Raw genomic sequence first — 57,671 nt, 5'->3', positions numbered from 1 at the left:
TTGTCGCGGATGGTCGCGTCGAAGAGGAACCCGTCCTGCGGCACCATGACCACGCGCGCCCGCAGCGACGCGAACCGCACGTCGGGCAGCGGGATCCCGTCCAGGAGCACACGGCCCTCGTCGGGGTCGACGATGCGGGTCAGCAGCTTGGCGAAGGTCGTCTTGCCGGAGCCGGTCTCGCCGACGACGGCGACGCGGCTGCGCGGTGCGAGGCGCACGTCGACGTCGTGCAGCACGCGCGGGCCGCCCGGGTACGCGTACCCGACATGCTCGAACCGCACCTCGACCGGCCCGCGCGGCAGGTCGGCCCCGCGGTCCCCCGGGTCGGCGATGTCCGGTTCCGCGTCCAGGATCTCCAGGACGCGCCGCCACCCCGCGAGGGCGTTCTGCGCCTCGTTGAGCACCTCGACGCCGAACTGCACGGGCATCACGAACAACGTGACCAGGAACAGGAACGCGACCAGCTCGCCGAGCGTCAACTGACCGTCCACACCCAGGAGTACGCCCACCACGACCACCACGGCGTTGGCCAGGCCCACCGCGACCTCGCCCATCGGGAAGGTCAGCGCGACCAGCGTCTGCGCCCGGGTCTGGGCGGCGCGATGGCCGTCGATCGCCTCGTCGATACGCGCCGCCGTGCGGTCCTCGATGCCGTGCGCGCGCACCACCGCGGCGCCGACGACCGGTTCGGAGATCGCACCCAACATGCGCCCCGCGTGCACACGTACCGAGTCGGCGGCCGCGGCGACGCGCTTCTGGAACGACTTGAGCAGGAAGAACAACGGCGCGAAGCACATCCACACGAGCAGCGTGAGCTGCCACGAGTAGGCCAGCATCAGGGCCGAGACGACCACGAGTTGGCCCGCGCTGATGACGACCATCAGGCCGCCCTGCTGGATGAACCGGGTGATGGTGTCGACGTCTCCGGTCACCCGGGAGACGAGCGAGCCGCGCCGCTCGGTCTGCTGGTGCAGGGTGGACAGGTCGTGCACGTGCCGGAAGGCGCGTACGCGCAGCGTGGCGAGGCCGCGTTCGCTGGCGTTGTACACGCGTACGTTCATGCCGTACGACGCCACCGCCGTCACGATCACCGCGACGGCCGCGCCGGCGACCATCCACCGCACCACGGCGAGGTCCGGGCCGCCGTCCGCGCGCAGGCCGTTGTCGATCGTCTGCTGCACCGCGAGCGGCACCACGATGCGGCCCGCGGTGGCGATCGCCGCGAGGAGGAGGGTGACCGCGATGCCCTGCTTGAACTCGGGCGACAGCGCGAGGCCGCGCCGCAGCACCGCCCAGCCCGACTCGCGCGGCTTGCCGGCGCCGACACCGACGCTCTTGACCTCCGGGGCAGTTGCCGTGCTCATGCCGACACCTCCTCGTCCTCGTCGGCGAGCGCCGCGGCGGCCGCCGCCGCCTGCTCGCGGTCGCGTGCGGCACGCTCGTACGCGTTGACCAGCCGGCGGTAGCCCACCGACGTGTCGATGAGTTCGGCGTGCGGGCCGCGCCCCGCGACCTTGCCGTCCTCGATGTAGACCACTTCGTCGGCGAGCGCGATCGTCGCCTTGCGGTACGCCACCACCACGACCGTCGACGGGCCCGTCCCGCCGTCGCGCAGCCCCGCGAGGATCGCGGCCTCCACGCGCGGGTCCACCGCCGACGTGGCGTCGTCCATGACCAGCAGGCGCGGCCGGCGCACGAGGGCGCGGGCGAGGGCGATGCGCTGGCGCTGGCCCCCGGACAGCGACGTGCCGCGCTCGCCGACCATGGTGTCCAGGCCGTTCCCGAGCCGGTCCACGAACCCGTCGGCCTGCGCGATGCGCAGCGCTTCGTGTACGTCGTCGTCCGAGACGTCCAGGCCCAGCGTGATGTTGTCGCGGATGGTGTCGTCGAACAGGAACGCCTGCTGCGGCACCAGCGCCGCCGCCGAGGCCAGCCCGCCGCGCCGGAAGTCGCGCAGGTCGGTGCCGTCGATCAGGACCTCGCCGCTCGCCGGGTCCACCAGGCGGACCAGGAGTGAGACGAGCGTGGACTTGCCCGATCCGGTGGGGCCGACGACCGCGACGGTGCGGCCGGGCTCGACGTCGAAGGTGACGTCGGAGAGCACGTCGGCGCCGTCAAGGTAGCCGAACCGCACGGCGCGGGCTTGGAGGCCGGCGGGGCCGGTCTTGTCGGCGGCGGAGTCGCCGTACACCGACTCACCCTCGGCGTCGAGGACGTGCCGGACCCGGTCGTAGCCGACGATCGCGCGGGGCATGTCGCCGAGCAGCCAGCCGATCGCCCGTACCGGGAAGGCGAGGAGGGTGAACAGGTAGGCGATCTGCACGAGTTCGCCGGGGTTGAGGTCGCCGTGCGAGATGCGCACGCTGCCGGCGAGCAGGACCATCAGCACGCCGAGGCTCGGCAGTGCCTCCAGGAGCGGGTCGAACACCGCGCGTACCCGGCCCACCGCGACGTTGGCGTCGGCGAGTTCGCGCGAGGTCGCCTCGAAGCGCGCCGCCTCCTCGTCCTCGCGGCCGAGCGTCTTGACGACGAGCGCGCCGTCGAAGGACTCGTGCGCGATGGCGCTCACGTCGGCACGCAGCTCCTGGGCGCGCATCGCGAGCGGGCCTTGGCGGCGCTGGAACATGACGTTGAGGACGAAGATGGCCGGGAAGATCACGAACCCGACCAGGGCCAGCGCCCAGTCCGTGACCAGCATGGAGACCGCCGCGATCACCAGCATGACGACGACGCCGGTGGCCATCGGCAGCGGGGCGATGGGGTACCAGGCGGCCTCGACGTCGGCGTTGGCGTTCGACAGCAGCGCGCCGGTGGGGTGGCGGTGGTGCCAGGCGAGCGGCAGACGCAGGTACTGGCGGGTCACCCGGCGGCGGTACGTCGCCTGGAGCCGGTACTGCATGATCCCGGCCCACAGGCGGCGGCCGACGATGCCGAGCGCCTTGAGGAGGGCGATCCCGAGGACCACGAGGAAGGTCGCGGTCAGCGCGCCGGCGGTGGTGTCGCCGTCGCGGAAGGCGGGGACCACGACCCGGTCGGTGACCTCGCCGAGGGCCAGTGCGGAGGCGACGGTGGTGGCGCCGTAGAGCGCGCTCGCACCGACGGCCGCCGCGAAGACGCGCGGTTCCTCGCGTATCGCGACGGCGAGGACCCGCATGCCCCGTCTCAGGACGTCCTTCTCGTCTGTGTCTTCGCTCGCGCGGTCGGTCACGCGTTCTCTCTTTCGGCGCGGGGGCGATGCGCCCGATGGCCCGCATGGCTGTGGCCGGCGTCGGTTGACGCCGGCCCCGGAGGAGCGGGATGCCTGCTCGTCGGTCAATTCATCTGCTGTTCACAAGTGTGGCGGGCCTGCGGGCATTCCCCGGGAGCGGGGGCGCTCGGGCGCATGCGGGGGCGCCTTCGGCGCACGACGCGGGCGGTCGCGCGGCGGGCGTGCCTTGACCTCGGCACGCCGCGCCGGAACGATGCGGCGCATGGCCTCCTACGCCCGTACGGAACGCGCCGCACTCGCCGACCTGCTCTCCCAGGTCGGCCCCGACGCCCCCACGCTCTGCGCCGGCTGGACCACGCGCGACCTCGCCGCCCACCTCGTGGTGCGGGAACGCCGCCCGGACTCCTCCCCCGGCATCCTGTTCAAGCCGCTCGCCGGGTACACCGACAAGGTGCGCCTGAAGAAGGCGGCGCTGCCGTACGAGGAGCTGATCCACCTTGTGCGCACCGGTCCCCCGCGGCTGTCGTTGTTCGGCATCCCCGGCGTGGACACGGCGGCCAACACGATGGAGTACTTCGTCCACCTGGAGGACGTGCGCCGCGCGCAGCCCGACTTCAAGCCGCGCGACCTGGAGCCGGGGTTGACCGAGTTCCTGTGGAAGCGGGTGCGGACGGGCGCGAAGCTGATGCTCCGCAAGGTGCCGGTCGGGGTCGAGCTGCGGCGTACCGACACGGCCGAGGAGGCGCAGCCGGTGCGGGTGCGCAAGGGCGCTCCGCTGGTGACGCTGGCCGGCCCGCCCGCCGAACTGCTGCTGTACGTCTACGGCCGCAAGGGGCAGGCCCTCGTCACGGCGGAGGGCGACGCCGACGCGGTGCGGCGGCTGGAGGAGACCCCGACGGGGTTGTGACGGGGTATCCCGTCACCCGTGCGTGCCGGGCCGGGGCAGTTCGAAGGTGCGCAGCGGCCGGCACGCCGCCCCGATGGCCACGCCCACCGCGGACACCGCGGCGCCCACCACGAACACCGCCCCGGGCCCGACCGCACCGGCCAGCAGGCCGGCGAGCGGGTACGTCATCGGGGCCAGGCCGATGGCGCCGAGCATCTGCACCGAGACCACGCGGCCGAGCATCGGGCGTGCCGCGGTGGTCTGGATGAGCGCGCCGCACAGCCCGCCCCACAGGCCGGAGCCGAGGCCGAGGACGGCCGCACCGGCGGCGGCGGAGACCAGTCCGGGTGCGAGCCCGGTCGCCGCGATGCCGGCGGTGGACAGGACGAGGGCGCCCAGCATCACGCGTCCGGCGTGCGGCACGTGGCCGCGTACGGAGAGGATCAGGCCGGTCGCGACGGCGCCCACGCCCCACGCGCCGATCAGCAGGCCGAGGCCGCCGGGTCCCCAGCCGCGGTCGGCGGCCAGCAGCACGACGCCGATGTTCATCGGGGCGCTGAAGCCGAGTTCGGCGATGACCGCGACGATGAGGGTGTATTTGAGCAGGGGAATGGACCAGGCGTAGCGCAGCCCGGCGCGTACGCCGCTGTCCTCCGTGGGCTCGGACGCGTCGGTGCGCTCCGGTGCGTCGTCGCGGTTCGGTGTGTTTTCGCAGTCTGGTGTCTTCTCGCAGGCTGGTGTCTTCTCGCAGTCCGATGTGTTTTCGCAGTCCGGTGTGTCGGCCGCCACCGAGTCGGCGATCAGGCGTGGTGCGGGCCGCAGTTGCCACAGAAGCGCCAGTGAGACCGCGAAGAGCAGGGCGCTTGCCGCGAACGCGCCCGCGACGCCCCCGTGTGCGAGGGCGAGGCCGCTCACCGGTCCGCCGGCCACGGCCGCGCAGCGGTTGGCGAGGCTGCGCAGGCCCTGCACGCGGGCGTACTGGTCGGGTGTGGTCAGCGTCGCGGGCATCGCGCCGACGGCGGGCATGAACAGCGCGTCGACGGCGCCGAAGAGCAGCGCCACGACGGCGAGCAGCGCGATGCCGGGTGCGGTGAGGGCGACCGTCGCGGCGGCGGCCACCATGACGAGGCAGCGGACCAGGTCGCTGGCGATGACGACGCGGCGCGCGCCGAAGCGGTCGGCTATGGATCCGCCGGGCAGCATGAGGATCGCCCGGGGCACGGTGCCGAGCGTGACGACGATGCCCGCCGCGGCGGGTCCGGAGGCCTCGACGGCCTGCCAGGACAGGGCCATGAACCACAGTTGGTCGCCGACGAGCGAGGCGCCGAAGGCCGCGAGCCAGCGGTAGACGGCGGCCCCGGGGCCGGTACGCCGCGGAGCGCCCGGCCCCGCGCCCGGCCCCGGCCCGACGCCCGCGTCCTCGCGGGTCTCGGTGCCGGCGGCCTGAGCCGCGCGGGCGGTCGTGGTGGCGGCCGCGGTGGCGGTGTGCTTGGTGCGCGACGGGCGGTTCACGGTCACCTCGCGAGGGCTGGTCGGCGGGTCTGGTCGACGGGACTGGCTGATTGGACTGGTTGTGGGGCTGGTTGGTGGGACCAGTTGCCGCGACTGGTCGGTGGGACTGGTCGGTGGGACGGTTCAGGGCGCGGGCGCGTACGGGAACCCGAGCAGTTCGAGCTGGACGCGCTCGCGGCGCCCGCCGTCCGCGTCGTGGTCCTCGGCGCGGCCCCGGAAGCGGTCCACGACGGCGAACAACTCCTCGTAAAGCGCCTGGAGTTCGGCGGCCGAGAGGCGGAGCGCGGGGGCCGCGGAGAAGGACGCGTTCTGCCAGTCCAACCCCATGCTCTTGACGTGGCGCAGCGACTTCTCGAACAGGTCGGTGATGTCCGAGTGCGCGGTCATGACCACGGCGTCGGCGACCTCGACGGCTACCTCGTCGCCGCTGAAGTCGGCGGTGCTGAACCGCAGGTCGTTCAGCGCGATCCAGCGCCGCTCGCGGCCGTCGCTCGACGCCTCGGGGTCCTCGGCGATGAAGCCGTGCTTGGCCATCGCCCGCAGGTGATAGCTGATCAGCGACGGCGTGGTGCCGAGCACGCGGGCCAGGCCGGACGCGGTGGCCGCCCCCTCCGAGCGCAGCAGGCGCAGCACCCGCAGGCGCAGCGGGTGGGTGAAGACCTTGAGGGCCTCTATGTCACGGGTGTTCCGTACGCCCCGGGCGTCCGGCGCGCCGGGGTCGGCCGGGTCGTCGTGCGGATCGTGCGGCGGGTTCTCGGGCATGCCTCCACGATAGAACCGAAAGAAGTCTTTCGCAATATTTATTTCGCAGTTTCTCTTTCGGAACCCCCGACGCGGCCACCCGGATAGCCGTACGTTGACCCGGAGTCCTTGTCCCGTTCACCTCGCGGTGCAAGGATCCGCACGCCAATTGATCACCCCCTGAGGAGACTTCGTTCGTGAGTTCGAACATCGGCGTCATGGACGCGGTCATCCTGGGCGTCGTCGAAGGACTCACCGAGTTCCTGCCGGTCTCCTCGACCGGCCACCTGAAGATCACCGAAGGCCTGCTCGGCATCGACGTCGACGACAAGTCCGTGGTCGGCTTCACCGCGGTCATCCAGGTCGGCGCGATCGCCGCCGTGATCGTCTACTTCATCAAGGACATCGTGCGCATCGTGTCCGCCTGGGGCCGGGGCATCGCGCACAAGGAGCAACGGCACGACCGCGACTACAAATTCGCGTGGTGGGTGATCTACGCGACGATCCCGATCGTGATCGTCGGCATCGCGATGAAGCCGCTCATCCACGGCCCGCTCGCCTCGTTGTGGGTGGTCGCCGGCTCGCTCATCGTCGGCAGCGGCGTGATGTGGTACGCCGAATCGGTCGGCGGCAAGCGCGGCCGCCGCCGCGGCGAGGACGAGGTCACCCTCAAGGACGCGATGGTGGTGGGCAGTTCGCAGATCCTCGCACTGCTCTTCCCGGGCTTCTCACGGTCCGGCGCGACCATCTCCACCGCGCTCATCCTCGGCCTCGACCGCGTCGCCGCGACGCGCCTGTCCTTCTTCCTGTCGATCCCCGCCCTCACCGGCGCCGGCATCTACGAACTCAAGGACGCCACCGAAGGCCACACCAGCGGCCTCGCCCTCGCGGTCGGCACCGGCGTGTCGTTCATCGTCGCGTACGCGTCCGTCGCATGGCTGCTCAAGTTCGTCTCCAAGCACACCATCAACGGCTTCGCCGTCTACCGCGTCCTCGTCGGCCTAGCCCTCATCGGCATGCTCGCCTCCGGCTTCCTCGACGCCTGACCCGCAGAAACACGCGGGTGCGCGGGGACGCGCGCGCCGCAGCGTTCGCGGCGCCTCAGGCGGGCCGGTCAACCGACTGGGGTGATCACTGCGGCTGTGCCGTAGGCGCAGATTTCGGTGCCGTTGCCGGCTTCGGTGACGTCGTAGCGCATTGCCAGGACCGCGTTGGCGCCGCGTGCCCGGGCCTGCTCGATCAGGCGTTGCATCGCCTCGCTGCGGCTCTCCACGAGCGTCTTGGTCAGGCCGCGCAGTTCGCCGCCGACCATGGACTTGAGGCCCGCGCCGATCTGGCTGCCCAGGTGCCGGGAGCGTACGGTGAGCCGGAAGATCTCGCCGATCACCGAGTCGACGCGGTGGCCCGGCACGTCGTTGGTGGTCACGACGAGTACGCCGGAACTGTTGTCGATTCCGCCCCCGTACGCGCTCAGGTCTTCGCTCATGACGCGCCTCCGCCGGCCGTGCGGCCCCCGGGATGCGGGCCGCCCATCCCGCCAGCTTGTCGCGGCAGGGCGGCGGCCGCACCCGCGGGCACCCGTTCGGGCATGCGGTGCAAGTACCTGGCCCCGCACCGGTCCGGGTCAGCGGACGGGCTGCCCGGCGGCCTTGAGGGCGTCCTTGACCTGCGGGATGCGCAGGTCGCCGAAGTGGAAGACGCTGGCCGCGAGGACCGCGTCGGCGCCGGCCTCGACCGCGGGGGCGAAGTCGCCGAGGGCGCCCGCGCCGCCGGAGGCGATGACGGGGATGGTCACCTCGGCGCGGACCCGGCGGATCATCTCCAGGTCGTAGCCGTCCTTGGTGCCGTCGGCGTCCATCGAGTTGAGCAGGATCTCGCCCGCGCCCAACTCGGCGGCGCGCGCGGCCCATTCCACGGCGTCGATCCCGGTGCCCTGGCGGCCGCCGTGCGTGGTGACCTCGAAGCCGGAGTCGGTGCGCACGCCCTCGGGGCAGCGGCGCGCGTCGACCGAGAGGACCAGCACCTGGGCGCCGAAGCGGTCGGCGATCTCGGCGATCAGCTCGGGGCGGGCGATGGCGGCCGTGTTGACCCCCACCTTGTCCGCGCCCGCGCGCAACAGCTTGTCGACGTCCTGCACGCTGCGTACGCCGCCGCCGACCGTCAGCGGGATGAAGACCTGCTCGGCGGTGCGGCGCACCACGTCGTACGTCGTCTCGCGGCTGCCCGAGGACGCCGTGATGTCGAGGAAGGTCAGCTCGTCGGCGCCTTCCGCGTCGTACACGCGGGCCATCTCGACCGGGTCCCCCGCGTCGCGCAGGTTCTGGAAGTTGACGCCCTTGACCACCCGGCCGGCGTCGACGTCCAGGCAGGGGATGACGCGTACCGCGAGGCTCACTTCGCCCCCCGGTAGGCCTCGACCTCGACCTCGACCAGCATCCGCGAGTCGATCAGTCCGGCCACCACGACCATGGTCGCAGCCGGCCGGGCGGTGTCGAACATCTCCTTGTGCGCGCGGCCGACCGCGTCCGAGTCGCGCGCGTGGGTGATGTACATGCGGGTGCGCACGACGTCGTCGCGCGTCAGCCCGATCTGCTGGAGCGCCTTTTCGGCCACCTGGAAGGCGGTCAGCGTCTGCTCGTAGGGGTCGCCCTCGCCGATGAACAGGCCGTCGACGATGCTCGTGCAGCCGGACACCAGCACGAGGTCGCCGACGACGACGGCGCGCGAGTAGCCGATGACGTCCTCGTACGGTCCTCCCGAGGAGATCCGCTGCACTCCGTCACGCGCTTCGGTCATCGCGACACCGCCTCCAAGGCCTCTTCGAGAGTGAACGCCTGCGCGTAGAGCGCCTTGCCCACGATCGCACCCTCCACACCGAGCGGCACGAGCTCGGCGATGGCGCGCAGGTCGTCGAGCGACGAGACGCCGCCGCTGGCCACCACCGGGCGGTCCGTCGCGGCGCAGACGTCGCGCAGCAGCTGCAGGTTGGGGCCGGTGAGGGTGCCGTCCTTCTTGACGTCGGTGACGACGTAGCGGGCGCAGCCGTCGGCGTCGAGGCGGGCCAGCGTCTCGAACAGCTCGCCGCCCTCGCGGGTCCAGCCGCGGCCGGCGAGCGTGGTGCCGCGTACGTCCAGGCCGACCGCGATCTTGTCGCCGTGCCGGGCGATCGCCGAGCGCGCCCAGTCCGGCGACTCCAGCGCGGCGGTGCCCAGATTCACCCGGTGGCAGCCGGTCGCGAGCGCGGCCTCCAGGGACGCGTCGTCGCGGATGCCGCCGGACAGCTCGACCTTGACGTCCAGCTTGCCGGTGACCTCGGCGAGCAGGTCGCGGTTGGAGCCGCGGCCGAAGGCGGCGTCGAGGTCCACCAGGTGGATCCACTCGGCGCCGGCGTTCTGCCAGGCCATGGCCGCGGCCAGCGGGTCGCCGTACGAGGTCTCGGAACCGGCCTCGCCCTGCACGAGCCGGACGGCCTGGCCGTCGGCGACGTCCACGGCGGGCAGCAGTTCCAGGCGACGGGTCTCGCTCATGTTCTCAACGATCCTTCGTAAGGCTCGGGTGCCGAGTCGGGTGCCAGGTCGGGTGCCCGGTCGGGGGGTCAGAGGGTGGCAAGCCAGTTGCGGAGCACGGCGGCCCCGGCGTCGCCGGACTTCTCGGGGTGGAACTGGGTGGCCGAAAGGTACCCGTTCTCGACGGCGGCGACGAACGGCGTGCCGTGCGTCGACCAGGTGACCAGCGGCGGAGCCAGGTGCTCGGAGGGCGGCAGCTCCCACTTGCGTACGCCGTAGGAGTGCACGAAGTAGAAGCGGGTGTCGGCGTCGAGCCCCGCGAACAGCACGGTGTCCTCGGGCGCGTCCACGGTGTTCCACCCCATGTGCGGCACGATCGGCGCCTCCAGGCGCTCCACCGTGCCGGGCCACTCGTCGCAGCCCGGGGTCTCGACCCCGTGCTCGACACCGCGCTCGAAGAGGATCTGCATGCCCACGCAGATCCCGAGCACGGGCTGCCCGCCGGCGATGCGCCGGTCGACGATGCGGTCCCCGCGTACCGCCTTGAGGCCCTCCATGCACGCGGCGAACGCGCCGACCCCGGGCACGATCAGCCCGTCGGCGTTCAGCGCGGTCTGGTAGTCCGCGGTGACCTCGACCTCGACCCCGAGGCGCGCCACCGCGCGCTCGGCCGAGCGGAGGTTCCCCGATCCGTAGTCGAGGATGACGACCTTCTTCATGACGTGATCCCCTCCTAGACGCGCAGCAGCCCGGCGGCGAGCGACATCGCCCCGCACAGCCCGAGCAGCACGATGACGCCCTTCGGCATGCCCTGCTTGACGAACGAGACGACCCCGCCGATCAGGAACAGCCCAAGGGCAATGAGAACGACGGCGATACCACTCATGAGACGCCTTCTGTGATTGCGGCACGGAAGATGCCCGCCCGTACAGGCCGTACAGGGATGTGCTGGTACGACTGCCCCATCTACAGCGCGCCCTTGGTGGAGGGGATTACGCCGGCGCGGCGGGGGTCGAGGACGCAGGCGTCGGAGAGGGCGCGGGCGAGGGCCTTGAACTGGGCCTCGACGATGTGGTGCGCGTTGCGGCCGTACGGCACGTGCACGTGCAGGCAGATGTGCGCCTGGGCGACGAACGACTCGAGGATGTGGCGCGTCAGCGTGGTGTCGTACGCCGGGCCGATCATCGGCGCCATGCCTTCCGGCTCACTGTGCACGAGGTACGGGCGGCCGGACAGGTCGACGGTGACCTGCGCGAGCGCCTCGTCCAGCGGCACGGACGCGTTCGCGAAGCGCCGGATGCCCGCCTTGTCGCCGAGGGCCTGGCGGAACGCCGCGCCGAGCGCGAGGGAGGTGTCCTCGATGGTGTGGTGCGAGTCGATGTGCAGGTCGCCGTCGGTCTTGACGGTCAGGTCGAACAGGCCGTGCTTGCCGAGCTGGTCGAGCATGTGGTCGAAGAACCCGACGCCCGTGGCGACCTCGACCTGGCCGGTCCCGTCGAGGTTGACCTCGACGAGGACGGACGTCTCCTTGGTGGCGCGTTCGACGCGGCCGATCCGGGCCATCAGCTGATCTCCTTCAGTACGGCGCGCATCGCGTCGAGGAACGCCGTGTTCTCCTCGTCGGTCCCGGCGGTCACCCGCAGCATCCCCGGCACCCCGTTGTCGCGGACCAGGACGCCGCGGTCGAGGATCGCCTGCCAAACGGCACGCGTGTCCTCGAAGCGGCCGAACTGCACGAAGTTCGCGTCGGAGGCGGTGACTTCGCAGCCCATGCCGGCCAGTTCGGCGACGATGCGGTCGCGCTGGCGCTTGAGCTCGGCGACGTAGCCGAGCAGTGTGCCGGTGTGCTCCAGGCAGGCCAGCGCGGTCGCCTGGGTGACGGCGGACAGGTGGTACGGCAGGCGTACGAGCTGCACCGCGTCGACCACCGCCGGGTCCGCCGCCAGGTAGCCGAGCCGCAGCCCCGCCGCGCCGAAGGCCTTGGACATCGTGCGCGACACGACCAGGTTGGGACGGCCGTCGAGCAGCGTGAGCAGCGACGCGTGGTGCGAGAACTCGACGTACGCCTCGTCGACGATGACGAGGGAGGGCCGGGCCGCCTGCGCCGCGTCGTACACCGCCTCGACGACCGCACCGTCGAGCGCGGTGCCGGTGGGGTTGTTGGGCGAGCACAGGAACACCACGTTGGGGCGGTGTTCGGCGATCGCCGTGAGCGCGTCGTCGAGGTCGATGGAGTAGTCGTCGCGGCGTGCGCCGGAGATCCACTCGGTGCCGGTGCCGCGCGCGATGAGTGCGTGCATCGAATACGACGGGTCGAAGCCGAGCGCGCTGCGCCCCGGGCCGCCGAAGGCCTGGAGGAGTTGCTGCAGCACCTCGTTGGAGCCGTTGGCCGCCCATACGTGGCGCGTGGTGAGCGGGACGCCGCCGTTCTCCGAGAGGTATTCGGCGAGGCGGGTGCGCAGCTCGACGGCGTCGCGGTCCGGGTAGCGGTTGAGGTGCCGCGCGGCCGCGGCGACGCGCTCGGCGATGCGGTCCACCAGCGCGTCGGGGAGCGGGTACGGGTTCTCGTTGGTGTTGAGCAGCACGGGGACCTGCAACTGCGGCGCACCGTACGGCGATTGGCCGCGCAGCTCGTCGCGGATGGGCAGGTCGTCGATGCGGGTGGCGGGTGCGCTCGTCGCGGGCACGTTCATTGCGGGTGTGCTCGTCGCGGGCCGGCTCACTGAGGGTGTGCTCGTTCCGGGGTTGCTCATTCCGGCACCGCCCATCCGAAGCGCGCCTTGATGGCGGCGCCGTGGCCGGGCAGGTCCTCGGCTTCGGCGAGGGTGACGACGTGGTGCGCGACCTCGGCGAGGGCGCTCTCGCTGTAGTCGATGACGTGGATGCCGCGCAGGAACGACTGCACGGACAGGCCGGAGCTGTGGCACGCGCAGCCGCCGGTGGGCAGAACGTGGTTGGAACCCGCGCAGTAGTCGCCCAGCGAGACGGGCGCCCACGGGCCGACGAAGATCGCGCCCGCGTTGCGCACCCGGGCCGCGACGGCGGAGGCGTCGGCGGTCTGGATCTCCAGGTGCTCGGCGGCGTACGCGTCGACGACCTTGAGGCCGTCGTCGACCGAGTCGACCAGGACGAGGCCGGACTGGCGGCCGCCGAGCGCGGTGGTGACGCGCTCGACGTGCTTGGTCGCGGCGACCTGGGCCTTGAGTTCGGCCTCGACCGCGTCGGCCAGCTCCGGCGAGTCGGTGACCAGGACGGACGCCGCGAGCGTGTCGTGTTCGGCCTGGCTGATCAGGTCGGACGCGACGTGCACGGGGTCGGCGGTGGCGTCGGCGAGCACCGCGATCTCGGTCGGGCCGGCCTCGGAGTCGATGCCGATGCGGCCCTTGAGCAGGCGCTTCGCGGACGCGACGTAGATGTTGCCGGGGCCGGTGACGAGGTTGACGGGGTCGCAGGAGCCGGCTCCGTACGCGAACATCGCGATCGCCTGGGCGCCGCCGACCGCATACACCTCGTCGACGCCGAGCAGCGCGCACGCGGCGAGGATCGTGGGGTGCGGCAGGCCGCCGAATTCACTCTGCGGGGGCGACGAGACCGCGAGCGAGGTGACGCCGGCCTCCTGGGCCGGGACGACGTTCATGACCACGGACGAGGGGTAGACGGCCAGGCCGCCGGGGACGTACAGCCCCACGCGCTCGACCGGCAGCCACCGCTCGGTGACCGTGCCGCCGGGCGCGACCTGCGTGGTCACGTCGGTACGCCGCTGGTCGCGGTGCACGATGCGGGCGCGGCGGATGGTCTCCTCCAGCGCGGCGCGCACCTTCGGGTCCAGCTCGGCCAGGGCCCGGTCGATGGCCTCGGTCGGGACCCGGATGTCGGTCAGCCGCACGCCGTCGAAGCGCTCGGTGATCTCGATCAGCGCCTCGACCCCGCGATGGCGCACGTCGTCGCAGATGGGACGGACCTTCTCCAGGGCCGCCTCGACGTCGAACTCGGCACGGGGCATCACGTCGCGCAGGGCCGCGGGACTGTCCAGGACAGCCCGGCCGGCGGCGCCGCGCAGATCGATACGGGAGATCACCTGTCCCAGTGTAGGGAGGGCGCGGAGCGCGGGTCCGCGTGTGTCGGGTCGTGAGACGCGGATTCCGGTCGGGTGAGCGGCGTCACTCCCCCGGCCAGGGCAGCCGTACCCAGAGGGTCTTGCCGTCGGGGTGGCGTTCGACGTGGGTGGTTCCGCCGGCCTCGGCGGCGAGCGTACGGATGATCAGCCGGCCGCGGCCGGAGGTGTCGTCGGCGCAGGGGTCGTCGGCGCCGTCGCGCGGTTCGGGGAGGAAGGGGTGGCCGTCGCGTACGCCGAAGGAGACGGTGCCGTCGGCGAGTTCGAGCGTGACGGTGAGGTCGGGGGCGGAGTCCGCCGCGTGCTCGATGACGTTGGCGACGAGTTCGGTGGCGATGAGGCGGAGGTCGTACGCGAGCTCGTGGCCGGCCGGGAGGCCCCAGGCGAGGAGAAGGTCGCCGAGCAGGCCGCGGACCTGGGGAACGACGACGGGGGCGCAAGGGAATGTCAGCGATTGGCTGCGGCCGGCCGCGGGCCCCGGTCTTGCGGGCACTGCCGGTCTCGGGATGGGCGATGACATGAGGCGACCCCTCGCAGCAACGGGGCGCGGGCACGCCGACGCTCCGCCATTCAGCGTGACGACAGGCCTACACAGCGCAACCAACCTGCTACGATCGTGGCCGCCACCCGTTTATTTCGCAAGTCTCTAATATCCAGATCACGCATGAACGACGAGGAGTCCGTCATGCCCGCGCTTCCTGGACCATCCGTCCGACGGCGTCAGCTCGGGAATGCGCTCCGGAAGTTCCGCGAAGGCGCCCACCTCACCGCCGAGGACGCCGCGCGCGTGCTGGACTGCCACGCCTCCAAGCTCAGCCGGATCGAGAACGGGCAGTCGGGTGTACGCGCCCGTGACGTCAGGGACCTGCTGGACCGCTACGGCGTCGACGACGCGGCGGCGCGGACCGCGCTGGAGGCACTGGCGCGGTCCAGCTACCAGCGTGGTTGGTGGCACGACTACAGCGACGCGCTCGATCCGGGCTACACCGACCTGATCGCGCTGGAGGCGACCGCTTCCGACGTACGGAACTACCAGACCCTGCTGGTGCCCGGCCTGCTCCAGACCGAGTCGTACCTCCGCGCGGTGATCGACGCCCACCCGAACGGGTACGCGGAGGAACAGGTCCGGCAGCGGCTGGACGTCCGCGCCGCGCGGCAGCAGGCGCTCACCCGCGAGTCGAGCCCGCTGCGCCTGTGGACGGTCGTACACGAAGCGGCCTTGCGGCACGCGATTGGCGGCGCTCGGACGATGCGCGAACAACTCGCGCACCTCCGGGAGTTCGCGCGGGTGCCGAACGTCACGGTGCAGGTGCTGCCGTTCGAAGTCGGCGCCCATCCAGGGCTCAACGGGCCGTTCGCGCTGATCGGCTTCCCCGAGCTGCGCGACCTCGATGTGGTCTACCTGGAGACCCTCACCAGCAGCCTCTACGTCGAGGCACCCGATCAAGTCCGCCAGTACGCGGACGTGTTCGAGCACTTACGAGCGGTTGCCGCCTCACCTAAGCGGTCACTGGCCTTCATCGACCGTTTGCGCGACGATCTGTGACAAGGCGTCGAAGGCGGGGAGCGGATGGGGCACGGCATAGCGGGGCGCAAGGGTGCGCACACCGGCGTTGAACGCAGTGTTGAACGCGGTGTTGAACGCACTGTTGAACGCAATTGCGTTGAGGTGGCTGCGACCGACCACCTTGCCGCGTGGCGCACGAGTTCGTACAGCGGCGCGAACGGCGATTGCGTCGAGGTGGGTTGCGAGCCCTCGGCCGCGCTCGTCCGGGATTCCGAGCGGCCGGCGGCCCCGCACCTCCGCTTCTCCCCCGACTCCTGGAACGCCTTCCTCGCGCACAGGGCCGCGACCGCGTGACCCCCAGTGATCTCAGCGCCGCCGAACGGCGGGTCTGGGAGGCGTACCGCAACGGCGAGGAGTGCGTGTTCGGGGCGGTGGCCGGGCCCACCTCCTCCGACTGGCCGCTGCCCGACGCCGACATGGGCGACGATTGGGGCGCCGAACGCACCGTACGCGCCGAGGTGTTGGCCCGCCTGCTGCTCGGCGAGGCGGAGCCGGTCCCGGGGCGCACACCCGCCCTCGAAGTGATCGGCGCGCGTATCACCGGCCCGCTCAACCTGCGGGGCGCGCGCGTCGACGCGTACGTCGACCTGCGCGGGTGCCGCTTCGACGACCGCGTGATCCTGAACGACGCCAACACCGGCACGATCCGCTTCATCGGCTGCACGATCGACGCGGTACGTGCCCGCCGGGTACGCGTCGACGGCGACCTGTGCCTGAGCACCTGCCGAATCCGCGAAGGCGTCATCCTCACCGACGCGCAGATCGCCACCGACCTCGTACTGCACGGCTCCCGTCTGACCGCGATGCGCGACGGGCGCTCACTCGGCGCGGACGGCGTCAACGTGAGCGGCGACCTCAGCGCCCACGGGCCTTTCCACGCCTTCGGCACGGTCAGCCTGCGCAGCGCACGCATCGGCGGCCGGGCGACCTTCTATCGCGCGCACATCGACGCCGAGCCGGGCGTGAACGCGCGCGGTCACCGCCATCTCGCCTTCGACGGCGCGGGGATGTACGTCGAGCAGACCCTCCACTTCAGCGACAACTTCACCGCCACCGGCTCGATCCGCATCAACGACGCCCGCTTCGGCGACGCGCTGGTGATCGACCAGGCCGAGATCCTCCGCGACCCGACGGAAGAGCTCTTCCTCTGGCGCGTGACCGCGCGCACCCTGTCGCTCGTACTCGTCCCCGACCCGCAAGGCGACATCCGGCTCAGCGGCGCCCAACTCGGCGCGCTGACGGACACCCCGGATACGTGGCCGGGAGCGGGCCGGGTCTCGATCGGCGGCATGACGTACACCGTCCTGCGCTCGACTTCACCCATGACACTCCGCCAGCGCCTCCGCTGGCTCGCGAACGCCACGCCCGAATACGAGCCGCAGCCGTACGAGCAACTCGCCGCCGCCTACCGCGCCTCCGGACAGGACGAGGAGGCCCGCTACGTCCTCCTCGCCAAACAACGCCGCAACCGCGAAACCCTCCGCCTGCCCGGCCGCATCTGGGGCTACCTCCAGGACGCCGCCATCGGCTACGGCTACCGCCCCGCCCGCGCCCTCGCCTGGCTCGCCGCCCTGATCGCCGTCGGCACCATCGCCTTCGCCATCGACCGGCCCACCCCCGTCAAAGCCGACGAAGCCCCCCACTGGAACGCCTTCTTCTACACCGTCGACCTCTTGATCCCCGTCGTCACCGTCGGCCAGGAAGCAGCCTGGAACCCCGGCGGCTGGGCCCAATGGCTCGCCTACACCCTCGTCCTCCTCGGCTGGGCCCTGGCCGGCGCCGCCGCCGCAGGCGCCACCAGAGTCCTCAACCGCCCCTGATATCGGGGCGGAGCCGACCCGCACCGAAACCGAAGGCCGACCCCCCGACCCTCACCGTACGCGCGGCCCTGCCGTGGCCCCGTCCTCTCCGGCGCGGCCGGGGCGGAGTGTGGTGTGGGTCGATCGGGGAAACCCGGTCGGGGGTTTGGGGGTGAGCCCATAGTCTTGGTTTCCGTGACCGACCGGCTCCCGCTCTTCCCGCTCAACTCGGTGCTCTATCCGGGTCTTGTGCTGCCCCTGAACATCTTCGAGGAGCGCTACCGGCGCCTGGTGCGGGACCTGCTGGCCCGTCCCGAGGGCGAGCGGCGGTTCGGGGTGATCGCCCTGCGCTCCGGGCGCGAGGTGGGCGACCTGCCGGTGGACGCGGTCGACGCGTTGTTCCCGGTGGGCTGCATTGCCGAGGTCGCGTCGATCCGTCCGCACGCGGACGGGCGGTTCGACGTCGTGGCGACCGGGGCGACGCGGTTTCGGCTGCTGTCCGTCGACGACTCCGGGCCGTATCTGGTCGGCGAAGTCGAGGCGATGGCCGAGCCGCGGGGCGACGACGTGGAGGTACTGGCCCTTGCGGTCTCCCGGGCGTTCGCCGACTACCAGCACAAGTTGGTGGGGGCGCAGGGGCGCGGGCCGGTCGAGCTCCCGGAGCTGCCGGACGACGCGGTGGTGCTGTCGTACCTGGTCGCGGCGGCCATGGTGCTGGATCTGAAGGACAAGCAGAGCCTGCTGGTCGCCGACGACGGCACGGTACGCCTGCGCGCGGAGCTTTCCCTCCTGCGCCGCGAGAGCGCGCTGCTCGAACACATCCGCGCGCTCCCGGCCGTCGAACTGCTTCGCCAGGGCGCCGAGCCGAACTGACGCGCGACGTGGCAGCAACAACGTACGAACACAGCTAGGGGAACGCACCGTGGCGAAGGCCAAGTCCGGTACGAAGGGCAAAGCGTCGCAGGGCGGCACGCCCGCGACCGTCGCACTGACGCGCGAGGGCGTCGCCTTCACCCTGCACGCGTACGCGCACGACCCCGACGCCGCCTCCTACGGCGAGGAGGCCGCCGCCGCCCTCGGCGTGACCGCCGACCGGGTGTTCAAGACCCTGGTCGCGGACGTCGACGGTGCGCTGACGGTCGGCGTCGTCCCGGTCGCGGGCAAGCTCGACCTGAAGGCGCTGGCGGCGGCGGTCGGCGGCAAGCGCGCCGCGATGGCCGACCCGGCCGCGGCCGAGCGCACGACGGGGTACGTCCTCGGCGGGATCTCCCCGCTCGGCCAGAAAAAGCGCCTGGCCACGGTCGTGGACGCGAGCGCGCTCAGCCACGGGACCGTGTTCGTGTCCGCCGGCAAGCGCGGCCTGGAGATCGAGATCGCGCCGGCCGACCTCCTGCGCATGACCGCCGCGAGGACCGCCGACATCGGCCGGACGTCGTAGGCCCTGCCGCCTCCGACGCCCCCGACCGCCCCCGACGCCCCCGACGCAGCGTCAGTCGGAGCGCTTGGTGAGGTCGGGGCCGGCGGCCGAGCCCGGTGCGGTACCGGGGGTGGGCGGCGCTGCGTACGGCATCTGCGACTGCGCGTGCGGCTGCATCTGACCCTGCTGCTGCGGGGGCCACGGGAACCCCTTCGGGGTGCGGTCGCGCGGGCCGAAGCCGGCGGTGAGGCACAGGAAGAGAATCACCGACGCCATCGGCCACAAATAGAGGACACCCTTGGCCTGGATGCGCAGCGGTTCCTCGAACTCGATGCGGCCGTCGCGTGCGAGCAGCTGTTCCCCGAAGGTGTCCGGGCCGAGTGCGCCGCCGACCTTGTAGGCGATGTACGAACCCAGCATCCCGCCCGCCCCCAGGCCGATCGCGACGCCGATGCCGTACTTGCGGCCCTTCCAGAACGCCAGGATCGCCAGCACCAGGCCGACGACCGACCCGATCAGCGCGAACCAGCCGTCGCGCGCGATCTCGGCCTCCGGGGGCGCGCTGGGCCGCAGGTACTCGAGGTGGTCCACGATGATCTTGGGGATGTCCGGGGCGATGGCGTACCAGAGCGCTCCGGCGGCCACGCCGACCAGGAGGCAGGTCCCGAAGACGATGCCGCCCGCGATGACGTCGCCGCGCGCGGCGTCCCATCCCGACTCCTTCGAGTCGTTCGAGTCGTTCGCGGACTGTCCGGGGCCCTGCGGGTGGGCGGGCAGGGCGGCGGACGGGGCGGCGGCAGAGTTCCGGTCGAACTGCCAGGGCGACGTCATGCGGTCAGAATCCCATGCTCGTGGTCGGAGTGCCGGTCGGCGGGCGCGGTGTCCGGCCGGTTCAGCCGGGTGCCGTACGCACTGCTCATCCCCTCGATGTGCGCCGGAACGCCCACGTCGCGAGAGTGAGCATCGCCACGCCGACCCCCGCGCACACCGCGAGGTTCGTGGCGAAGGCCGTCCAGTCCGGGGTGCCGTACGTGGCGATGAACGCGTCCACGCCGTACGACGACGGCAGCAGGTCGCGGCCCAGCTCGATCACGCGCGGCATGCGGTCGGCCGGGATGACGCCCAGCAGCAGCGCCGCGGACATCCCCAACTGACCGAGCAGGGTGGCCAGTTCCTGCCGTGGCGCGAGCAGCCCGAAGACCGCGCCGACACCCGCGAGCGCGGCCCCGGACAGCGGCACGACCACGAGGAGGGCCCACAGGTTCGCCAGCGGCAGCTGGAACATCAGCGCGCCGGTGACGGCCGTCGCGATGGTGCCGGGGAGAGTGAACGACGCGTACGCCGCCGCCATGCCCAGCACCACCGCGGCCGGGCGTACCGGCAGCGTCATGTAGTAGTCGAGCGCGTTCGCGGCGCGCAGCGCGCCGAAGTGCTGGGCCAGCAGGTTGAGCGCCACGAACGCGACGACCAGCACACTGGATCCCGCCACGACCGCCTCGCGCGCGCTGTCGGAGCCGGTGTCGACGACGCCGCGCATGAGGATCATGATGCCGACGGACTGGAAGACCGCGACGAAGAGCAGCGGTACGCGGGAGACGCGCGTACGCGACAGTTGCGCGCGGTACACGGCGACGAGGCCGGCCCACAGCGGCGTCGTGGGGGCGAGGTCCGCCTGCGGCCCGCCGCGCTCGGGTGCCTCCCTCGGCGCGGACCTCGGTGTGCCGACCGTCGTCATCCCTTGACCAGCCCCTCGTGGCGCCCGCCCAGGGCGAGGTACGCGTCTTCCAGGCTCGGCGTCGACAGCGTGAAGTCGTCCAGCACGCCGAACGCCGGCCCCGCCGTGACGGCCGCCAGCAGCTCGCGCGCGGTGGCCGGGTCCATCCGGGTCGTCCAGCGCCGGCCGATCCGTACCGCGTCGCGTGCGAGCAGCGCCACCGTGGGGTCGTCGAGCGGCGGGTCGCCGCGCCAGACCAGTTCGAGCCGGACCTCGTCGCCGACCGTCGCCTTGAGGCCGCCCGGGGTGTCGCACGCGATGACGCGTCCCTCGTCGAGCACCGCGACGCGGTCGAGGACCGTCTCGGCCTCGATGACGTTGTGGGTGACCAGGACGACCGTGGTGCCGCTCTCCGCCCGGCGCCGGTCGATCGCGGCCCACACCGCGCGGCGCGCGACCGGGTCCATGCCGACGGTCGGCTCGTCCAGCACGAGGACCGGCCGGTCGCCGACCAGCGCGGTGGCGACACACGCGAGGCGGCGCTGTCCGCCGGACAGCTTCTTGATCGGACGCTCCGCGAGGTCGCGCAGCCCCAGCTCCTCCACGACCTCGGCACGCGCGCGGCGGGCCGCCTCGGCGCTCAGCGCACGCAGCCGCGCGGTGGTCTCGATCGCGAGGGACACCGTCAACTCGTCGAGCGCGCCGCACTCCTGACCGAGGTACGCCACCAGCCGCGCGGCCGCCTCCGGCCTGCGCACCACGTCGTGGCCGAGCAGGTCGATCGATCCGGCGTCGGGCCGCAGCAGCCCGGTGAGCTGGCGGACCAGGGTGGACTTGCCGGCGCCGTTGGGGCCGAGCAGTCCGAAGATCTCGCCGCGCCGGATGTCCAGGTCGATGTCGGCGTTGGCGTGCACGGTGGTGGCGGCGACCCGGCGGCCGGTGCGGTACTTCTTGGACAGCCCGGCGACCCGGTAGCAGGCCGCGTCGGAGCGGCGCGCGGGGGCGGGGTCGGAGGTCGGGGAGTGCCCCTCCCGTCCCTCCCCCTGGTGCTCCCCTGTGAACGCTGCGCCGAGAATGGCCACGTCGTGCCTCTCCTGCCCGTGCCGCCGCCGCGGGCGCGCCGGGGTGTCGTCTGTCGCTTGCGGATGCTGTCGGTGTGGCAGGGACGGAATCCGTGCCCCAAAACTCTACGTGGCGGAAGGGGCTCCCCGTGCCGCGCCCCTGGCCAGGGCCTGCCGTGCGCGGGTCCACTGGTCGCGCGGGAGCACCGCGCCGCGCCACTGGATGCCGCGGATGGCCCGCTCCTGGTCGGCGGGCAGGCGGCGGGCCGTGAAGGCGGCGCCGAGCTTGAGGAGGGCCCAGGGTCTCGTGGGGAGGCCGACCCGGAGCAGCTCGCGCTTGAGGTTGGGCCACCAGACGGTGGTGGCGTCCATGAGCGCGTCCTCGGCCCCGGCCAGGCGCTTGAAGCCGGCCAGCTTCCCGACCGTGCGGGAGATGAGCCACTGCGCGAGGACGGCCAGCGCGAAAAGGACGAGGAGCACGATTCCGAGCGGGATCGTGACACCGCCGAAGAGCAGCAGGATGCCGAGGGCAAGCAGGACGTACTTGAGGAGGAAGAGCATCTCCAGCCGGCCGAGGACGAGCCGGCCCGCGATGTAGCGGATCAGGAGCACGGCCTGAGCGGTGGTCAGCTTGGTGTCGACATCCGGCGTCCCGTCGGCCGCGCGGTCCTTGTCGTATGCCTGGTACCCGCCGGCGGCGTCGCGCCGCTCCGCGTCCCTCGCGGCCTGCTGCAGTTTGCGGCCGCTCTTGGCCGCCGCGATCCCGGCCTTGCCGAGTCTCGACCAACCGGCCATGGGCGTGTTCCTCCATCGGGTCGCGCGGTCGTGCCGACGGGCGGGTGTCCGGTGTCCCCCGCGGACTCTTACCGCCCATCGTGCCACGGCCGCGCGCCCGTGATACGGACCCGAAGGCCCGTCCGCGCCTCTGTCAGCCGTTCTTGCCCGGCCGCGGGTCCGGCCGCTCGGTACGCAGGTCGGGCTGCGGTGCGGGCTGCTGATCGGAGGGGTGGGTGTGCTGTCGGCCGTTGGTCATTTCGGCGTCCCCGTTCCCCCGGACCTCTCGGGCCCGGGTCTCCGTGGCCGCACCCGGCCGTGCGGCTACATAGGAGACAACGACTCTACGTGCACAAGAGTTCACGCAAGAGGCATTTGGCAGTATCGATATGTGCAACTTGCGGGGGTGTAAGGTCCCTTCGCAATCAACCGGACTGTTGCTTTGTGTGATTTCACGCCACTCGCCGCTCCTTCGACTAACGCCCTCGCGACCGGGCTAGAGTGAAGGCTTCCTCGGCCCGGGCGTCCCCTCGGACGGGGTGTTCGCCGTACCTCGTAATACATCGAAAACAGTGACGGAGGGCTCGTGTCCACTGACAGCTTCGTCCACCTGCACGTACACACCGAGTACTCGATGCTCGACGGTGCGGCGAAGAACGGCAAGATGTTCGCCGAAGTGGAACGGCTCGGCATGCCGGCGGTCGCGATGTCCGACCACGGCAACATGTTCGGGGCCTTCGAGTTCTTCCAGATCTCCAAGAAGTCGCCGGTGAAGCCGATCATCGGCATCGAGGCGTACGTCGCACCGAGTTCGCGCCACAACCGCAAGCCCGAGTTCTGGGCCACCGCGGGCGCGCGCAACACCGACGACGCGAGCGGCGAGGGCGGCAAGGACGTCTCCGGCGGCGGCCGCTACACGCACATGACGATGTGGGCGGAGAACGCCCAGGGGCTGCGCAACCTGTTCCGGCTCTCCTCGCTGGCGTCCATCGAGGGCTATTACATGAAGCCCCGCATGGACCGCGAGATCATCTCGCAGTTCTCCGAGGGCATCATCGCGACGACCGGCTGTCCGTCCGGCGAGGTGCAGACGCGGCTGCGGCTCGGCCAGTTCGACGAGGCGATCGCGGCGGCGTCGGCGTACCAGGACATCTTCGGGAAGGAAAACTACTTCCTGGAGCTCATGGACCACGGGCTCGACATCGAGCGCACGGTCCGCGAGGACCTGCTGCGCATCGCCAAGCAGCTGGACATCCCGCTGCTGGCCACCAACGACTCGCACTACGTGACCGAGGACCAGGCCGACGCGCACGACAACCTGCTGTGCGTCGGCGTGGGCAAGAACAAGGACGACCCGAACCGCTTCAAGTTCAACGGCACCGGCTACTACATCAAGTCGTCCGAGGAGATGCGCTCGCTGTTCGGCGAGCTGCGCGCGGCGTGCGACAACACGCTGCTGATCGCCGAGCGCATCCAGCCGTACGACGAGGTCTTCACGTACGTCGACCAGATGCCGCAGTTCGACGTGCCCGAGGGCGAGACGCAGGCGTCCTGGCTGCGCAAGGAGTGCGAGCGCGGCCTGACCATGCGCTTCGGCCCCAACCCGAGCCAGGAGGTCCTGGACCGCCTGGAGATGGAGCTGTCGGTGATCTCGCCGCTCGGCTTCGACTCCTACTTCCTCGTGGTCGCCGACATCTGCAAGTACGCCCGCGACAACGGCATCGCGGTCGGCCCGGGGCGTGGTTCGGCGGCGGGGTCGCTGGTCGCGTACCTGACCCGCATCACCGAGCTGGACCCGCTGGAGCACGGCCTGCTGTTCGAGCGCTTCCTCAACCCGGAGCGCGTCAGCCCGCCCGACGTCGACATCGACTTCGACGACCGCCAGCGCGACCAGATGGTCCGCTACGTGTCCGACAAGTACGGCGCCGAGTACACCGCGCAGGTCAACACCTTCGGCACGATCAAGGCGAAGGCGGCGGTCAAGGACGCGTCGCGCATCCTGGGCTTCCCGTTCTCGACCGGCGACCGCATCACCAAGGCGATGCCGCCGGACGTCATGGGCAAGGGTGTTCCGCTCGCGGACCTCTTCAACCCCGAGCACCCGCGCTACAACGAGGGCATGGAGATCCGGGCGCTCTACGAGAGCGACCCGGAGGTGAAGAAGGTCGTCGACACCGGCATGGGGATCGAGGGCCTGATCCGCGGCACCGGTGTGCACGCCGCCGCGGTCATCCTGTCGCGCACGCCACTGCTCGACCTGATCCCGCTGCACCGCCGCGACAAGGACGGCGTGATCATCACGGGCTTCTCGTACCCGCAGTGCGAGGACATGGGCCTGATCAAGATGGACTTCCTGGGGCTGCGGAACCTGGGCATCATCGACCACTGCATCAAGATCATCAAGGAGAACCGCGGGGTCGACGTCAAGACCGAGGACATGCCCCTCGACGACCCCAAGACGTACGAACTCCTGGCCCGCGGCGACACCCTGGGCGTCTTCCAGCTCGACGGCGGCCCCATGCGCGCGCTGCTGAAGCTGATGAAGCCCACCGAGTTCGCCGACCTTTCGGCCGTGAGCGCGCTGTACCGCCCAGGCCCGATGGGTATGAACTCGCACATCAACTACGCGCTGCGCAAGAACGGGCAGCAGCCGATCGAGCCGATCCACCCGGAGCTGGAGGAGCCGCTCAACGAGGTCCTCGGCCCGACGTACGGCCTGATCGTCTACCAGGAGCAGGTGCAGCTGGCCGCGCGGGTGCTGGCCGGCTACACGCTCGGCGGCGCGGACCTGCTGCGCCGCGCGATGGGCAAGAAGAAGAAGGAAGTCCTGGACAAGGAGTTCATCCCGTTCCAGGAAGGCATGCGCAAGAACGGCTACTCGGACGAGGCCATCAAGGCGGTGTGGGACGTCCTGGTCCCGTTCGCCGGGTACGCGTTCAACAAGTCGCACTCGGCGGCGTACGGCCTGGTCTCGTACCACACGGCCTACCTGAAGGCGAACTACCCCGCGGAGTACATGGCCGCGCTGCTGACGTCCGTCGGCGACGACAAGGACAAGATGGGCGTCTACCTGTCCGAGACCCGCAGGATGGGCATCAAGGTGCTCTCCCCCGACGTCAACGAGTCCGCGGTCGAGTTCACCGCCGTCGGCGACGACGTGCGGTTCGGCCTGACCGCGGTGCGCAACGTGGGGGCGAACGTCGTCGAGTCGCTGATGAAGACCCGCAAGGCGAAGGGCAAGTACACCTCCTTCCAGGACTTCCTGTCGAAGGTCGAGATCACGGTGTGCAACAAGCGCACGATCGACTCGCTGATCAAGGCGGGCGCCTTCGACTCGCTCGGGCACAGCCGCAAGTCGCTGTGCGCGGTGCACGAAACCGCGGTCGACGCGGTGATCGGGCTCAAACGGCAGGAGGCGAACGGCCAGTTCGACCTGTTCGGCGGCGGCTCCGACGAGCCGGACGACAAGCCCGCCGTCGGCCTCGACTTCAAGCTGTCGGACGACGAGTGGCCGCGCAAGCAACTGCTGTCCACCGAGCGGGAGATGCTGGGCCTGTACATCTCCAGCCACCCGCTGGACGGCGCCGAGCACATCCTCGCGCGCAACCGCGACATGTCCATCGCGGACCTGGTCGGCTCGGGCCAGACCGAGGGCTTCGTGAAGCTCGCGGGCCTGATCACCGGCGTCGACCGGCGCATCAACAAGGGCGGCAACCCCTGGGCGATCGTCACGCTGTCCGACCACGACGCGTCGATCGAGGTGCTGTACTTCCCGAAGAACTACCTGCTGTTCTCGCAGGAGTTCATCGAGGACAACGCCGTCGCGATCCGCGGCCGCATCAACGAGCGCGACGGCGCCCTGTCGGTCTTCGGCGAGGAGCTCGTGCCGCTGGACATCTCCGCGGCCGAACACGGCGGCAAGCCGCCGGTGATCCTCAAGGTCCACGAGCGCCGCATCACCCCGGAGCTGGTGGGCCGGCTCAAGTCGGCCATCCTGGCGCACCCCGGCGACACCGAGGTACGCCTGCGCATGGAGAACCGCCTCGGCGGCACCACGCTGTTGCGGCTGAATCCGACCGTGGAGAACAACACCGCGTTCGCCTCGGAGATCAAGGTCCTGCTCGGACCCGATTCGTGGGTGGTATGACCCCGCCCGACGAACCAGGCGAGACGGACGAAGTACCGCTGCACGGCTACGGCGGCACGAACGACCCCTACCTCGACAACGAGGCGCACCGCATGCACGGCGTCGACATCGCCGTACAGGCCGACGCGCCGCTGTGCCTGCGCTGCGAGGGGCCCGGAATCCTGGAGGCCCGGGTCCCACACGTGTGGGACAACGGGTTCGGCGAGCCGCTGCCGTGCGTACGCGTGCTGGTCCTGTGCCCCGCGTGCGACCACGCCGATCCGGACGCCGCCGACCTGCTCGCGCTCTTCCGGGTGGACGACCGCGTCGACGGCGGGAACGCGGCGCTCTTCGCGGAACTCGCGGGCGACTGGGTGACCGCGGTGGCGGCCCGCCCGGCCGACCCGGCGACGCTCGTCGAGGCGGACTGACCGCCGGGCGGACCGCGCCGGGCCGACCGCGCCGGGCCGTCGGCGGTCCGGCCGGGGCCGGACTGACTGCTGCCTTTCCGCCACCCTCACAGCCGCCTCGACCGCCGAGTCGGCTCCCGGCGGCGGCCGATCGTCCGTCGCTTCGGCCGTCGGCCGACCGGCGATTGCCCGCCTCGTGAACACTTGGCGAGCACAACAGCCCGATTTCGATTGGAACGATTCGAGGTCGCCGAGCAGTTGTGACCGTGTCCGACCGAATTGGGTGTCGCGCCGGATGGCCCCGGGCAGCGGGAGTTGGACGTCACTCGAACGGGTGGCTAGCGTGACAAGTTCGTGATGCCGCGTTCGCCGACGCGATCGGCCGAACCGTTCACCGCAACCGAGTCTCAGGGAGAACAGCAACCGTGGACGTCTGGGAGATTCTGCGCCCACTGATCGTTCTGGTCGCGGTCCTCGTCCTCACCGGGGTCGTCTCGTGGCTGCTGGCCAGGGTGGCCCGCGAGGTGCAGACCAGAAGGCCCAGCTCCGGGCCGCTGTGGCCGATGCTGCGCAGATCCCGGGCATCGTGCGTCGTGACGCTCGCGACGGTCCTCGCGCTGCTCGCCGAGCCGGCCGCCGACCTTCCCGACGGCACGAGCGGCACCGTCCGGCACGTCCTGGTCCTGTGCGTCATCGGCGCCTGCGCCTGGCTCACGATCCACGCCGCGAACGTGCTGGTCAACACCTCGTTCGAGAAGTACGCCGCGGTCGCCACCGACGCCGGCAAGGTACGCCGCGTCCGCACCCAGATCGACCTGATCCGCCGCGTCGGCTCGGCCATCGTCGGGGTGATCGCCGTCGCGTCGATGATCATGACGTTCGACGGCATGCGTACGGTCGGCACCAGCCTGCTGGCCTCCGCCGGCCTCATCGGCGTCGTCGCCGGCCTCGCCGCGCAGAGCACCCTGGCCAACCTCTTCGCCGGACTCCAGATCGCCTTCAGCGACATGGTCCGGATCGGCGACTCGGTCGTGGTCAACAACGAGATGGGCACCGTCGAGGAGATCACGCTGACGTACCTCGTGGTCAACACGTGGGACCAGCGCCGCATCGTGATGCCCGTGTCGTACTTCACCAGCCGCCCGTTCGAGAACTGGTCGCGCACCGACACGCGGATGACCGGCACGGTCTTCCTGCACCTCGACCACTCGGCGCCGGTCCCCGAGCTGCGCGACGAGCTGCACCGCATGCTGAAGGACTCCGGCCTGTGGGACGGCCAGGGCTGGAGCCTCTACGTCACCGACACGACGCCCACCACGGTCGTGCTGCGTGCGGTGGTGACCGCGCGCGACGCCGACGACGTGTGGACGCTGCGCTGCGAGGTGCGCGAGAAGCTGCTCGACTACGTGCGCCGCAAGCACCCGTACGCGCTGCCGCGCGTGGCGACCGCCCCGGCGGCGACCGGTCCGGCGTACGGGGACGACGCCTGGGGCCACGGCCAGAACGCCGCCATCCCGGCGCAGACGGGGCCGAAACGGTTCGTCGAACTCGCGAAGAAGCCGAAGGTCGACCTGGGCAAGCCCGGGGCGGACGCGGCCGATCCGCGGCCGACCGACTCGGACCGGGCCGACGCGGCCAGGTCCGACGTGTCCATGGCCAAAGCCGGCAGCCGGGCCGGCTCCGGGATGCGCGAGCGCGAGGAAGCCGGGACGGACGCGGCCGGAATGGCCCAGGCCGACCACTCGGGGCCCGATCCCGGCAAGTGAGGGTTGCCCGCGAGGGCGGCCGGTCAGAGCGGGGTTCAGAGCGGGTTCAGAGCGGAGCCGAGCCCGGCCAACCCTCCGGGTTCGACCCGGTCTCGTAGTCGAAGGGCTCCTCGTGCCGCCACGGCCGCCCGGTCAGCTCCTCCCACGCGTCCTCCGCGACGTAGAGGAGGGCTTCCCCGTCGTACTCGGCGGCCGTGTAGCGGCAGAACTCGGACGGCTCGGCGAGCACGTGGGCGTACGCCTCCCGCCCGGCCGCGACGACACCGCACCGCGCGTACAGGAATCCGTCGGCGGACATCGGCACGGGCACGCCCTGACGATCCGTCACGTCGATGTAGGGCAGCGCCGCGAGATCGGCGCGGTCCAGTCGGTACAGCGCCTCCGCCAGGAGGTCGGCGAACCCGATGATCGCCGACTTCGAGCGGGTGGCGAGCACCTCGGTCAACCGCTCACAGGCGTCGTCGTCCGCACGACCGCCGAGCAGGTCGATGAGCTCCCAGAATTCGTCCCATCCCAACACCCGTAAATCGTCACATGCCGACGGGCGAGCCGCCTGCTACGCCGCGTTTGCATCCATCTCTTCGAGGAACGCCAGCGCCGCCGCCCACGCCCGGTCGGCCGCCTCGGCGTCGAAGTCGGGCAGGTCGGGGTCGGTGAAGACGTGCCCGGCGCCCCGATAGCGGTAGACCTCGACGTCGGCGCCCGCGGCGACCATGCGCAGGTACCAGGCGTTGAGCCAGTCCTCGGTCTCGAACGGGTCCGGGTCCGCGACGTGCAGCTGTACGGCGGACTCGGTCTCCGCCTCGTCGCGCAGGTCGGACGTGCCGTGGAACATCAGCAGGCCGCCGGCGTGCTCGTCGGCGAGCGCCAGGTTCTGGGCGAGCGAGGCGCCCATCGAGAAGCCGGAGTAGACGACGCCCTTGCCGAGCGGGGCGGCGGCCGCGACCGCGCGGCGCAGCAGCTCTTCGGTGCCGATCTCGTCCTTGATCTCCATGCCTTCCTCGACGGTGTCGACGACGCGGCCGTCATAGAGGTCGGGGGCCTCGACCTCGTGGCCCGCGGCGCGCAGGCGCTCGGCGGCGTCGAGGACGGCCGGGCGCAGTCCGTACGCGGAATGGAACAGGATGATGCGGGCCACAGGGGTCCTCGTCTCTCGGTGCTGCGATGTCGTGCGGGCGAGCGCTGGTTCGTTCGTGCGAGCTTGTACGAGTTCGTGCAGGTGTGTGCGGGTGCACGTGGGTGACGTGCGGGCGCAGTCCGCCGGTGTGCGGTGCGTGTGCCGACCCCATGATCCCCGCCCGCCCGCCGGATGGGCCACCAGGGCACCACACGACGCCGGTGTGTCAGGGCCGGGGAGTGTCAGGGCCGGGTGCGTCTCCGGAGTCGCGGGACTCCCCCGCGCCCGGTCCGCCCGATGGTCCGACCGGCGGCCGGGGCCCCACCCGTTCAGACGATCCGGCGCAGGTCGATGCGGCGCATGATGCGGTCGACGGCCACCGGGTCCTGGCCCGGCTCCGCGCGGGCGCGCTGCAGTTCCTCTCGTGACGCCTCGGCAAGTTCCTCCTCGACCCGCCGCAGCTGCCTCTTGCGGCGGCCGCTCTCGGCGAGCGCCTTGCGGGCGTCCTCCTCGTACGCGTCCGGCCGCACCCGCGCGATGATCGCCTGCTGGCGGGCGCGCAGCGTCTCGATGACCTCGTCGGGCAGTTCGCCACCGGCCTCCATCTCGCGCAGCCGGGCGAGGGCGGCTTTCGCGCAGCGCACCCGCAGGGCCTCCTCGGCGGCACCCGCCGCGTCCTCCGACTCGCGGACGCCGAGCCGCTTGACCAGCCAGGGCAGCGTCAGCCCCTGGAAGACGAGCGTCACCATCACCACCGCGAACGCGATCACGATCAGGCGGTCGCGCCCAGGGAAGGGGTCGCCCGCGTCGGTGGTACGCGGCAGGGCCAGCACCAGCGCGACGGTGGCCACGCCGCGCATGCCCGCCCACCACAGCACCGCCGTCTCGCGCGGACCGACCGGCGCGAGGTCCTTGACGTCGGGGTCGTCCTCGTCCGCCGCGCGCCGGTTGCGGCGCCGGGCCAGGACGGCGGTGGGGAAGAGCCAGACGCCGCGTACCACGATGACGGTCGCGACCACGGCCGCGGCCTCGGCGAGGACGTCGCCGGTGTCGTCGCCGAGCGCCTGCAGGACCACTCTCAGCTCCAGGCCGATGATGCCGAAGGTCAGCCCGGTGACCATGAGTTCCAGGACCGCCCAGAAGACGCCGCCGGAGACGCGGCCGATCGGCTCGTCGGGCTCGACGTTCTTCGCCCGCATGATGAGCACGTTGACGATGACCGCGAGCACGCCCGAGCCGCCGAGTTCGTCGGAGCCGATGTAGGCGACGAACGGGACGATGAACGAGCCCATCACGCGCAGGCGCTCGTCGTTCAGGTAGCGGAAGCCCCATCGGGCCACGATCGAGACGCCCCAGCCGACCGCGACCGCGACGGCGGCCGACAGGAAAAACGTGCCGACCGCCTCCCCGGCCGAGAACGAGCCGGTGACCGCCGCCGCGACCGCGACCTGGTAGAGCACGATCGCGGTCACGTCGTTGAAGAGGCCCTCGCTCTCCAGGATCGACAGCAGGCGCCGGGGCAGGCGCAGCGTCGACGCGACGGCCGACGCCGCGACCGGGTCGGGCGGGGCGACCAGCGCGCCGAGCGCCAGGGCGGCGGCGATCGGCAGGCCGGGCACGACCTGGTGGGCGACGAACGCGACCGCCGCCGTCGTGACGAAGACCAGCGCCACCGCGAGCAGCAGGATGGCCTTGGCGTTGGCGAGGAACTCGCGCCAGCTCGTCCGCCATCCGGCGGTGTGCAGCAGCGGGGGCAGCAGGAGCGGGAGCAGCATTTCCGGATCGAGCCGCAGTTCCGGCAGGCCCGGCACGACGGCGAGCAGCAGTCCGCCGATGGTGATGACGACCGGGTACGGCATCCGGATCCACGACGCCACCGGGACCGCGACGAGCGTGACCAGGAACAGCAGGAACAGGACGGTCAGCTGGTCCACGGGACTCCCCCACGCGCCGCCGGAACACGGGTGGGGTCACGCTACGCCGGAATTATCCGTTTTTGCGGGAGGCGCCCCGCACCGGCCGCGGCCGCGTCGTCGGCAGCCGACGCCGGAGCGCATGGCGGTCCGGTCGAGGGCAGTCCGGCCTACGGCAATCGGGCCGGCGGCGGTCCGATCGCCGGCGGTCGGCAGGCGGCCGCCGCAAACCTACTGCCCGTCGGAGACGCGTTCCAGCGCCCGGGCCAGGTCGTCCGGGTACGTGCTGTCGAACTCCACCCAGTCTCCGCTGCCCGGGTGCTCGAAGCCGAGGTGCACCGCGTGCAGCCACTGCCGGTCCACGCCGAGGCGCTTGGCGAGGGTGGGGTCGGCGCCGTACATCATGTCGCCCACGCACGGGTGGCGCAGCGACGACATGTGCACGCGGATCTGGTGGGTGCGCCCGGTCTCCAGCTTGATGGACAGCAGGCTCGCGGCGCGGAACGCCTCGACGGTGTCGTAGTGCGTGACGCTGGGCTTGCCGCTCGCGACGACCGCCCACTTCCAGTCGTGCTTGGGGTGCCGGTCGATCGGGGCGTCGACGGTGCCGGACAGCGGGTCGAGGTGGCCCTGCACGAGCGCGTGGTAGCGCTTGTCCACGGTGCGGTCGCGGAACTGCTGCTTGAGCAGGGTGTACGCGCGCTCCGACTTGGCCACCACCATCAGCCCGCTGGTCCCGGCGTCGAGGCGGTGCACGACGCCCTGGCGCTCGGCGGCGCCGGAGGTGGAGATGCGGTAGCCGGCGGCGGCAAGGCCGCCGACGACGGTGGTGCCCTGCCAGCCGGGGCTGGGGTGGGCGGCGACGCCGAGGGGCTTGTCGACGACGACGATGTGCTCGTCGTCGTGCACGACGGCCATGCCGGGCACCGGCTCGGCGACGATGCGTACCGGTGCGGGGGCCTCGGGCATCTCGACCTCCAGCCAGGCGCCGCCGGCCACCCGGTCGGACTTGCCCGCCGGCTTGCCGTCGACCAGCACCTTCCCGGCCGCGGCCAGTTCGGCGGCCCGGGTGCGGGAGAACCCGAACATCCGGGCGAGCGCGGCGTCGAGGCGCTCGCCTTCGAGGCCGTCGGGTACGGGCAGCGTGCGGATTTCGGGCGAGCCGGTGGAGGAGGTCACCCGTCGAGTATGCCGGGTGCGGGGATCAGTCCGTCTTCTCGCCCTGGTCACGGCGGTCGTCCCCGCGGGGATCGCCGCTCTCGGCGCCCTCCGAGGGGTCGGCGGGGTCCGCGGGTTCGGCGGGTTCGGCGCGGTCGGCGGCATCCGCCCGCTCGGACTCGTCGGCGTCCTCGGACTCGTCGCCCTCCCGCGTCCCGTCCGGCTGGAGGCCCAGGAAGGACAGCAGCACGATCAGGCAGCCGCCGACCACGATGGCCGAGTCGGCGAGGTTGAAGACCGCGAAGTGCTTGGGGGCGATGAAGTCGACGACGTGCCCGCGCAGGAACCCGGGCGAGCGCAGCAGCCGGTCGGTCAGGTTGCCGAGCGCGCCGCCGAGCAGCAGGCCGAGCGCGATCCCCCACGGGAGGCTGTAGAGCTTGCGGGCGAGCCGCAGGATCACCACGATGACCGCCGTCGCGATCAGCGTGAAGACGATCGTGTACGCCTGGCCCATGCCGAACGCCGCACCCGGGTTGCGGGTGCCGCGGAACTGGAGCCAGTCGCCGATCACGTCGATCGGCGCCTCGCCCTCCAGCTTCGCCACCACGACGAGCTTGGTGACCAGGTCGAGGGCGTAGGCGAAGGCGGCGACGCCTAGCAGGACGGCGATGCGGGGCCGGCGTACGCGCCGCGACGGCGCGGCGGAGGAGTCCGCCGCGCCGTCGTCGGAACCGGCCGGACGACCGCCCCCCGAGTCGGCGGGGCGGTCGTCGGCCGGCCCGGAGGTCGCTCCCGTGCCGCTGTCCGTGGTGCCGTCCTTCGCGATTTCCTGCCGGGTGCCCGGGCGGGCGCCCCTGTCCGTGTCCTGGGCGGCGAGGGGCGTGCTGCCGTCCCGCCGTTCCGCTCCGGTGCCGATGGCTCGCTCCGCTCCTAGGTCCAGCGCGGAGCAGCCGTCCGGGGCGGCCCGGTCGTTATCGGCGTTCCTCGCGCTCTTTGCAGGTGACACACAGGGTCGCACGCGGGAAGACCTGGAGTCGCGCCTTCCCGATGGGCGATGCGCACGACTCGCAGGCACCGTACGTGCCGTCGGCGAGCCTGCGCAGGGCCCGCTCCGACTGGCTCAGCATGCCACGGGTCTGGTTCGTCAGGGCCATCTCGTGCTCGCGCTCGAAGTTCTTGGTCCCGGCGTCCGCCTGGTCGTCGCCCGCGCCGTCGCCGGAGTCGCGCAGCATGTCGGCGATCTCGTGCTCGGCGTACTGGATCTCGCTGTTGAGCCGGGCGACCTCGTCGATGAGGCCGTCCCGCAGTTCGCGCAGCTCGTCTTCGGTCCACGGGTCCTCGCCCGGACGGACCGGGTACGTGGCCGCCTCGTGAATACCGCCCGGTGGCGGGGCGACAGCCGTGGCCGTCGCGGTACGCACCGGGGCGCCGGTGGTCGCGGCCACCGGGGCGGCCTTGGCCTTGGCCGCCGACGTGGCCGCGCGCGCCGTTGTGGAGCGGGTGCTCCTGGTCGGCCCGCCGGACGCTGCGGCGCTTCCCGCGGTCTTGGTGGACCTGGCCGTCGTTGTGCTGCGGGCCCGTCCTCCGGCCGCCTTGCCGCTTTCCGCCATGGTCACGGCCCCCTCGTTCCGTAGGGTCTTTCCGGACATACTGCACAAAATTCACAAAACAGCTCGGGAAGCTTACGCCCACCCCATGCCCCCGACAACAGGGCGCGCTGCCGGGTCCGGGGGCTTCGGCTGCCCCGGCGACCGGCAACGTAAGTCGGTTGTGCCCAGAACCGGGCGTGACTATCCCTAGTTGTGCGTGTCCGCTTCGTTACCGGATGCCGGTTGGATCGTTAGGCACCCTTGAACGCAGCGCTACCGAACGGTAACTCCACGGGAACACCGGGCCGGGCGGACCGCGGGCCGAAAGCAGGCGTACACGGGTCAGCCGCGCAGGTCGGCGAGGGCCGCGTCGAGGCCGGCCGGGGGTTCGGCGACCTCGACCACCTTGTCGCGGCTCGTCGCACCGGTCACGAGCACGATCTGACGCCGGCGTACCCCGAGCGCGTCCGCGAGCGCCTTCAACGCGGCCTCGGTGGCCTTGCCCTCGACCGCCCGCGCGTTCACCGCCACCACCAGCGCGTCACCGTGCGTGCCCCCGACAGCGGTACGCGACGCCCCGGGCTTGACGCGGATCGCGATTCGCCGCGGCTCCGGGGCGGGGACGGGGGCGGGACTCATGCCGACCATCATGCCCGCGCGGCCGCACCCTCCGGCGTGCCCCCGGGCCGCCCGGACCCGGGAAGCCCGCGAAACCCGGGGGCGGGCGGGTCGCGCGTGGCCGTAGAATTCCGGGAAGCGAGACGGTGTCGATGGGGACGAGTACGTCCGCACGCAGCCTTGAGCGATCCGGGGACGGTGGGAGCCCGGAGGTGTGCGCGGTCCGAAGATCACCCCGGAGCCGCCGGAAGAGCGGTCCCCCGTGGACCGGGTAGAACCGGCGCTCGCTGACCTCGAGAGGGTCGTGCCGCATCACCGGCACGGCCAAGAAGGGTGGTACCGCGGGGCGTTCGCCGCCTCGTCCCTTCGGCCGGCAGCTTTTCACGAGCCCGCGGAAGGAAGGCACGTATGTACCGCCCGGTACCGGCGCAGGTCGATCTGCCCGCCATGGAACACGACGTTCTCGCGTTCTGGCAGGAGCACGACATCTTCGACCGCACCCTGGAGCGCACGGCCGAGGGACCGAACTGGGTCTTCTACGAGGGCCCGCCCACCGCCAACGGCATGCCGGGCGCGCACCACATCGAGGCCCGCGTCTTCAAGGACGTGTTCCCGCGCTTCAAGACCATGAAGGGCCACCACGTCCGGCGCAAGGCCGGGTGGGACTGCCACGGTCTCCCGGTGGAGCTCGCCGTCGAGAAGGAGCTGGGCTTCTCCGGCAAGCAGGACATCGAGGCGTACGGCATCGCGGAGTTCAACGCGAAATGCCGCGAGTCGGTGCTGCGCCACGTGGACGCGTTCGAGGAACTGACCACCCGCATGGGCTACTGGGTCGACATGTCCCAGGCCTACCGCACGATGGACCCCGAGTACGTCGAGTCGGTGTGGTGGTCGCTCAAGGAGATCTTCGACAAGGGCCTGCTCGTGCAGGACTACCGCGTCGCCCCCTGGTGCCCGCGCTGCGGCACCGGACTGTCCGACCACGAGCTCGCGCAGGGCTACGAGACAGTCGTCGACCCGTCGGTGTACGTGCGCTTCCCGCTCACCTCCGGCCCGCTGGCCGACCGCGCCGACCTGCTGGTGTGGACCACCACGCCGTGGACGCTGGTCTCCAACACGGCCGCCGTCGTGCACCCCGACGTCACCTACGTCATGGCCGCCAAGGACGGCGAGCGCCCGGTCGTGGTCGCCGAGCCGCTGGTCGAGAAGGCGCTCGGCGAGGGCTGGGCGGCGACCGGCGAGCGGTTCACCGGGCGGGAGTTGGAGCGCTGGGCGTACCGCCGCCCGTTCGATCTGGTCGAGCTGGAGGGCGCCAACTTCGTGGTGCTCGCCGAGTACGTGACCACCGAGGACGGCACCGGCATCGTGCACGCGGCCCCCGCGTTCGGCGCGGAGGACCTCGCCGCGGTGCGGCCGTACGACCTGCCGGTCGTCAACCCGGTGCGCACCGACGGCACCTTCGAGGAGGGCCTGCCGCTGGTCGGCGGCGTCTTCTTCAAAAAGGCCGACGAGGCGCTGGTGGCCGACCTCCAGGCACGCGGGCTGCTGTTCCGGCACATGGAGTACGAGCACACGTACCCGCACTGCTGGCGCTGCCACACCGCGCTCATCTACTACGCGCAGCCGTCCTGGTACATCCGCACCACCGCGGTCAAGGACGCCCTGCTGCGCGAGAACGAGCGCACGAACTGGTACCCGGACACCGTCAAGCACGGCCGCTACGGCGACTGGCTGGACAACAACATCGACTGGGCGCTCTCGCGCAACCGCTACTGGGGCACGCCGCTGCCCATCTGGCGCTGCGCCGAGGGCCACCTGACGTGCGTGGGGTCGCTCGCCGAGCTGTCCGAGCTGACCGCGCGCGACGTGTCGGGCCTGGACCCGCACCGGCCGTACATCGACGAGGTCGTCTTCGGGTGCCCGGCGAAGTCGGGCGACGCGGCGTGCGGCGCCGAGGCGGTGCGCGTGCCGGAGGTGATCGACGCCTGGTACGACTCGGGTGCGATGCCGTTCGCGCAGTGGGGGTACCCGTACCGCAACCGGGAGATCTTCGAGCAGGCCTACCCCGCCCAGTTCATCAGCGAGGCGATCGACCAGACGCGCGGGTGGTTCTACACCCTCATGGCGGTCGGCACGATCGTCTTCGACCGCAACTCGTACGAGAACGTGGTCTGCCTCGGCCACATCCTCGCCGAGGACGGCCGCAAGATGTCCAAGCACCTGGGCAACATCCTGCAGCCGATCCCGCTCATGGACCAGCACGGCGCCGACGCCGTGCGCTGGTTCATGGCCGCCGGTGGATCGCCTTGGGCCGCGCGGCGCGTGGGCCACGGCACGATCCAGGAGGTCGTCCGCAAGACGCTGCTGACGTACTGGAACAGCGTCAGCTTCCAGGCGCTGTACGCCCGGACGAGCGGCTGGACGCCCTCGGCCGACGACCCGGCGCCCGCGGACCGCCCGCTGCTCGACAAGTGGCTGCTCTCCGAGCTGCACCAGCTGGTCGCCGACGTCGACGCGGCCATGGAGGCCTTCGACACCCAGCGCGCCGGCAAGGCGCTGTCGGCCTTCGTCGACGACCTGTCGAACTGGTACGTCCGCCGCTCCCGCCGCCGCTTCTGGAACGGCGACGCCGCCGCGCTCGCGACGCTGCACACCGCGCTGGAGACGGTGACGCGGCTGATGGCACCGCTCGTGCCGTTCATCACCGAGCGCGTGTGGCAGGACATCGTGCGCCCGGTCGACGCCGTCGCCCCCGAGTCGGTGCACCTGGCCGCCTGGCCGGTGTCGGACAGTGCGCTCGTCGACAAGGAACTGTCGGCGCAGATGCGGCTGGTGCGCCGCCTGGTCGAGCTGGGCCGGGCGACGCGCGCCGACTCCGGCGTCAAGATCCGCCAGCCGCTCGGCCGCGCGCTCATCGGCGCGCAGGGCTGGGACGCGTTGTCCGACGAGTTGCGCGCGCAGATCGCCGAGGAGCTGAACGTCGTCTCGCTGGCGTCCCTCTCCGACGCGGGCGGCGACCTCGTGGAGTTCTCCGCCAAGGGCAATTTCCGGGCGCTGGGCAAGCGGTTCGCGAAGGAGACGCCGAAGGTCGCGGGCGCCGTCGCGGCGGCCGACGCCGCGGAGCTGTCGGCCGCCCTCAAGGCGTCCGGCACCGCGACGGTGCTGCTGGACGGCGCGCCGGTCGAGGTCTCCGCGGACGAGGTGATCATCACCGAGACGCCGCGCGAAGGCTGGGCGGTCGCGAGCGAGGCGGGCGCGACCGTCGCCCTCGACCTGCACCTGACCGACGAGCTGCGCCTCGCGGGCACCGCCCGCGAGGCGATCCGGCTGATCCAGGAGGCCCGCAAGACGTCGGGCTTCGACGTCGCCGACCGCATCGCGGTCTGGTGGAGCGCGGACACGAGCGAGCACACCCGGTCGGCGCTGCTGGCCCACGGCCCGCAGATCGCCGAGGAGGTGCTCGCGCTGCAGTTCGCCGAGGGTGCCCCGGAGGACGAGGAGCTGCCGCTGCACGGCGACGAGAACCTCGGCCTGCGCTTCTGGCTGCGCCGGATCACCTGATCACTCGATCACCTGATCCGTCGATCGCATGATCGCCTGATCAGGCGATCGCTCGATCCGGAACCTCGCCATGCGGTGGGGTACGACCAAGCTCCGTACCCCACCGCATGACTGCCCCAGAACCCTGGTATTTCGGACCTTTACTCCATTTCTCCGGCGAAGTGCCTATGCTGGCCGGTTATGACCGCTATACCGCCTCAGAGCCGGAGCTCGGCACGCGTGGAGATCGCACGCCTGTGCGGCTCCGGGCTAGACGGCGACCGGCTGCTCGCGGAGGTCACCACCCGGCTGCGCGAGGTCGTGCCGTTCGACGGCTGCTTCATCTCCTCGACCGACCCCGACACGTTGATGTGCACGCATCACGCGGTGGCCGACGGCCTTCCCCCCTGGGTGTGCGGCCCGTTCTTCCACAACGAGTTCCTCGACAACGACTTCAACAAGTTCGCCGACCTGGCCCGCATGCCGACGGGTGTGCGTACGCTCGGCGAGGCCACCGACGGACACCTCGGCCGCAGCGCCCGCTACATCGACATCAACTCGGGGCTCGGTTTCGGCCACGAGGCGCGCGTCGCCTTCTCGGTCGGCGACCGCACCTGGGCCGTCGGCAACTTGCTGCGCGAGAAGGGCAGCAGCGACTTCACCGAGGCGGAGCGGCAGTTCCTCGCCCTGGTCTCGGAGGACGTGGCACGCGGCATGCGGGCCGCGGTGCTCGGCGAGCGCGAGCCCGAGGTCCTGGCTCCCGACAGCCTTCCCGCCGGCCCCGGTGTCGTCGTCTTCGACGCCGAAGGGCGCCTGATCAGCGCGACCGACGAGGCCGCGGCGTGCCTGCGGAGCATCGACCCGCGTACGCCGACCGCCGGTGCCGCGACGCCCTTCGGGTTCCCGCTGCCGCTCGCGGCGTCCATGCTCGTCGCCCGGGCCCGGGCACACGCGGCGGGGCGCGGCGCACCCCCGGCGAGCGTTCGGCTGCGCACCCGCAACGGTGCGGGGCTGCGACTCCAGGCGGCGTGCACCCGGACCCCCGACGGCGCTCCCGGCGGTACGGCGCTGACCATCGCACCGTCCGCGGCCGCGGAGCTCGCGCCGACGGCCGTGGGGACGTACGACCTGTCGCAGAGCGAGCAGGCCGTGACCGCGTACCTGGCACGGGGGTTCGCGCCCGCCGACATAGCGGCCAGACTCGGCCTCGCCGCGGAGACGGTCGACCTGGACGTGCGGAGCGTGCTGCACAAGACCGGCTCGGCCAACCGCGGCCAGCTCACCTCGCGCATCTTCACCGACCACTACTACCCGGCTCACAATGCGGGCTGCCGTCCGCTGGTCGCAGCGTAGGCAGCCCGCGAAGTCACCGGGACCGGCGGGTCGTTCGCACCGGGCGGCCGGCCACGGGGTGGTGATCGCGAAGTCCTCGTCGAAGGTGTCGAGGTAGTCCGGCGAACCGCTGGAGCGGTTCGACGGTGCCACTGGCGGGCTTGATCTGCCCGGCCGCGCACGGCTGCTCGACCGTGGCCCGACCGGTCACCAGGCTGTCGAACGCCCCGCGGCCGAGCAGGTGGACGGCGTCCTTCCCGACTGATCCTTTCGGTACTTCTCCGCCCGGACGGATAGCGCCGACCACCCGCCCAGGACGGTCGCATCGGCCCGCGACCCGGACGCGCCCACCGGATCTGGCAGGCGCCGCCTCCTGGTGCCGCCCCGCTTTCGGAGACCTGCCCGCGGTTCACTCGAAGGTGTGGGTCAATTTGTTGCTAAACGCGCCGAGGCCCGCCCCTTGGCAAGGGCGGGCCTCGGCGTATCTGCGGATGTCGACCGGGGTCGGGCGGCGAAGCCGTCGTCAGGTCTGACGGTGACTCAGTTGTCGCCGTCCTCGTCGATCAGGAAGCCGCGCATCGGCGTGGCCTGCTGCATCGGCTGCGGCTGCGGCGCCTGCGGGCGGACCGGAGCCATCTGCTGGGTCATCGGCTGGCTCATGGCGGGCGCCATCTGCTGGCCGATCGACGGCGTCATGGCCGGCGTCATCGACGACGGGACCGGCGACGACGACATCGCGGGCGGCAGCGAAGCGGTGGCCGGGGTACGCGGCGGGGCGAGCGAGTCGTCCGCCTGCGACTCCAACTGCCGCAACTGGCTGTCGAGGTACGACTTGAGCCGCGTGCGGTACTCACGCTCGAACGCGCGCAGGTCGTCGACCTTGCGCTCGAGGGTGGCACGCGCGCTCTCCAGCGAGCCCATCGCGACGCGGTGCTTCTCCTGCGCGTCCCGCTCCAGCGCGTCGGCCTTCGAGCGCGCGTCGCGCTCCATGCCCTCGGCGCGGGTGCGTGCCTCACCGACGATCTTGTTCGCCTCGGAACGCGCCTCGGCGATCGCCTGGTCCGCGGTCTGCTGCGCGAGCGCGAGCACGCGGGCCGCGCTGTCGCCGCCCGGGCTCTGCATCTGGCCGCCGCCGAGCTGCGGCGGGCCGCCCATCTGGCCCTGCTGCTGCATCTGGTGCTGCTGCGGCTGGAGCTGCCCGCCCATGTGCTGGCCCTGCATCTGCTGCTGGCCGGGGAACTGCCCGCCCTGCAACTGGTGCTGCTGCGGCTGCCCCTGCATACCGCCCGGGCCCAGCTGCGGCTGTCCCTGCATACCGCCGGGGCCAAGCTGGGGCTGGCCCTGCATCGGGTGCTGCTGGGGACCGCCGTGCATCTGCTGTGGGCCGCCCATCTGCTGCTGCGGGGGCGGCGGAACCGGGGTGGGCCCGGATATGGCAGCCGGAACAGGGGCGTCGGGGCGTTCACGCTCCTTTCGCTGCTGCGCCTGCTGCTGACTCTGCGCGGCAGCGCGCGTCGCGGCTGCGAGTTTGGCCCGCAGGTCTTCGTTCTCGCGAAGCAGGCGGGTCAGTTCCGCCTCGACCTCGTCGAGGAACGCATCGACCTCGTCCTCGTCATAGCCCTCGCGGAGACGGACGGTCGTGAACTGCTTGTTACGCACGTCCTCGGGGGTCAACGGCATTTCTTCACCTCAACGTGATCGTCGGCATCCGGACAGACCGTACCGCTTACAGCCTGCCCACGACGGAGATCAGGATGTAGACGATGATGATCAGTACGAAGAAGGACAGGTCGAGCGCTACGCCCCCGAGGCGCAGGGGAGGAATGAACCTGCGCAGCAGCTTGAGCGGCGGATCCGTGACGGAGTAGGTCGCCTCCAAGATGACGACCATGGCCCCTCGGGGTTCGTAGGACCGTGCGAACTGAAACACGTAGTCCATCACCAAGCGGAAGATCAGCAGGAACAGAAAGCAGTACAGGACGATGGTCAATACCTCGCCCGCGACGCTCATGCCTCTGCCCCCTCATACGCGTTCCCGGGAGACCCGGTTCCTCTCCTCAGTTCTCGCACCCCTCTGACATCAACCAGGGTTTCAGCTCTGGTTGAAGAACCCGCCCTCAGCGATGCGGGCCTTGTCCTCTGCTGTCACGTCGACGTTAGCAGGCGACAGCAGGAAGACTTTCTGGGTCACCCGCTCGATGCTGCCGTGAAGACCGAAGACGAGTCCGGCGGCGAAGTCGACGAGTCGCTTCGCGTCGGTGTCCTCCATCTCGGTCAGGTTCATGATGACCGGTGTGCCTTCACGGAAGTGCTCACCGATCGTACGGGCTTCGTTGTAGGTACGGGGGTGCAGCGTCGTGATGCGGTAGGGCTCACGCTCGCTGACGACTTTGTGTACGGTCACCGGTGCACTGCTCTCGGGGCGGCGGTCGGGGATGGTCGACACGGTTGCCCGGTGCTCGTCGAGGCCGCGCTCGACGTGCAGTGCGGGCACGGGCCGGGGGAGCTCTTCACGGCGTTCGCGGGTTTCGCGAGGTGGTTCGCGGAGTTCCTCCCGCCGCTCCTCGCGGCGCTCCGGACGAGGCTGCTCGGAGCCCCGTTCGGCACGGCCGTCCGGGCCGATGTCGTCCTCATCGTAGTCGTCGTACTCGTAGACATCGTCCTCCACGAGGCCGAGGTAGACCGCCATCTTGCGCATCGCGCCGGCCATAGTCAGGGTCCTCCATGGTGGATCGGCTGTGGGTCACCGTGGGTCGTGCGATCCACTTCATGGCGACGCTACCGGAGCAAGCGTCTGACGCCGAGCACCGCAGTACCGACGCGTACATGTGTCGCTCCGGCCCCGACGGCCTGCTCGAGGTCGTTGCTCATCCCCGCCGAAACCATGGTTGCAGCCGGATGCGCTTCGCGCAGGCGGGTTGACATTTCCGCCAAGGCCTCGAACGCGCGGGCGGGTTCGGCGCCGAGCGGAGCGACCGCCATGAGCCCGCCGAGCCGCAGGCGGGGTGCCTCGGCGATGGCGTCGGCGAGCGCCGGTACGTCGGCCGCGAGCGCTCCCCCGCGCCCCGCGTCGCCGTCCAGGCTCACCTGAATCAGGCAGGTCAACTCCCGTTCGCGGCGGGCCGCGCCGACGGCCAGGGCGGCGACCAGGCGGGTCCGGTCGACCGAGTGCACGACGTCGGCGTACGCGGCCACCGAACGCGCCTTGTTGGTCTGGAGCTGGCCGATGTAGTGCCAGGTCAGATCAAGGTCCTTGCAGGCCTCGGCCTTTGGCGCGGCCTCCTGGTCGCGGTTCTCCCCCACATCGCGCACCCCGAGGCCAGCGAGCAGCCGTACGTCCGAGGCGGGGTAGGTCTTGGTCACCACGATCAGGTCCACCGCGTCGCGCGCGCGGCCCTCCGCGTCACATGCCGCGTCGATGCGCGCCCGCACCTCGCCGAGGTTGCTTGCGAGTTCCTCGCGGCGGGCGGCAAGTGCCGCGGGACCGGGGCCGTCTGTGGATTCCGAACTCATGTGCCCATCGTCCCCGAGGGTCGTCAAGCCGTCGGTGCCGGGGTTGTGGCCAGCCACACGTATCCGGCGATGCGCCCGGTCTTGCCGTCGCGGCGGTAGGAGAAGTGGTCGGCGGACTCACGCGTACACATGTGCGATTTCTCACCGGCGGGCACGCCCGCGTCCGCGAGTTGCGACCAGACGCCGGCCACGATGTCGAGGGCCGAAGTGCCTTGCCTCGTCCGCGAACGGGACGCCGGCACCCGGGCCGCCACCTCGTCGCACATCGCGTCGGGGACTTCGTAGCAGGGGCCGCAGACCGCGGGGCCGGTCTTGGCGACGATGCGTTCCGGGCGGGCGCCGAGTGCCGCCATCGCCTCGATGGTGGCGGGAATCACCCCGGCGTACAGGCCCGGACGGCCCGCGTGGGCGGCGGCGACGACCCCGGCGACCGGATCGGCGAGGAGTGCGGGCGTGCAGTCGGCCACCAGAACGGCCAGTGCGAGCCCGGGGGTTCGGGTGACCACGGCGTCCGCCTCGGGCGCCGCGCCGGGCCAGGGGCCGTCGACGGTGGCCACGTCGCGGCCGTGCACCTGGTTCATCCAGACGACCCGCCCGGCGTCGAACCCCAGCGCCTCCGCGACGCGGGCGCGATTGCCGTGCACGGTCCGGGAGTCGTCGCCGACGTGGCCGCCGAGGTTGAGGCTGTCGTACGGCGCCGCACCGGCCCCGCCGTGCCGGTCGGTGAACGCGAAGCCGACGCCGTGTTCCACGGTCCGCAAGGTGAACAAGGCGACTCCCACGGGACGAAGGGGGCACGGCACGGATACGGCGACGATGTAGGACGGATGCGGAACGGATGCGGGACCGGTACGGGACGGATTCGCCGGACGCGGCCGCGGCCACCGCACCGGATTCCGGCGGCCGGACGGCGCACGGGCCCCTACCCCGAGGGGTAAGGGCCCGTGACGACCGACTACTTCATGAAGGGCGGGACGTCCAGGTCGATGTCCTCGCGCACCGGTTCGGGGACCAGCGGGGTGCGCGGCGGCGGCGGGTACTGCCCGCCGGCCGGGCTGTCCACCGGACCGAGGACGCTCTGCCCGCCGGGCGCCGGGGTGCGCGGCGGCTCGGGGGCGCGCTGCGGCGGCTGCTGCTCGGCCGGGCGGTTCACCTTGCCCAACTCGCTCTTGGACGGCGGCTGCCCGCCGTCGAACCCGGCCGCGATGACGGTGACGCGGACCTCGTCGCCGAGCGCGTCGTCGATCACCGCACCGAAGATGATGTTGGCCTCGGGGTGCGCGGCCTCGCTCACCAGCTGCGCGGCCTCGTTGATCTCGAACAGGCCGAGGTCCGAGCCGCCGGAGATGGACAGCAGGACGCCGCGGGCGCCGTCGATGGACGCCTCGAGCAGCGGGCTGGAGATCGCCATCTCCGCCGCCGCCACCGCGCGGTCGTCGCCGCGCGCGGAGCCGATGCCCATGAGCGCGGAACCGGCCTCCGACATCACGGACTTGACGTCCGCGAAGTCCAGGTTGATGAGGCCCGGCGTGGTGATGAGGTCGGTGATGCCCTGGACACCGGACAGCAGGACCTGGTCGGCGGAGCGGAACGCGTCGAGAACGCTGACCTGGCGGTCGGAGATCGACAGCAGACGGTCGTTCGGGATGACGATCAGGGTGTCGACCTCGTCGCGCAGCTGCGCGATGCCGTCCTCGGCCTGGTTGGCGCGGCGGCGTCCCTCGAAGGTGAACGGGCGCGTGACGACGCCGATGGTCAGGGCACCGAGGTTGCGCGCGATGTTCGCGACGACCGGTGCGCCGCCCGTACCGGTGCCGCCGCCCTCGCCCGCGGTCACGAAGACCATGTCGGCCCCCTTGAGGACCTCCTCGATCTCCTCGCGGTGGTCCTCGGCGGCCTTGCGGCCCACCTCGGGATTGGCCCCCGCGCCGAGTCCGCGCGTCAGTTCGCGGCCGACGTCGAGCTTGACGTCGGCGTCGCTCATGAGCAGCGCCTGCGCATCGGTGTTGATCGCGATGAACTCGACGCCCTTGAGACCGACCTCGATCATGCGGTTGATGGCGTTGACACCGCCACCGCCGATGCCTACGACTTTGATGACTGCGAGGTAGTTCTGGGGTGCTGCCACGCCGAAGGCCTCTCGCCTCGAGTTCCGGTCGACACGCCGTGGTGCGGCGTGCCGACATTGCCGACCAGGGGAAGTCTCGGGACTCGGCTCGTGATGAGCCCCCGAACCCTCACCCTCAGGTATAGAGTTAGGGCCTGCGCCATACGAAAACCGCGTCAACCTGGGGCTACGCAGGACACTAGGTGCCGGAAGGGCCCGGTTCAACGAACACGCCGAGCCATCCCCCCTTCTTTTTGCCGTGGTGTTTTTATCGCATCGCCGCGCCCCCGGCTCACGGCGACCCCGTACCGGGCTCACGGCCGGTCCCCCACGGACCTGCCGCCGACCCCCGAACGGACCCTTACAGCGGGGTGTTCCGAGTCGCAGGCGCCTCGGGGACGCTGACGTCGTACACCTTCGCCTTGAGCTTCATCAGGGCGACCAGCACCTCGGCCTTGCGCGGGGAGTCCCCCGCGCCGCCCCACATCACCAGGACCCCGTCGTCCAGGGTCATGACGATGTCGTCCCTCGTCCGCGCGGTGATGTCGCGGACCCGGGGGGCGACGGTGGGCGGCAGCGCGCCGATGACCTCCACGACCCCGCGCAGTGTCCTGTCGTCCACGGTGGCGGGATCCGCCTTGATCACCGGTACCCCTTGCGGCACCGCGTCCACCGTACCGAACCGTACGCCGGTTTTGTCGATTTCCGCGAAACGCCCGGAATCCGGCATCACCGCGGCGACTTGACGTTCCGTCACCCGGATCTTGACGGTGTGCGGCCAGTCGCGCGTCACGCTCACCGACGCGACGCGCGGAAGCGCCGCGACCCGCCGCTCGATCGCGCCCAGGTCGACACGCGCGAGCGGCTTGCCGACCGGGACCTTTGCCGCGTCGGTGATCTGCGCCGGGGTGAGCACCGCCGTGCCGCGGACCGACACCTTCTCGGTGTCGAACAGCGGCGAGTACATGACGGTGCCCCACACACCGCCCGCGAGCACGAGCACGACGATGATGACGATCGCCGGCCTGAGGTTCGTCCACCGGCGCCCCGTGCGGGACTTGCCCGGCCCGGCGGGCCGGGGCGGCCGGGCGGCACCGGGCGCCCGCTGCCGTCCCGGTCGTTCCACCGTGGCCTGACGGTCCCTCACGTCCTGCGTGTCTCCTCGGGCTGGGTCTCCTCGACTGCGCGCGAATGTCAGGTACGCGCCGCCGCGATCGCTTCGTGCACCATGCGCACCAGAGTCTCGTCGGCGTCCCGGCGGCCGAACTCGGCCGCCGCGCGCCCCATGGTGTACAGGCGCCCTGGGTCGGTGAGCACCGGCAGCACGTTCGCGGTGATCCACTCCGGGGTCAGGTCGGCGTCGTCGACCAGGAGGCCGCCGCCCGCCTTGACCACGGGCTGGGCGTTCAGCCGCTGTTCGCCGTTGCCGATCGGCAGCGGCACGTAGGCTGCGGGCAGCCCGACGGCCGACAGCTCGGCGCAGGTCATCGCGCCCGCGCGGCACAACACCATGTCGGCCGCGGCGTACGCGAGGTCCATCCTCTCCACGTACGGCAGCACGACGTACGGCGGCGCGCCGGGCGGCGGTGTGATCGTCAGCTCGTTGTTCGGCCCCGCCGCGTGCAGCACCTGCACGCCGGACGCGAGCAGCTGCTCGGCGGTCGCGGACAGCGTCTCGTTGAGCCGCCGCGCGCCCTGCGACCCGCCGAACACCAGCAGCGTCGGACGCATCGGGTCGAGCCCGAACGCGGCACGGGCCTTCTCGCGCTCTGCCTCGCGGTCGAGCGTGGAGATCGCGCGGCGCAGCGGGATGCCGATGTAGCGGGCGTTGCGCAGCTTGCTGTCCGGGGTGCTGACCGCGACGAACTGCGTGTAGCGCGCCCCGATCTTGTTGGCCAGGCCGGGCCGCGCGTTGGCCTCGTGCACGACGATCGGGACGCCCTGGCGCTTGGCGGCGAGGTATCCCGGCAGCGCGACGTACCCGCCGAAGCCGACCACGACCGACGCGCGCGTGCGCTCCAGCACCGCGGCGGCCTCGCGGATCGTGCCGCGCAGACGACCGGGGACGGTCATCAGCTCGGGGGTTGGCTTGCGCGGCAACGGGACCGCCGGGATCAGCGCGAGCTCGTAGCCGCGGGCCGGGACGAGCTTCGTCTCCAGGCCTTTGGACGTGCCCAGCGCGGTGATGCCCACATCGGGGTTCTCGCGCCGCAACGCATCAGCGAGGGCGAGGGCCGGCTCGATGTGCCCGGCGGTTCCACCGCCGGCGAGGACGACATGCACCTGTTTCACCGCTCCCTGCGCGGCAGGATCCGCGCGAACGCACGGCGGACCGCCCCGGGACCCTGGGCCGCGAGCTGCTTCTGTGCTCCCGGTTCGGTACGGGCGAACGAGAGCAGCATTCCCACGGCGAACATGGTCGGAAGCAAGGCGGAGCCTCCGTAGGACACCAACGGCAAGGGCACACCGGCGATCGGCAGGAGACCGAGCACCGCACCGATGTTGATCGTGGCCTGGGCCGTGATCCACGCGGTGGCGCCCCCCGCGGCAAGCCGTACGAAGGGGTCCTTCGTGCGGCCTGCGACGCGGATACCCGCATAGCCTAGGGCCGCGAAGAGGGTGAGTACCGACAGCGTCCCCACCAGTCCCAGTTCCTCGCCGATGACGGCGAAGATGAAGTCGGTGTGGGCTTCGGGAAGGGTGCCCCATTTCTCATAGCTCGTCCCGATTCCGCTGCCGAACAACCCGCCGGTCGACAGCGCGTAGATGCCGTGGGCGGCCTGGAGGGTTTCACCCTGGGGATCGGAGAACGGGTCGAGGAACGAGCCGAAGCGGGCCGCCCGGTGCGGCTTCATGAGCACGAAGACGGTCGTCAGCAGCGCCGCGGCACCCAGCGCGAGGACGAACAGCCGGCCGGGCGCCCCGGCCACCCACAGCAGTGCCAGCACGACCACCGTGATGATCATCGCGGTGCCCATGTCGCCGCCCATCATCACCAGGCCGAGCACCAGCAGCGCGCCGGGGAACAGCGGGATGAACAGGTGCCGCCACTGGCCGAGCAGCCGCTGCTTGCGGGTGAGCAGGTCGGCGCCCCACAGTACGAGGCCGAGCTTGGCGAACTCGGACGGCTGGATCTGGAACACGCCGCCGAGCGCGATCCAGTTGCGGTTGCCGTTGACCTCCATGCCGATCCCGGGCACCAGCACCAGGCACAGCGCACCGATCGCGCCCAGCAGCAGCGGGTACGCGAGCATGCGGTACGCCCGCACCGGCAGCCGCGCGCCCAGCCACATCAGCGGCAGCCCGATGCCGATCGCGATCGCCTGCTTGAGGAAGACCGCGCTGAAGTCGCCGTACGTGACCCGCGAGAAGATCTGCGATGCGGACAGCACCATGACCAGGCCGAGCACCGACAGCAGCAACCCGGCGCCGAGCAGCAGGTAGTACGACGCGAGCGGCCGGTCCAGGGCCTGCCGGATGTCGCGCATCCGCGACCGCTCCGGTCCACGGCTGCCGGACCCGCGGGCGGCCGGCACGGCGGCGGCCGCGCGCGCTCTCCCCCACCACGCGGCGGGCCTCTGCGCGCTCTTGCGTGCCTCCTTCGTCGCCCCGGGCATGGTGGGCCGCCCCGTCAGGAAACGTCGCCGGAGAGCCTGTGCACCGCCTCGGCGAACGCGTCGCCGCGCGCACCGTAGTTGCTGAACATGTCCATCGAGGCACACGCCGGGGCGAGGAGCACGGTGTCCCCCGGACGGGCCAGTTCCGCCGCCTTGCGCACCACGAGATCCATGGCCCCAGTGTCGGTCGCGTCGACCTCGGAGACCGGGACATCGGGGGCGTGTCGCGCCAGTGCGTCGCGGATCACAGCGCGGTCGGCGCCCAGCAGCACGACGCCGCGCAGGTGGTCGCGGGCGCCCGCGACGAGTTCGTCGAAGGACGCGCCCTTGGCCAGGCCGCCCGCGATCCACACCGTCGACGGATACGCCGCGAGCGACGCGGCCGCCGCGTGCCCGTTGGTGGCCTTGGAGTCGTCGATGTACGTGACGTCCTCGACGGTGGCGACGTGGGCGATGCGGTGCGCGTCGGGGCGGAAGGCCCGCAGGCCCTCGCGCACCGCCTCGGGATCGACGCCGTACGCCCGGGCGAGCGCGGCGGCGGCCAGCGCGTTGGCGACGTTGTGCGGCGCGGCCGGCACGACGTCGGCGACCTGGGCCAGTTCGGCGGCCTCCGTGCGGGGGTCGGCCACGAACGCCCGGTCGACGAGCAGGTCCTCCACGACACCGAAGCCGCTCGGGCCGGGTGCGCCGAGGCCGAAGCCGATCGCCCGGCAGCCTTCGGTGACGTCGGCCTCGCGGACCAGTTCCTCGGTCGCGGGGTCGGCGAGGTTGTAGACGCAGGCGACCTCCGCGCCGGCGAAGATCCGGCCCTTGTCGGCGGCGTAGGCCTCCGGGGAGCCGTGCCAGTCCAGGTGGTCCGGGGCGATGTTGAGGACGGCCGCGGCGCGCATGCGCGGGGCGCGGGAGCCCTCCTGCCACGGGCTGAGCCAGTGGAGCTGGAAGCTGGACAGTTCGAGGGCGAGGACGTCGTACGCCTGGCCGCCCCGCTCGTCGCGGGCCAGCACGGCGTCCAGCACCGGCGTCCCGACGTTGCCGACCGCCTCGGCGCGCAGCCCGGCCGCGGCCAGGATGCTCGCGAGCATGCGCACGGTGGTGGTCTTGCCGTTGGTGCCGGTGATGGCGAGCCAGGGGGCGGCGCCTTCGCGGGGGCGCACCCGCCAGGCGAGTTCGACGTCGCCCCACACCGGGATCCCGGCCTTCGCGGCGGCGGCGAACAGCGGCGCGTCCGGGCGCATGCCGGGCGACGTCACGACGACGTCGACGCCGTCGGGCAACGTCGTGTCGTCGCCGAGGCGCACGGTCGCGCCGATCGCGGTCAGGTCCGCGGCCCGGGAGCGCGCGTGCTCGTCGTCCGCACCGTCCACCACCACGACCCGGGCGCCGAGTTCGCGCAGCGCACGGGCGGCCGAGGCGCCCGAGATCCCGGCGCCCACGACGCAGGCGGACAGCTCGCCCCACGGGGCGTCCAGGTGGTCGAACGCGCCGAGGTCGGGCGCCGTCGCACGGTGGCCCGGCACGGGGCGTTCGTCTGTCATCCGGCGGTCACCCGTCACTTGGCCGTCACCCAGCCCGCATAAAAGATGCCGATGCCGAGGATCACGCAGAGGCCCGCGATGATCCAGAAGCGAACGACGATGAGTACTTCGGGCCAGCCTTTCAGCTCGAAGTGGTGTTGCAGCGGAGCCATGCGGAAGACACGCTTGCCGGTCATCTTGAAGAAGCCGACCTGGATGATGACGGACAGCGAGATGATCAGGAACAGGCCGCCCAGCAGCGCGGACAACAGCTCGGTCTGGGTGCAGATCGCCAGGCCCGCGAGCGCGCCGCCGAGGGCGAGGGAGCCGGTGTCGCCCATGAAGATCTTGGCGGGCGAGGTGTTCCACCACAGGAAGCCGAAGCAGGAGCCCATCATCGCGGCGGCCACGATCGCGAGGTCGAGCGGGTCGCGTACGTCGTAGCACGCGGCACTGGCCGACGCCTCGAACGCGCAGCTCTGGCCGTGCTGCCACACGCCGATGAAGGTGTACGCGCCGAACACGATCACCGACGCGCCGGTGGCGAGTCCGTCGAGGCCGTCGGTGAGGTTGACGCCGTTCGAGTGGCCGGCGATCAGGATGTACGCCCACACCACGAAGAACACCGGCGTCAGGTCGAGCGCGGTGTCGGTGACGAAGGACAGGTTCGTCGACGCGGGCTCGAAGCCGCGGTCGTTGGGGAACTGCAGGGCCAGGATCGCGAACGAGATGCCGACGAACGACTGGCCCGCGAGCTTGGCCTTGGCGCGCAGGCCCAGGCTGCGCTGCTTGACGATCTTGATGAAGTCGTCGACGAAGCCGACGAGTCCGAGGCCGGCCATCAGGTAGAGCACCAGGATCGCCGACGCGGTCGGCCGTTCCAGGGTGATGGCCTTGGCCCCCGCGTACCCCAGGAGCGCGGCCAGGATGATGACCGCACCGCCCATGGTCGGGGTGCCGCGCTTGCTGTGGTGGCCCTGCGGGCCGTCGTCCCGGATCAGCTGGCCGTAGCCGCGCTTGACCAGGATGCGAATCGCGAGCGGTGTGCCGATGAGCGACAGCACCAGGGCGATTCCACCGGAGAGCAGAACCGCCCTCACCGGCGCACCTCCCCGGCGGCCGCCGCGTCGTGCACGCCGCCCGTGCCGCCTGCCCCGCCCGCGCCGTCCGCTCCGTCGTCCAGCAGGGCGAGGGCGACGCGCTCCAGCGCCGCACCGCGCGACGCCTTCACCAGCACGACGTCGCCCGCGCGCAGCTCGGACCGCAGCAGGTCGACGGCCGCCTGCGTGTCGGGTACCAACACCGACTCCTCACCCCAAGAACCCTCGTTCTTCGCCGCAATGTCCATCCATGCGGCCTCCCTGCCCCCTACCGCCACCAGGCGGCCGATGTTCAGCCGCACCGCGAGGCGGCCGATCGCGTCGTGCTCGGCCAGCGAGGCGTCCCCCAGTTCGCGCATCTCCCCGAGCACCGCCCATGTGCGGCGGCCGCCCGCCATCGCCGCGAGCGCCTTGAGCGCGGCACGCATCGAGTCGGGGTTGGCGTTGTACGCGTCGTTGACCACCGTCACGCCGTCGGCGCGCTCGGTCACTTCCATGCGCCAGCGCGACACCGATCCGGCCTCGCCGAGCGCGGTCGCGATTTCGCCGACGCCCATGCCCAACTCGCGTGCCACCGCCGCGCAGGCGAGGGCGTTGGCCACGTGGTGCTCACCGTACAGGCGCAAGATCACCGGCGCATCGCCGTCCGGTGTGCGGAGTGTGAAGGAGGCGCGTCCGGCGGGGTCGAGTCGTACGTCTTGGGCGCGGATGTCCGCACTCGCCCCTTCGCCGAAGAACACCACGCGAGCGCGCGTGCGTTCGGCCATCGCGCGCACCAGCGGGTCGTCGGCGTTGAGCACCGCGACGCCGTCGGCCGGCAGGGCCTCGACGAGTTCGCCCTTGGCCTTGGCGATCGTCGCGCGGTCGCCGAACTCGCCCAGGTGGGCGGTCCCGACGTTGAGCACGACACCGATGCGCGGCGGTACGACGCCGCACAGGTAGGCGATGTGGCCCACCCCGCGCGCTCCCATCTCCAAGACCAGGTGACGGGTGGCCAGTTCGGCGGACAGCGCGGTCAGCGGCAGTCCGATCTCGTTGTTGAACGAGCCGGGCGGCGCGATGGTCTCGCCGGCGTGCGCGATCACCTGGGCGATCAGGTCCTTGGTGCTGGTCTTGCCGGACGAGCCGGTGATGCCGACCACGGCGGTCTGCGGCAGGCGGTCGGTGACGTGCCGGGCGAGGCGTCCCAGCGCCTCGACGACCGCGCCGGTCCCGTCGGCCGCGGTGTCGCCCGCGGTCTCCGCCACGATGATCGAGGGCACGCCGGTCTCGCGGGTCGCGAGCACCGCGACGGCACCGTCGCGCACCGCGGCCTCGGCGAAATCGTGGCCGTCGGCGTGCTCGCCGACCACCGCCGCGAACAACGAACCGGGGGTCACCCGGCGCGAGTCGACGACCACCTCGGCGGTGATCAGCGCCTCGGGGTCCGCGCCCCCGGCAAGCCGCCCGCCGACGGCCGCGGCGGCGTCGGCGAGTGTCGTGGCAATCACTGTTGGGTCTCCTCAAGCGGCGACACAGACGGCGCCACGGCGCGGTCGCCCGCGGCGGCGTGCGCCGCGCGATCGGTGGTCGGGGCGGAATCGGTGCGCGGTGTGCGTCCGGCGGTCGGGGCCGGGTCGGTGGTCGGAGCGTAGGTGGTCGGAGCGGCCCCGCCGGGCTGTGCCTCGCTGCGCGGGGCGGCCTCGCCGGGCGGGTCGGCGTCGATCCTCCCACCGGCCCCCGGTGCCGGATCGGGCGCCCCGGAGGCGGCACTTCCGGACGCCCCGTCAGCTGGGGTGGAAGGAGCGGCAGGATCGGCGGGACCGATGCCGGGGCGGACGCTCCCGCCGGGCCGGGGGCCGCGGTCGCGGTCGAGTCGGCGGCGCAGGGCCGCCCGCAGTTCGACGCGGTCGTCGAACGGGCGCACCTCGTCGCCGATCTTCTGCCCCTGCTCGTGGCCCTTGCCGGCGACCACCACGACGTCGCCGGGGCCGGCGTGCTCCACGGCCCACGCGATCGCGGTGGCCCGGTCCGGCTCGACCACGAGTTCGCCGTGCGGCTCGGCGACCGCCGAGACGCCCTCGACCATCTCGCCGAGGATCGCCAGCGGGTTCTCCGAACGGGGGTTGTCGCTGGTCAGGACGGCGACGTCGGCGAGGCGTACGGCGGCCGCACCCATCAGCGGACGCTTGCCGCGGTCCCGGTCGCCGCCGCAGCCGAGCACCGCGAACAGCCGGTTCGCGGTGACCTCGCGCAGCGCGCCGAGCAGCGTCTCGACGGCGTCCGGCGTGTGCGCGAAGTCGACGACGGCGGTGAACGGGGCGTCCTCGTCGACGCGTTCCATGCGGCCGGGCACGCCGGGCACGCCGGCGACCCCGGCGACCGCGACGTCCAGCGGGATCCCGGCGGTGACGAGGGTGACGACCGCCAGCGCGGCGTTGGCGACGTTGAACGGGCCGGGGAGGCGTACCGACGCATCCGCCTTCACGCCGTCCGGGCCGACCAGGCGGAAGCGGCTGCCGTCCGGGCCCAGCTCGGTGTCCTCGACCCGCCAGTCCGCGTCGCGGGTGCCGGAAGGGGACACCGTCGTGATCGGGATCGCGGGCGCCTCCGCGATGCGGCGGCCGTACGCGTCGTCGACGTCGACCACGCCCGCCTTCGCCCGCTGCGGCGTGAACAGGTCGGCCTTCGCCCGGAAGTACTCCTCCATCGTGCCGTGGAAGTCCAGGTGGTCCTGCGTCAGGTTGGTGAACAGCGCGACGTCGAACACCGTGCCGTCCACGCGGCCCATCGCGAGAGCGTGGCTGGAGACCTCCATCGACGCGGCGGTCACGCCCTTCTCCGCCATGACCCCGAACAGCGCCTGGAGGTCGGGGGCCTCGGGCGTCGTCATGGAGCTGGCCACCACCGCGTCGCCGATCCGGGTCTCGACCGTGCCGATCAGGCCCGTGGTGTGGCCGCCGGCGCGCAGGCCGCCGTCGAGCAGGTAGGCGGTGGTCGTCTTGCCGTTGGTGCCGGTGACCCCGAAGAGGGTCAGCGCGCCACCCGGATGGTCGTAGACCCATGCGGCCACCTCGCCCAGCCGGGCGCGCGGGTCGGCGACCACGAGCACCGGCAGGCCGGTCGCGCGGGCCCGGTCGGCGCCGTCCGGGTCGGTCAGCACGGCCGCGGCGCCGAGGCCCGCCGCCTGCGCGGCAAACTCGGCGCCGTGCGCGCGGGTGCCGGGCAGAGCCGCGTACAGGTCGCCCGGGCGTACGGCACGGGAGTCGTGCGTCACACCGGTGAGTGCGGTCTCCCCGGCCGTCCCCGCCGGGCCGGCGGCCGCCCCCAGGAGGTCGTACAGGCCGGACAGCGGTCGCGGGCGCACACGGGCGGGACGGCGGAGAACTCGATCGGGCACGGCGGTGAGGCTACCTGCTTTTGCGGGCTGTCGAAGCACGCCGGGCGCGCCCCCGGGAGCGGCGTCGGGAGCCGTCACGGCTTCCACTCCACGGGAATGTCCGGCGACTTCGTGCCGGCGGGCGGGATCTTGCGGGTCTGGAGTGCGAACGACATGACGTCCTTGAAGACGGGCGCGCACAGGGTGCCGCCCCACTTGCCGTTGACCGGTGCCTGGATGGTCACCGACACCACGATCTGCGGGTTCTCGGCGGGTGCGAAGCCGATGAACGACGAGGTGTAGCCGTTGTAGCCGCCGACCTTCGGGTCCACCCGGTTGGCCGTGCCGGTCTTGCCGGCGACGCGGTAGCCGGGGATCTGCGCCTTGTTGCCGGTGCCCTCGTCGTCGGCGACGACGGACTCCATCATGTCGGCGACCATCCGCGCGGTCTCGGGGCTGACGACCTCGGTACGCCCGGGCGCGGGCGCGGGCCGGACCTTGCCGTCGGGACCGGTGGTGCCCTTCACGAGCGTCGGGTTGATGCGTACGCCGCCATTGGCGATGGTCTGGAACACGCTCGTGGCCTGCAGCGAGTTGAGCGAGAGGCCCTGGCCGAACGGGATCGTGTACTGCTGCGCGCCGTCCCACTTCTGCGGTGGCGGCAGCAGGCCCGCGGTCTCGCCCGGGAACCCGATCCCGCTCTTGGAGCCCATGCCGAACTTGCGCAGGTACTCGTCGAGTTTCGCGTTGGCGGCCGCCTGGTTCGGCCCGAGCTTCTCGGCGGCGAGGATCGTGCCGATGTTGCTCGACTTGGCCAGCACGCCGTTGAGCGTCAGGTACCAGGTGCCGTGGTCGACGTCGTCGTGGAAGACCCGGTCCGCGCGCGGCAGGGTGCCGGGGACGACGACCTGCGTCTCGGGGCCGGCCTTGCCCTCCTGGATGACCGCGGCCATGGTCATGACCTTGCTGGTGCTGCCGGGCTCGTAGGCCTCCTGCATCGGGCGGTTGCCCATGTCGGCGGCGTTGGCGGCACCGAGGTTGTTAGGGTCGAATCCGGGGGCGGTGGCCATCGCGAGGACTTCGCCCGACTTCACGTCCTGCACGACGACGGTGCCGCTCTCGGCGCCGGCTTCGGCGACCTTCCGCGCGATCATCTGCTCGGCGTACCACTGGATGTTCCGGTCTATGGTCAGCTGCACGGTGTCGCCGGAGACGGCGTCCTTGCCCTTCTTCCCGGCGGTGGGAATCTGCCGGCCGAGCGAGTTCTCGTACGTCACGCTGCCGTCGCGTCCGGCGAGCTGCTTGTCGAGGGCGAGTTCGAGGCCGCCGGCGCCCTTGTCGGAGGCGTTGACGAATCCGACGAGATTCGCGGCGACCGAACCCGCGGGATATACGCGCTTGCTGTGCGGGCTGGCGTAAATGCCGACGAGGTCGTCGCGCTTCTCGTCGGACAGTTTCTTCTGCGCTTCCTTGACCTTCGTCCACACGGCGGGGTCGACCTGCTTGGCGAGGACCACGTAGCGGGATTTCGGGGTGCGCAGTTGTTCCTCGATTTTGACGGGGTCGCCGGCGACGATCGGCGCGAGCGCGAGAGCCGTTGCCGTGGGGTTGTACTGCTGGACCTGGGTCGGGTCGGCGGTGATGTCGTACGCGTCGACCGATGACGCGAGGGTCACGCCGTTCGCGTCCACAATGGCTCCGCGATCGGCTGGCAACCGAACGGTTTGCATGCGCAGGCTGTTTGCGTCCGCGGCGTACGCGGAGGCGTCGAGCGCCTGCAACTGGACAATGCGGCCCACAAACAAGGTGAGCACGACGCCGAGCCCGATCAGGCCGAACCGCAGGCGCCGTTTCGGGTCGCCGAGGCGCAGTGTGCGCACGCGGACGGGTCCGCGGCGGACTTCGCGCGGTACATCGCGCTGCGACTCCCGGAGAGTTTCCCGGCGGACTTCGCGCCGCACCGGGGGACGGCGTTCGGCACCGGCCCCGGCAGCGCCGACGGCACCGGGCCGTACGACGCGGCGGGGGCGGCCGTCAGGGGTTGCCGGAGGGACGCTGCGCAGCCTCGGCCGCCGGGGACCGTCGGGGGCGACCGGAGAGCCGTCACCGCGCACCACACGCCTGCGCGCAGCGCCTTCGGCGCGAGCGGGGTCACCGGGCGGACGCCGGAAGCCGCGGTCGTCGGCGGGGCGGCGCCCACGCGGCCCGCCCGCGCGCCCGTCGTCGGCGAACCGGCGGCCACGCGGGTCACCCGGCCGCCCGTCGCGGGCACGGCGTGCGTCCTCAGCCCGGGCGCGCTCACGGTCGATCGAACGCCCGTGCTGATCAAGGTCGTTGGTGTCGGCGGCGCGAGGGTCGGCCGGGCGCCCGTCCTCTCGGCGCACAGGCGGTTCGCCGCGGCTGCCGGTCCGCCGGCCGTCCGTGCGTCCTGCGTCGGGGGGGCCGCCTTCCGGTGCGCGCCGGGGACCGCCAGGGCGGCCCTCGCGCCGGTCGGCGCCCTCACCGCGACCGCTCGAGCGGCCGTCGCGGGCAAACCGGCGACGCGGGTCACCCGAACGCCGCTCCTCCGGACCGCCGTTCCCGTCGCGTCCGGT

The 57,671-nt window shown here is 71.8% G+C and carries 49 protein-coding genes and 2 pseudogenes (1 of these 51 only partly in view); 12 read left to right on the top strand and 39 right to left on the bottom strand.

The window, feature by feature from the left end; translation table 11 throughout:
* Positions 1-1,364: the 5' portion of an ABC transporter ATP-binding protein gene (locus ACWD12_RS29145; protein ID WP_450102068.1), read on the bottom strand. Its footprint begins 457 nt before the window's first position; the window shows 1,364 of its 1,821 coding nt (coding positions 1-1,364); it begins with the start codon at positions 1,362-1,364; its stop codon lies off the left edge, out of view.
* Complete coding sequence (locus ACWD12_RS29140) at positions 1,361-3,208, bottom strand: ABC transporter ATP-binding protein (RefSeq protein ID WP_450102067.1); 1,848 nt, start codon at positions 3,206-3,208, stop codon at positions 1,361-1,363. Before ACWD12_RS29140 ends, ACWD12_RS29145 begins: the two co-directional genes overlap by 4 nt.
* A gap of 262 nt (positions 3,209-3,470) precedes the next feature.
* Here ACWD12_RS29140 and ACWD12_RS29135 point away from each other — a divergent pair, with 262 nt between their 5' ends.
* On the top strand, positions 3,471-4,115 hold the full coding sequence (locus tag ACWD12_RS29135) for a TIGR03085 family metal-binding protein (RefSeq protein ID WP_358353168.1): 645 nt from the start codon (positions 3,471-3,473) through the stop codon (positions 4,113-4,115).
* A 12-nt stretch (positions 4,116-4,127) separates the two neighbouring features.
* On the opposite strand, the gene ACWD12_RS29130 is transcribed toward ACWD12_RS29135, so the two are convergent.
* Both ACWD12_RS29130 and ACWD12_RS29125 read right to left on the bottom strand, forming a co-directional pair.
* Positions 4,128-5,606, bottom strand: a complete 1,479-nt coding sequence (locus tag ACWD12_RS29130; protein WP_450102066.1) for an MFS transporter — start codon at positions 5,604-5,606, stop codon at positions 4,128-4,130.
* Between the two features lie 123 nt (positions 5,607-5,729).
* Positions 5,730-6,368 (bottom strand): ArsR/SmtB family transcription factor, encoded by a 639-nt coding sequence (locus ACWD12_RS29125; protein WP_358353165.1) that lies wholly within the window; start codon positions 6,366-6,368, stop codon positions 5,730-5,732.
* Between the two features lie 176 nt (positions 6,369-6,544).
* Here ACWD12_RS29125 and ACWD12_RS29120 point away from each other — a divergent pair, with 176 nt between their 5' ends.
* Entirely contained in the window at positions 6,545-7,393 is an 849-nt protein-coding gene (locus tag ACWD12_RS29120) for an undecaprenyl-diphosphate phosphatase (protein ID WP_450102065.1), read from the top strand.
* Positions 7,394-7,461: 68 nt separating this feature from the next.
* Here ACWD12_RS29120 and ACWD12_RS29115 read toward each other — a convergent pair whose 3' ends face one another.
* The 10 genes from ACWD12_RS29115 to ACWD12_RS29070 all read right to left on the bottom strand — a co-directional run bounded on the left by ACWD12_RS29115 (position 7,462) and on the right by ACWD12_RS29070 (position 14,487).
* Positions 7,462-7,833 carry a YbjQ family protein gene (locus tag ACWD12_RS29115; protein ID WP_450102064.1) on the bottom strand — a complete coding sequence of 124 codons (372 nt, stop codon included), beginning with the start codon at positions 7,831-7,833 and terminating at the stop codon, positions 7,462-7,464.
* Between the two features lie 138 nt (positions 7,834-7,971).
* Positions 7,972-8,742, bottom strand: a complete 771-nt coding sequence (gene hisF, locus ACWD12_RS29110) for an imidazole glycerol phosphate synthase subunit HisF (RefSeq protein WP_450102063.1) — start codon at positions 8,740-8,742, stop codon at positions 7,972-7,974.
* The gene (locus ACWD12_RS29105) at positions 8,739-9,143 is read right to left on the bottom strand and encodes a RidA family protein (protein WP_450102062.1); all 405 of its coding nucleotides are present in this window, start codon (positions 9,141-9,143) and stop codon (positions 8,739-8,741) included. Before ACWD12_RS29105 ends, hisF begins: the two co-directional genes overlap by 4 nt.
* Positions 9,140-9,874 carry a bifunctional 1-(5-phosphoribosyl)-5-((5-phosphoribosylamino)methylideneamino)imidazole-4-carboxamide isomerase/phosphoribosylanthranilate isomerase PriA gene (priA, locus tag ACWD12_RS29100; protein WP_358353156.1) on the bottom strand — a complete coding sequence of 245 codons (735 nt, stop codon included), beginning with the start codon at positions 9,872-9,874 and terminating at the stop codon, positions 9,140-9,142. The genes ACWD12_RS29105 and priA overlap by 4 nt, the downstream gene beginning before the upstream one ends.
* A gap of 68 nt (positions 9,875-9,942) precedes the next feature.
* A complete protein-coding gene (hisH, locus tag ACWD12_RS29095; RefSeq protein ID WP_358353154.1) occupies positions 9,943-10,572 on the bottom strand; it encodes an imidazole glycerol phosphate synthase subunit HisH in 630 nt (209 codons plus the stop codon).
* A gap of 14 nt (positions 10,573-10,586) precedes the next feature.
* Positions 10,587-10,739, bottom strand: a complete 153-nt coding sequence (locus ACWD12_RS29090; RefSeq protein WP_358353152.1) for a hypothetical protein — start codon at positions 10,737-10,739, stop codon at positions 10,587-10,589.
* Between the two features lie 80 nt (positions 10,740-10,819).
* On the bottom strand, positions 10,820-11,416 hold the full coding sequence (hisB, locus tag ACWD12_RS29085) for an imidazoleglycerol-phosphate dehydratase HisB (RefSeq protein WP_358353151.1): 597 nt from the start codon (positions 11,414-11,416) through the stop codon (positions 10,820-10,822).
* Entirely contained in the window at positions 11,416-12,546 is a 1,131-nt protein-coding gene (locus ACWD12_RS29080; RefSeq protein ID WP_450102061.1) for a histidinol-phosphate transaminase, read from the bottom strand. The genes hisB and ACWD12_RS29080 overlap by 1 nt, the downstream gene beginning before the upstream one ends.
* A 56-nt stretch (positions 12,547-12,602) precedes the next feature.
* Complete coding sequence (gene hisD, locus ACWD12_RS29075; RefSeq protein ID WP_358353147.1) at positions 12,603-13,931, bottom strand: histidinol dehydrogenase; 1,329 nt, start codon at positions 13,929-13,931, stop codon at positions 12,603-12,605.
* 82 nt (positions 13,932-14,013) lie between these two features.
* Positions 14,014-14,487, bottom strand: coding sequence for an ATP-binding protein (locus tag ACWD12_RS29070; protein ID WP_450102060.1), 474 nt, complete (start codon positions 14,485-14,487; stop codon positions 14,014-14,016).
* Between the two features lie 144 nt (positions 14,488-14,631).
* Here ACWD12_RS29070 and ACWD12_RS29065 point away from each other — a divergent pair, with 144 nt between their 5' ends.
* From ACWD12_RS29065 to ybaK, 5 genes are all read left to right on the top strand, one after another.
* On the top strand, positions 14,632-15,513 hold the full coding sequence (locus tag ACWD12_RS29065) for a helix-turn-helix domain-containing protein (RefSeq protein WP_450102059.1): 882 nt from the start codon (positions 14,632-14,634) through the stop codon (positions 15,511-15,513).
* A gap of 24 nt (positions 15,514-15,537) precedes the next feature.
* Positions 15,538-15,828, top strand: a complete 291-nt coding sequence (locus ACWD12_RS29060) for a DUF397 domain-containing protein (protein ID WP_450102058.1) — start codon at positions 15,538-15,540, stop codon at positions 15,826-15,828.
* A complete protein-coding gene (locus tag ACWD12_RS29055; RefSeq protein WP_450102057.1) occupies positions 15,825-17,354 on the top strand; it encodes an oxidoreductase in 1,530 nt (509 codons plus the stop codon). The genes ACWD12_RS29060 and ACWD12_RS29055 overlap by 4 nt, the downstream gene beginning before the upstream one ends.
* 165 nt (positions 17,355-17,519) lie before the next feature.
* Positions 17,520-18,206 carry an LON peptidase substrate-binding domain-containing protein gene (locus tag ACWD12_RS29050; protein WP_450102056.1) on the top strand — a complete coding sequence of 229 codons (687 nt, stop codon included), beginning with the start codon at positions 17,520-17,522 and terminating at the stop codon, positions 18,204-18,206.
* 49 nt (positions 18,207-18,255) lie between these two features.
* Positions 18,256-18,771: a Cys-tRNA(Pro) deacylase gene (ybaK, locus tag ACWD12_RS29045; protein ID WP_450102055.1), complete on the top strand. Its 516-nt coding sequence runs from the start codon at positions 18,256-18,258 to the stop codon at positions 18,769-18,771.
* A 51-nt stretch (positions 18,772-18,822) separates the two neighbouring features.
* Here the strand turns inward: ybaK and ACWD12_RS29040 are convergent, their stop codons facing one another.
* The 4 genes from ACWD12_RS29040 to ACWD12_RS29025 all read right to left on the bottom strand — a co-directional run bounded on the left by ACWD12_RS29040 (position 18,823) and on the right by ACWD12_RS29025 (position 22,320).
* On the bottom strand, positions 18,823-19,581 hold the full coding sequence (locus ACWD12_RS29040; protein ID WP_450102054.1) for a hypothetical protein: 759 nt from the start codon (positions 19,579-19,581) through the stop codon (positions 18,823-18,825).
* Between the two features lie 85 nt (positions 19,582-19,666).
* Complete coding sequence (locus ACWD12_RS29035) at positions 19,667-20,485, bottom strand: ABC transporter permease (RefSeq protein ID WP_450102053.1); 819 nt, start codon at positions 20,483-20,485, stop codon at positions 19,667-19,669.
* The gene (locus ACWD12_RS29030) at positions 20,482-21,540 is read right to left on the bottom strand and encodes an ABC transporter ATP-binding protein (protein WP_450102105.1); all 1,059 of its coding nucleotides are present in this window, start codon (positions 21,538-21,540) and stop codon (positions 20,482-20,484) included. Before ACWD12_RS29030 ends, ACWD12_RS29035 begins: the two co-directional genes overlap by 4 nt.
* A 111-nt stretch (positions 21,541-21,651) precedes the next feature.
* On the bottom strand, positions 21,652-22,320 hold the full coding sequence (locus ACWD12_RS29025; protein ID WP_358353130.1) for a hypothetical protein: 669 nt from the start codon (positions 22,318-22,320) through the stop codon (positions 21,652-21,654).
* A gap of 565 nt (positions 22,321-22,885) precedes the next feature.
* On the opposite strand from ACWD12_RS29025, the gene dnaE reads away from it, so the two are divergent.
* The 3 genes from dnaE to ACWD12_RS29010 all read left to right on the top strand — a co-directional run bounded on the left by dnaE (position 22,886) and on the right by ACWD12_RS29010 (position 28,601).
* Positions 22,886-26,446 (top strand): DNA polymerase III subunit alpha, encoded by a 3,561-nt coding sequence (dnaE, locus tag ACWD12_RS29020; protein ID WP_358353128.1) that lies wholly within the window; start codon positions 22,886-22,888, stop codon positions 26,444-26,446.
* Positions 26,443-26,856 carry a DUF6300 family protein gene (locus ACWD12_RS29015; protein ID WP_358353126.1) on the top strand — a complete coding sequence of 138 codons (414 nt, stop codon included), beginning with the start codon at positions 26,443-26,445 and terminating at the stop codon, positions 26,854-26,856. The genes dnaE and ACWD12_RS29015 overlap by 4 nt, the downstream gene beginning before the upstream one ends.
* Before the next feature lie 404 nt (positions 26,857-27,260).
* A complete protein-coding gene (locus ACWD12_RS29010) occupies positions 27,261-28,601 on the top strand; it encodes a mechanosensitive ion channel family protein (protein WP_450102052.1) in 1,341 nt (446 codons plus the stop codon).
* Between the two features lie 46 nt (positions 28,602-28,647).
* Here ACWD12_RS29010 and ACWD12_RS29005 read toward each other — a convergent pair whose 3' ends face one another.
* From ACWD12_RS29005 to ACWD12_RS28975, 7 genes and pseudogenes are all read right to left on the bottom strand, one after another.
* Complete coding sequence (locus ACWD12_RS29005; RefSeq protein WP_358353122.1) at positions 28,648-29,121, bottom strand: DUF4240 domain-containing protein; 474 nt, start codon at positions 29,119-29,121, stop codon at positions 28,648-28,650.
* A 36-nt stretch (positions 29,122-29,157) separates the two neighbouring features.
* On the bottom strand, positions 29,158-29,739 hold the full coding sequence (locus tag ACWD12_RS29000; RefSeq protein ID WP_358353121.1) for a dienelactone hydrolase family protein: 582 nt from the start codon (positions 29,737-29,739) through the stop codon (positions 29,158-29,160).
* Positions 29,740-30,047: 308 nt separating this feature from the next.
* Entirely contained in the window at positions 30,048-31,652 is a 1,605-nt protein-coding gene (locus ACWD12_RS28995) for a Na+/H+ antiporter (RefSeq protein ID WP_450102051.1), read from the bottom strand.
* 210 nt (positions 31,653-31,862) lie between these two features.
* The gene (locus ACWD12_RS28990; RefSeq protein ID WP_358353118.1) at positions 31,863-32,810 is read right to left on the bottom strand and encodes an RluA family pseudouridine synthase; all 948 of its coding nucleotides are present in this window, start codon (positions 32,808-32,810) and stop codon (positions 31,863-31,865) included.
* 178 nt (positions 32,811-32,988) lie between these two features.
* Positions 32,989-33,615, bottom strand: a pseudogene (gene lspA / locus ACWD12_RS28985) (signal peptidase II); the annotation flags it as partial.
* A gap of 145 nt (positions 33,616-33,760) precedes the next feature.
* Positions 33,761-34,399, bottom strand: a complete 639-nt coding sequence (locus ACWD12_RS28980; RefSeq protein ID WP_358353226.1) for a TraR/DksA family transcriptional regulator — start codon at positions 34,397-34,399, stop codon at positions 33,761-33,763.
* Between the two features lie 321 nt (positions 34,400-34,720).
* Positions 34,721-35,017 carry a DUF167 domain-containing protein gene (locus tag ACWD12_RS28975; RefSeq protein ID WP_450102050.1) on the bottom strand — a complete coding sequence of 99 codons (297 nt, stop codon included), beginning with the start codon at positions 35,015-35,017 and terminating at the stop codon, positions 34,721-34,723.
* Positions 35,018-35,404: 387 nt separating this feature from the next.
* Here ACWD12_RS28975 and ileS point away from each other — a divergent pair, with 387 nt between their 5' ends.
* Positions 35,405-38,557, top strand: coding sequence for an isoleucine--tRNA ligase (ileS, locus tag ACWD12_RS28970; RefSeq protein WP_450102049.1), 3,153 nt, complete (start codon positions 35,405-35,407; stop codon positions 38,555-38,557).
* Positions 38,558-38,776: 219 nt separating this feature from the next.
* Entirely contained in the window at positions 38,777-39,889 is a 1,113-nt protein-coding gene (locus ACWD12_RS28965; protein WP_450102048.1) for a helix-turn-helix transcriptional regulator, read from the top strand.
* Between the two features lie 519 nt (positions 39,890-40,408).
* Here ACWD12_RS28965 and ACWD12_RS28960 read toward each other — a convergent pair.
* The 14 genes and pseudogenes from ACWD12_RS28960 to ACWD12_RS28895 all read right to left on the bottom strand — a co-directional run bounded on the left by ACWD12_RS28960 (position 40,409) and on the right by ACWD12_RS28895 (position 56,957).
* Entirely contained in the window at positions 40,409-41,548 is a 1,140-nt protein-coding gene (locus ACWD12_RS28960) for a DivIVA domain-containing protein (RefSeq protein WP_358353111.1), read from the bottom strand.
* A 46-nt stretch (positions 41,549-41,594) separates the two neighbouring features.
* Positions 41,595-41,879: a YggT family protein gene (locus tag ACWD12_RS28955; protein WP_358353109.1), complete on the bottom strand. Its 285-nt coding sequence runs from the start codon at positions 41,877-41,879 to the stop codon at positions 41,595-41,597.
* Between the two features lie 81 nt (positions 41,880-41,960).
* Positions 41,961-42,578 carry a cell division protein SepF gene (locus ACWD12_RS28950; protein WP_450102047.1) on the bottom strand — a complete coding sequence of 206 codons (618 nt, stop codon included), beginning with the start codon at positions 42,576-42,578 and terminating at the stop codon, positions 41,961-41,963.
* A gap of 68 nt (positions 42,579-42,646) precedes the next feature.
* On the bottom strand, positions 42,647-43,381 hold the full coding sequence (locus ACWD12_RS28945) for a YggS family pyridoxal phosphate-dependent enzyme (RefSeq protein WP_450102046.1): 735 nt from the start codon (positions 43,379-43,381) through the stop codon (positions 42,647-42,649).
* Positions 43,382-43,404: 23 nt separating this feature from the next.
* Positions 43,405-44,151: a peptidoglycan editing factor PgeF gene (gene pgeF, locus ACWD12_RS28940; RefSeq protein WP_450102045.1), complete on the bottom strand. Its 747-nt coding sequence runs from the start codon at positions 44,149-44,151 to the stop codon at positions 43,405-43,407.
* A gap of 185 nt (positions 44,152-44,336) precedes the next feature.
* Entirely contained in the window at positions 44,337-45,509 is a 1,173-nt protein-coding gene (gene ftsZ, locus ACWD12_RS28935) for a cell division protein FtsZ (protein ID WP_450102044.1), read from the bottom strand.
* 340 nt (positions 45,510-45,849) lie between these two features.
* Positions 45,850-46,635 (bottom strand): cell division protein FtsQ/DivIB, encoded by a 786-nt coding sequence (locus ACWD12_RS28930; protein WP_358350605.1) that lies wholly within the window; start codon positions 46,633-46,635, stop codon positions 45,850-45,852.
* A 47-nt stretch (positions 46,636-46,682) separates the two neighbouring features.
* Positions 46,683-47,771 carry an undecaprenyldiphospho-muramoylpentapeptide beta-N-acetylglucosaminyltransferase gene (murG, locus tag ACWD12_RS28925; RefSeq protein ID WP_450102104.1) on the bottom strand — a complete coding sequence of 363 codons (1,089 nt, stop codon included), beginning with the start codon at positions 47,769-47,771 and terminating at the stop codon, positions 46,683-46,685.
* Positions 47,772-47,776: 5 nt separating this feature from the next.
* A complete protein-coding gene (ftsW, locus tag ACWD12_RS28920; protein WP_450102043.1) occupies positions 47,777-49,105 on the bottom strand; it encodes a putative lipid II flippase FtsW in 1,329 nt (442 codons plus the stop codon).
* Between the two features lie 14 nt (positions 49,106-49,119).
* The gene (gene murD / locus ACWD12_RS28915; RefSeq protein WP_450102042.1) at positions 49,120-50,640 is read right to left on the bottom strand and encodes a UDP-N-acetylmuramoyl-L-alanine--D-glutamate ligase; all 1,521 of its coding nucleotides are present in this window, start codon (positions 50,638-50,640) and stop codon (positions 49,120-49,122) included.
* 14 nt (positions 50,641-50,654) lie between these two features.
* Positions 50,655-51,719: a phospho-N-acetylmuramoyl-pentapeptide-transferase gene (gene mraY / locus ACWD12_RS28910; protein WP_358350613.1), complete on the bottom strand. Its 1,065-nt coding sequence runs from the start codon at positions 51,717-51,719 to the stop codon at positions 50,655-50,657.
* Entirely contained in the window at positions 51,716-53,209 is a 1,494-nt protein-coding gene (locus ACWD12_RS28905; protein ID WP_450102041.1) for a UDP-N-acetylmuramoyl-tripeptide--D-alanyl-D-alanine ligase, read from the bottom strand. The genes mraY and ACWD12_RS28905 overlap by 4 nt, the downstream gene beginning before the upstream one ends.
* 353 nt (positions 53,210-53,562) lie before the next feature.
* Positions 53,563-55,137 (bottom strand): annotated as a pseudogene (locus tag ACWD12_RS28900) (UDP-N-acetylmuramoyl-L-alanyl-D-glutamate--2,6-diaminopimelate ligase); the annotation flags it as partial.
* 35 nt (positions 55,138-55,172) lie between these two features.
* Positions 55,173-56,957 (bottom strand): peptidoglycan D,D-transpeptidase FtsI family protein, encoded by a 1,785-nt coding sequence (locus ACWD12_RS28895; protein ID WP_450102040.1) that lies wholly within the window; start codon positions 56,955-56,957, stop codon positions 55,173-55,175.
* Positions 56,958-57,671 lie beyond the last annotated feature (714 nt).

The sequence above is a fragment of the Streptodolium elevatio genome (assembly GCF_053592165.1).
The sequence above is the reverse complement of the archived record's forward strand: the minus strand, read 5'-3'. Positions and strand labels throughout refer to the sequence as shown.

What these genes read in the sequence shown, in the direction of transcription:
- ACWD12_RS29070 (WP_450102060.1), bottom strand. Translation starts at nt 14,487, where the DNA reads ATGTCATCGCCCATCCCGAGACCGGCAGTGCCCGCAAGACCGGGGCCC.
- ACWD12_RS29035 (WP_450102053.1), bottom strand. Translation starts at nt 20,485, where the DNA reads ATGACGACGGTCGGCACACCGAGGTCCGCGCCGAGGGAGGCACCCGAG.
- ACWD12_RS28960 (WP_358353111.1), bottom strand. Translation starts at nt 41,548, where the DNA reads ATGCCGTTGACCCCCGAGGACGTGCGTAACAAGCAGTTCACGACCGTC.
- ACWD12_RS29065 (WP_450102059.1), top strand. Translation starts at nt 14,632, where the DNA reads ATGAACGACGAGGAGTCCGTCATGCCCGCGCTTCCTGGACCATCCGTC.
- ACWD12_RS29090 (WP_358353152.1), bottom strand. Translation starts at nt 10,739, where the DNA reads ATGAGTGGTATCGCCGTCGTTCTCATTGCCCTTGGGCTGTTCCTGATC.
- ACWD12_RS29115 (WP_450102064.1), bottom strand. Translation starts at nt 7,833, where the DNA reads ATGAGCGAAGACCTGAGCGCGTACGGGGGCGGAATCGACAACAGTTCC.
- ACWD12_RS28945 (WP_450102046.1), bottom strand. Translation starts at nt 43,381, where the DNA reads ATGAGTTCGGAATCCACAGACGGCCCCGGTCCCGCGGCACTTGCCGCC.
- ftsW (WP_450102043.1), bottom strand. Translation starts at nt 49,105, where the DNA reads ATGCCCGGGGCGACGAAGGAGGCACGCAAGAGCGCGCAGAGGCCCGCC.
- ACWD12_RS28950 (WP_450102047.1), bottom strand. Translation starts at nt 42,578, where the DNA reads ATGGCCGGCGCGATGCGCAAGATGGCGGTCTACCTCGGCCTCGTGGAG.
- ACWD12_RS28975 (WP_450102050.1), bottom strand. Translation starts at nt 35,017, where the DNA reads ATGAGTCCCGCCCCCGTCCCCGCCCCGGAGCCGCGGCGAATCGCGATC.
- ACWD12_RS28980 (WP_358353226.1), bottom strand. Translation starts at nt 34,399, where the DNA reads ATGGCGGAAAGCGGCAAGGCGGCCGGAGGACGGGCCCGCAGCACAACG.
- ACWD12_RS29015 (WP_358353126.1), top strand. Translation starts at nt 26,443, where the DNA reads ATGACCCCGCCCGACGAACCAGGCGAGACGGACGAAGTACCGCTGCAC.
- hisH (WP_358353154.1), bottom strand. Translation starts at nt 10,572, where the DNA reads ATGAAGAAGGTCGTCATCCTCGACTACGGATCGGGGAACCTCCGCTCG.
- hisB (WP_358353151.1), bottom strand. Translation starts at nt 11,416, where the DNA reads ATGGCCCGGATCGGCCGCGTCGAACGCGCCACCAAGGAGACGTCCGTC.
- ACWD12_RS29125 (WP_358353165.1), bottom strand. Translation starts at nt 6,368, where the DNA reads ATGCCCGAGAACCCGCCGCACGATCCGCACGACGACCCGGCCGACCCC.
- ACWD12_RS29060 (WP_450102058.1), top strand. Translation starts at nt 15,538, where the DNA reads ATGGGGCACGGCATAGCGGGGCGCAAGGGTGCGCACACCGGCGTTGAA.
- ACWD12_RS29105 (WP_450102062.1), bottom strand. Translation starts at nt 9,143, where the DNA reads ATGACCGAAGCGCGTGACGGAGTGCAGCGGATCTCCTCGGGAGGACCG.
- ACWD12_RS29080 (WP_450102061.1), bottom strand. Translation starts at nt 12,546, where the DNA reads ATGAACGTGCCCGCGACGAGCGCACCCGCCACCCGCATCGACGACCTG.
- ACWD12_RS29025 (WP_358353130.1), bottom strand. Translation starts at nt 22,320, where the DNA reads ATGGCCGGTTGGTCGAGACTCGGCAAGGCCGGGATCGCGGCGGCCAAG.
- ACWD12_RS28955 (WP_358353109.1), bottom strand. Translation starts at nt 41,879, where the DNA reads ATGAGCGTCGCGGGCGAGGTATTGACCATCGTCCTGTACTGCTTTCTG.
- priA (WP_358353156.1), bottom strand. Translation starts at nt 9,874, where the DNA reads ATGAGCGAGACCCGTCGCCTGGAACTGCTGCCCGCCGTGGACGTCGCC.
- ACWD12_RS29040 (WP_450102054.1), bottom strand. Translation starts at nt 19,581, where the DNA reads ATGACGTCGCCCTGGCAGTTCGACCGGAACTCTGCCGCCGCCCCGTCC.
- ileS (WP_450102049.1), top strand. Translation starts at nt 35,405, where the DNA reads ATGTACCGCCCGGTACCGGCGCAGGTCGATCTGCCCGCCATGGAACAC.
- ACWD12_RS29135 (WP_358353168.1), top strand. Translation starts at nt 3,471, where the DNA reads ATGGCCTCCTACGCCCGTACGGAACGCGCCGCACTCGCCGACCTGCTC.
- murD (WP_450102042.1), bottom strand. Translation starts at nt 50,640, where the DNA reads ATGACAGACGAACGCCCCGTGCCGGGCCACCGTGCGACGGCGCCCGAC.